The organism is Streptomyces sp. NPDC051172 (genome assembly GCF_040682555.1).
In the GTDB taxonomy this organism is placed as follows: Bacteria; Actinomycetota; Actinomycetes; order Streptomycetales; family Streptomycetaceae; genus Streptomyces.
Genome location: NZ_JBFBBE010000085.1, coordinates 1 through 40,524 on the forward strand (window position 1 = coordinate 1; position 40,524 = coordinate 40,524).

Annotated in this window: 41 protein-coding genes; 17 read left to right on the top strand and 24 right to left on the bottom strand. The window is 71.6% G+C overall.

Annotation, left to right across the window (positions count from 1 at the left end; genetic code table 11):
* Positions 1-25 precede the first annotated feature (25 nt).
* The 3 genes from AB0N07_RS36065 to AB0N07_RS36075 are packed head-to-tail and all read right to left on the bottom strand — an operon-like array spanning position 26 to position 2,246.
* Positions 26-1,126: a biosynthetic peptidoglycan transglycosylase gene (locus AB0N07_RS36065; RefSeq protein ID WP_365842521.1), complete on the bottom strand. Its 1,101-nt coding sequence runs from the start codon at positions 1,124-1,126 to the stop codon at positions 26-28.
* Positions 1,123-1,788: a hypothetical protein gene (locus AB0N07_RS36070; RefSeq protein ID WP_365842523.1), complete on the bottom strand. Its 666-nt coding sequence runs from the start codon at positions 1,786-1,788 to the stop codon at positions 1,123-1,125. The genes AB0N07_RS36065 and AB0N07_RS36070 overlap by 4 nt, the downstream gene beginning before the upstream one ends.
* The gene (locus AB0N07_RS36075; RefSeq protein WP_365842525.1) at positions 1,785-2,246 is read right to left on the bottom strand and encodes a sigma factor-like helix-turn-helix DNA-binding protein; all 462 of its coding nucleotides are present in this window, start codon (positions 2,244-2,246) and stop codon (positions 1,785-1,787) included. The genes AB0N07_RS36070 and AB0N07_RS36075 overlap by 4 nt, the downstream gene beginning before the upstream one ends.
* Positions 2,247-2,336: 90 nt before the next feature.
* On the opposite strand from AB0N07_RS36075, the gene AB0N07_RS36080 reads away from it, so the two are divergent.
* From AB0N07_RS36080 to AB0N07_RS36095, 4 genes are all read left to right on the top strand, one after another.
* Positions 2,337-2,858, top strand: coding sequence for a SigE family RNA polymerase sigma factor (locus tag AB0N07_RS36080; protein WP_365842527.1), 522 nt, complete (start codon positions 2,337-2,339; stop codon positions 2,856-2,858).
* Complete coding sequence (locus AB0N07_RS36085) at positions 2,848-3,504, top strand: L,D-transpeptidase (protein ID WP_365842529.1); 657 nt, start codon at positions 2,848-2,850, stop codon at positions 3,502-3,504. The genes AB0N07_RS36080 and AB0N07_RS36085 overlap by 11 nt, the downstream gene beginning before the upstream one ends.
* 248 nt (positions 3,505-3,752) lie before the next feature.
* A complete protein-coding gene (locus tag AB0N07_RS36090; protein ID WP_365842531.1) occupies positions 3,753-4,118 on the top strand; it encodes a beta/gamma crystallin domain-containing protein in 366 nt (121 codons plus the stop codon).
* A gap of 55 nt (positions 4,119-4,173) precedes the next feature.
* On the top strand, positions 4,174-4,545 hold the full coding sequence (locus AB0N07_RS36095) for a beta/gamma crystallin domain-containing protein (protein ID WP_365842533.1): 372 nt from the start codon (positions 4,174-4,176) through the stop codon (positions 4,543-4,545).
* Between the two features lie 657 nt (positions 4,546-5,202).
* Here AB0N07_RS36095 and AB0N07_RS36100 read toward each other — a convergent pair.
* From AB0N07_RS36100 to AB0N07_RS36120, 5 genes are all read right to left on the bottom strand, one after another.
* On the bottom strand, positions 5,203-6,063 hold the full coding sequence (locus AB0N07_RS36100) for a 3-hydroxybutyryl-CoA dehydrogenase (protein ID WP_365842535.1): 861 nt from the start codon (positions 6,061-6,063) through the stop codon (positions 5,203-5,205).
* 47 nt (positions 6,064-6,110) lie between these two features.
* A complete protein-coding gene (locus AB0N07_RS36105; protein WP_365842537.1) occupies positions 6,111-7,082 on the bottom strand; it encodes a PDR/VanB family oxidoreductase in 972 nt (323 codons plus the stop codon).
* Positions 7,083-7,099: 17 nt separating this feature from the next.
* A complete protein-coding gene (locus AB0N07_RS36110) occupies positions 7,100-8,290 on the bottom strand; it encodes an acetyl-CoA C-acyltransferase (protein ID WP_365842539.1) in 1,191 nt (396 codons plus the stop codon).
* A 30-nt stretch (positions 8,291-8,320) separates the two neighbouring features.
* Positions 8,321-8,932: a histidine phosphatase family protein gene (locus AB0N07_RS36115; RefSeq protein ID WP_365842541.1), complete on the bottom strand. Its 612-nt coding sequence runs from the start codon at positions 8,930-8,932 to the stop codon at positions 8,321-8,323.
* Positions 8,933-8,995: 63 nt separating this feature from the next.
* Positions 8,996-10,531, bottom strand: a complete 1,536-nt coding sequence (locus tag AB0N07_RS36120; RefSeq protein WP_365842543.1) for an AMP-binding protein — start codon at positions 10,529-10,531, stop codon at positions 8,996-8,998.
* Between the two features lie 194 nt (positions 10,532-10,725).
* On the opposite strand from AB0N07_RS36120, the gene AB0N07_RS36125 reads away from it, so the two are divergent.
* The 3 genes from AB0N07_RS36125 to AB0N07_RS36135 are packed head-to-tail and all read left to right on the top strand — an operon-like array spanning position 10,726 to position 13,572.
* Complete coding sequence (locus AB0N07_RS36125) at positions 10,726-11,964, top strand: acyl-CoA dehydrogenase family protein (RefSeq protein WP_365842545.1); 1,239 nt, start codon at positions 10,726-10,728, stop codon at positions 11,962-11,964.
* Between the two features lie 42 nt (positions 11,965-12,006).
* Positions 12,007-12,771: an SDR family oxidoreductase gene (locus AB0N07_RS36130; RefSeq protein ID WP_365842547.1), complete on the top strand. Its 765-nt coding sequence runs from the start codon at positions 12,007-12,009 to the stop codon at positions 12,769-12,771.
* A gap of 3 nt (positions 12,772-12,774) precedes the next feature.
* Positions 12,775-13,572, top strand: a complete 798-nt coding sequence (locus AB0N07_RS36135; protein WP_365842549.1) for a ThuA domain-containing protein — start codon at positions 12,775-12,777, stop codon at positions 13,570-13,572.
* Positions 13,573-13,607: 35 nt separating this feature from the next.
* Here AB0N07_RS36135 and AB0N07_RS36140 read toward each other — a convergent pair whose 3' ends face one another.
* The 4 genes from AB0N07_RS36140 to AB0N07_RS36155 all read right to left on the bottom strand — a co-directional run bounded on the left by AB0N07_RS36140 (position 13,608) and on the right by AB0N07_RS36155 (position 18,573).
* Positions 13,608-14,651, bottom strand: coding sequence for an NAD(P)-dependent alcohol dehydrogenase (locus AB0N07_RS36140; RefSeq protein WP_365842551.1), 1,044 nt, complete (start codon positions 14,649-14,651; stop codon positions 13,608-13,610).
* The gene (locus AB0N07_RS36145) at positions 14,648-15,784 is read right to left on the bottom strand and encodes an ABC transporter permease (RefSeq protein WP_365842553.1); all 1,137 of its coding nucleotides are present in this window, start codon (positions 15,782-15,784) and stop codon (positions 14,648-14,650) included. The genes AB0N07_RS36140 and AB0N07_RS36145 overlap by 4 nt, the downstream gene beginning before the upstream one ends.
* Position 15,785: 1 nt before the next feature.
* Positions 15,786-17,363, bottom strand: coding sequence for a sugar ABC transporter ATP-binding protein (locus tag AB0N07_RS36150; protein ID WP_365842555.1), 1,578 nt, complete (start codon positions 17,361-17,363; stop codon positions 15,786-15,788).
* Between the two features lie 67 nt (positions 17,364-17,430).
* On the bottom strand, positions 17,431-18,573 hold the full coding sequence (locus AB0N07_RS36155) for a substrate-binding domain-containing protein (protein ID WP_365842557.1): 1,143 nt from the start codon (positions 18,571-18,573) through the stop codon (positions 17,431-17,433).
* A 387-nt stretch (positions 18,574-18,960) separates the two neighbouring features.
* Here AB0N07_RS36155 and AB0N07_RS36160 point away from each other — a divergent pair, with 387 nt between their 5' ends.
* From AB0N07_RS36160 to AB0N07_RS36175, 4 genes are read left to right on the top strand one after another with little or no spacing between them, the layout of a single operon-like run.
* Complete coding sequence (locus tag AB0N07_RS36160) at positions 18,961-20,367, top strand: aromatic ring-hydroxylating dioxygenase subunit alpha (RefSeq protein WP_365842559.1); 1,407 nt, start codon at positions 18,961-18,963, stop codon at positions 20,365-20,367.
* 8 nt (positions 20,368-20,375) lie between these two features.
* Positions 20,376-20,678 (top strand): 2Fe-2S iron-sulfur cluster binding domain-containing protein, encoded by a 303-nt coding sequence (locus AB0N07_RS36165; protein ID WP_365842561.1) that lies wholly within the window; start codon positions 20,376-20,378, stop codon positions 20,676-20,678.
* Positions 20,679-20,685: 7 nt separating this feature from the next.
* Positions 20,686-20,901, top strand: coding sequence for a transposase (locus AB0N07_RS36170; RefSeq protein ID WP_365842563.1), 216 nt, complete (start codon positions 20,686-20,688; stop codon positions 20,899-20,901).
* 4 nt (positions 20,902-20,905) lie between these two features.
* Positions 20,906-21,931 carry an NADP-dependent oxidoreductase gene (locus tag AB0N07_RS36175; protein ID WP_365842565.1) on the top strand — a complete coding sequence of 342 codons (1,026 nt, stop codon included), beginning with the start codon at positions 20,906-20,908 and terminating at the stop codon, positions 21,929-21,931.
* A 52-nt stretch (positions 21,932-21,983) separates the two neighbouring features.
* Here AB0N07_RS36175 and AB0N07_RS36180 read toward each other — a convergent pair whose 3' ends face one another.
* The 4 genes from AB0N07_RS36180 to AB0N07_RS36195 all read right to left on the bottom strand — a co-directional run bounded on the left by AB0N07_RS36180 (position 21,984) and on the right by AB0N07_RS36195 (position 26,262).
* Complete coding sequence (locus AB0N07_RS36180) at positions 21,984-22,298, bottom strand: putative quinol monooxygenase (RefSeq protein ID WP_365842567.1); 315 nt, start codon at positions 22,296-22,298, stop codon at positions 21,984-21,986.
* 72 nt (positions 22,299-22,370) lie between these two features.
* Entirely contained in the window at positions 22,371-24,107 is a 1,737-nt protein-coding gene (locus AB0N07_RS36185) for a PEP-utilizing enzyme (RefSeq protein ID WP_365842569.1), read from the bottom strand.
* Positions 24,108-24,142: 35 nt separating this feature from the next.
* A complete protein-coding gene (locus tag AB0N07_RS36190) occupies positions 24,143-24,967 on the bottom strand; it encodes an SDR family oxidoreductase (RefSeq protein WP_365842571.1) in 825 nt (274 codons plus the stop codon).
* Positions 24,964-26,262: an aromatic ring-hydroxylating dioxygenase subunit alpha gene (locus AB0N07_RS36195; RefSeq protein WP_365842573.1), complete on the bottom strand. Its 1,299-nt coding sequence runs from the start codon at positions 26,260-26,262 to the stop codon at positions 24,964-24,966. The genes AB0N07_RS36190 and AB0N07_RS36195 overlap by 4 nt, the downstream gene beginning before the upstream one ends.
* A 149-nt stretch (positions 26,263-26,411) precedes the next feature.
* Here AB0N07_RS36195 and AB0N07_RS36200 point away from each other — a divergent pair, with 149 nt between their 5' ends.
* The 4 genes from AB0N07_RS36200 (at position 26,412) to AB0N07_RS36215 (ending at position 30,397) form a co-directional block, all read left to right on the top strand.
* Positions 26,412-26,873 (top strand): VOC family protein, encoded by a 462-nt coding sequence (locus tag AB0N07_RS36200; RefSeq protein ID WP_365842575.1) that lies wholly within the window; start codon positions 26,412-26,414, stop codon positions 26,871-26,873.
* 97 nt (positions 26,874-26,970) lie between these two features.
* Entirely contained in the window at positions 26,971-27,975 is a 1,005-nt protein-coding gene (locus AB0N07_RS36205; protein ID WP_365842577.1) for a thiamine pyrophosphate-dependent dehydrogenase E1 component subunit alpha, read from the top strand.
* 5 nt (positions 27,976-27,980) lie between these two features.
* Positions 27,981-28,994, top strand: coding sequence for an alpha-ketoacid dehydrogenase subunit beta (locus AB0N07_RS36210; protein ID WP_365842579.1), 1,014 nt, complete (start codon positions 27,981-27,983; stop codon positions 28,992-28,994).
* Between the two features lie 5 nt (positions 28,995-28,999).
* On the top strand, positions 29,000-30,397 hold the full coding sequence (locus AB0N07_RS36215; protein WP_365842581.1) for a dihydrolipoamide acetyltransferase family protein: 1,398 nt from the start codon (positions 29,000-29,002) through the stop codon (positions 30,395-30,397).
* Between the two features lie 48 nt (positions 30,398-30,445).
* On the opposite strand, the gene AB0N07_RS36220 is transcribed toward AB0N07_RS36215, so the two are convergent.
* A complete protein-coding gene (locus AB0N07_RS36220) occupies positions 30,446-31,051 on the bottom strand; it encodes a helix-turn-helix domain-containing protein (RefSeq protein WP_365842583.1) in 606 nt (201 codons plus the stop codon).
* A gap of 142 nt (positions 31,052-31,193) precedes the next feature.
* Here AB0N07_RS36220 and AB0N07_RS36225 point away from each other — a divergent pair, with 142 nt between their 5' ends.
* The gene (locus AB0N07_RS36225) at positions 31,194-31,892 is read left to right on the top strand and encodes a TetR/AcrR family transcriptional regulator (protein ID WP_365842585.1); all 699 of its coding nucleotides are present in this window, start codon (positions 31,194-31,196) and stop codon (positions 31,890-31,892) included.
* An 80-nt stretch (positions 31,893-31,972) separates the two neighbouring features.
* On the opposite strand, the gene AB0N07_RS36230 is transcribed toward AB0N07_RS36225, so the two are convergent.
* The 6 genes from AB0N07_RS36230 to AB0N07_RS36255 form a co-directional block, all read right to left on the bottom strand.
* The gene (locus AB0N07_RS36230; protein WP_365842587.1) at positions 31,973-33,127 is read right to left on the bottom strand and encodes a thiolase family protein; all 1,155 of its coding nucleotides are present in this window, start codon (positions 33,125-33,127) and stop codon (positions 31,973-31,975) included.
* The gene (locus AB0N07_RS36235) at positions 33,124-33,597 is read right to left on the bottom strand and encodes an OB-fold domain-containing protein (RefSeq protein ID WP_365842589.1); all 474 of its coding nucleotides are present in this window, start codon (positions 33,595-33,597) and stop codon (positions 33,124-33,126) included. The genes AB0N07_RS36230 and AB0N07_RS36235 overlap by 4 nt, the downstream gene beginning before the upstream one ends.
* Before the next feature lie 20 nt (positions 33,598-33,617).
* Entirely contained in the window at positions 33,618-34,742 is a 1,125-nt protein-coding gene (locus AB0N07_RS36240) for an acyl-CoA dehydrogenase (RefSeq protein ID WP_365842591.1), read from the bottom strand.
* Complete coding sequence (locus tag AB0N07_RS36245; protein ID WP_365842593.1) at positions 34,739-37,345, bottom strand: putative PEP-binding protein; 2,607 nt, start codon at positions 37,343-37,345, stop codon at positions 34,739-34,741. The genes AB0N07_RS36240 and AB0N07_RS36245 overlap by 4 nt, the downstream gene beginning before the upstream one ends.
* Positions 37,342-37,974 carry a hypothetical protein gene (locus tag AB0N07_RS36250; RefSeq protein ID WP_365842595.1) on the bottom strand — a complete coding sequence of 211 codons (633 nt, stop codon included), beginning with the start codon at positions 37,972-37,974 and terminating at the stop codon, positions 37,342-37,344. Before AB0N07_RS36250 ends, AB0N07_RS36245 begins: the two co-directional genes overlap by 4 nt.
* A gap of 71 nt (positions 37,975-38,045) precedes the next feature.
* The gene (locus AB0N07_RS36255; protein WP_365842597.1) at positions 38,046-38,834 is read right to left on the bottom strand and encodes an enoyl-CoA hydratase/isomerase family protein; all 789 of its coding nucleotides are present in this window, start codon (positions 38,832-38,834) and stop codon (positions 38,046-38,048) included.
* A 119-nt stretch (positions 38,835-38,953) separates the two neighbouring features.
* On the opposite strand from AB0N07_RS36255, the gene AB0N07_RS36260 reads away from it, so the two are divergent.
* A complete protein-coding gene (locus tag AB0N07_RS36260; protein ID WP_365842599.1) occupies positions 38,954-40,171 on the top strand; it encodes an acyl-CoA dehydrogenase family protein in 1,218 nt (405 codons plus the stop codon).
* Positions 40,172-40,331: 160 nt separating this feature from the next.
* On the opposite strand, the gene AB0N07_RS36265 is transcribed toward AB0N07_RS36260, so the two are convergent.
* A partial coding sequence (locus tag AB0N07_RS36265) for a hypothetical protein (protein WP_365842601.1) occupies positions 40,332-40,524 on the bottom strand: 193 nt, incomplete at its 5' end.

The window sequence follows — 40,524 nt, forward strand, 5'->3', positions numbered from 1 at the left end:
ATCTACCAGCGGTCCCGTTCGTCATTCACCGCAGGGCCAGCACGCCCACCCGCGCCTGGACAGCGCCCCAGCCAGCCTTAACTTCCCGGCCTTGCCTCTTGGCGGCCGGCGGAGCGTGGCCCACCTGCTCAGCGGTGTCGTCCTGAGCCTCGATGTCGAATGTCGTACGGACCGTGTAACCGCTCCGCGCCAACTGGTCCTGGGTGATGCCCAGCCGGTCGGCCGCCTCGGCCGCCGCCGCGTCGATCAGGTACTGGCGCTGCCCGTCCGTGTCGCCCGGCGGATAGAAACGGAAGGCCGGGAAGAGGGCCGACGTCCGCTCCCCGGCCGTGATCGTGCCCGCCGCGCGCATGCCGTCCAGGACCCACGCCCACCGCTCCTGCAGCTTCGCCGTCACCTTCGCGTCCGCACCGACTCGTTCGTAGTACGACGGCAGGTTGATGATCGCCGCCAGTGCCGCGCCCTGGGAGAGGTCCAGGTCCTTCGCGTCGACGCCGAAGTAGTTGCGGGCCGCCGACTCGATGCCGGCCGCCCCCCGGCCGAAGTACACGGTGTTCAGGTACCCCTTGAGGATCACGTCCTTGGAGCGGGTGCGGTCCAGCTTGAGGGCGATCAGCGCCTCGCGCGCCTTGCGGGACAGCGACTGCTCGGGGGTGAGCAGCGCGTTCTTCACGTACTGCTGCGTGATCGTCGAGCCGCCCTGCCGTTCCGCGCCGCTCAGCGTGGACCAGGCGGCCCGCGCGATAGCGGTCGGTGAGACGCCCGAGTCCGTGCGGAAGGAGCGGTTCTCCGCCGCGATCACCGCGTCCTGCACCTCGCGCGGCACCTGGGACAGGGGCACGTCCTGCCGGTCCACCGGGCCGCGCCGGCCCAGGTACTGCCCGCTCGCGTCCAGGAACACCGTGCTCTGGATGACCGTCTCCGGATGCGGGGCGGGGATGACCGTCAGCCGATAGGCGACGACGACCGCGGTGCACAGGGCCAGGAGGAGGACCAGTGCGGCGATGAGTGCGCGGCGGATCCGGCGGGCGCGGCGGCGCCGGGTGCGGACGCGGAAGGGGACCCGGCGACGATGGCGTACGGGCTTCTCGTGGATCTCATGGGGCACGTCCGTCGCGCTGCTCACCGGGCCACCCCGCCCTGTGCCAGGACCGCGCCCCGTGCGTCGTGGATCGTCACCCGCGCATCCAGCAACCGTTGTTCGTCCTTGGGGAGTTCGCCGATCGCGTAGTACGCGCTCCAGCCGGGGCCGCCCGCGAGTGTCAGCAGTGTGCCGGACGTCGTGCCGAACGGTGTGCGCAAGGTCACGCCGGCCGCGGGCGTCTGCCCCCGGTAGGTGCCGGTCATGAGATAGCGGTTGCCCGTACCCAGCACCGTCATGGTCACCGCGGCCTTGCCTCCGGCCCGTCCTGGGGGCGCCAGGACCAGCCCCGGCGCCGCCGACAAGTGCTCTCCCTCCTTCGTCAGCCACAACTCCTCGTCGTGCAGGGGGCGTACATGCTCGCCCGCCGCCACGACCCGTATCGTCGCCGCCCCGGTGGAGGGCGTCAGTGCTCCGGAGGCGGTCCTCGAGGTCACGCGCGGTACGACGACGTAGGCGATCCCCCCGAGCAGCAGAGCGACTGCCGCCAGCCACCGGACCCGCCGCCGCCTCCTCCACGCACGCCCCTCGCGCTCGATCCGCGCCAGCGGGAGCGGCGACGGCACCAGATCACGCACCTCGGCCGCGAACGCCTCACTCAATTCGACGCGTCGCAGATCGACTTGGCGTGCCTCGGTGCGGTTCATCGGCGAACCTCCGGGAGAGAGCGGGTACTCAGGGCAACCAGTCCCCGCCGCGCGTACGACGTCACCGCGCCCTGCGAGCAGCCCAGAACCTCGGCGATCTCCGACTCGGCGAGTCCGTCGCCGTGGCGCAGCACGAGCACGACCCGCTGCCGGACGGGCAGGTCCGCCAACGCACGCCCGAGCGCCGTGAGTCGGCGTCGGCCTCGGGGCGAACGGCGGCGGCCGTGCAGCCGTACCAATGTCCGCCGCACATAGAAGTCGGCGTCGTCCCTCGGCACCCTCCGTCTGCGCGCGTACGTCTGAGCCAGCGCCGCCCGTGCCAGGTCGGCCGCCTCGTCCGCGTCGCCGGTGAGGAGGCGGGCGGTGCGCAGGAGGCGGGGCCAGGCTTCGTTGGCGTAGGCCGTGAAGTCGCCACGGGGAGAGGGAGAATGGGAGGTCTTGGCTCTGGTGCTGGTCATCATGATCCCCCTGCGGTGTGTTTCGATGTGCGACGTACGGGACCTGTACGCACGGCAGGGACCACCGGGTTGCAAGGGACGCCAGGGAAAATGACGGAGGATGAGTTCGATGCGTTCTACGCCGCCGCGTTCCCCCGGCTGACCGGCCAGCTCTACGCCTTCACCGGGGACCGCGGGGAGGCGCAGGACGTCGTCCAGGAGGCGTTCGTACGGGCCTGGGACCGGCGGCGGGACTTCCTTGCCGACGGAGCGCCCGAGGCGTGGGTCAGGACGGTGGCGATGCGGCTCGCGGTGAGCCGGTGGCGGCGGGCGCGACGGTGGCTGGAACTGGTGCGCCGGACGCCGCCACCCGAGAGCACTCCCGGCCCGGAGTCGCAGCACACCCATCTCGCCGATCTCGTCGCCGCGCTGCGGCGGCTGCCCGAGGCGCAGCGCATGGCGGTCGTACTGCACCATCTGTGCGACCTGAGCGTCGAGCAGGTAGCCTCCGAGACCGGCGCGCCCGTGGGGACGGTAAAGGCCCGGCTGTCCCGTGGCCGGGTCGCGCTACAGCAGGAACTGGGCACCGAATACGCGGAGTTCGGGGAGAGGGAGGACGGCCGTGTCCGATGACCTCACCGACGACCTGCGTGTACTCGCCGAGTCCGCCGAGCAGTTGCCGCCGTCCTCCGGCGCCGACGTCCGCCGCCTCGCCCAGCGGCGCAGGCGTCGGCGTCATACGATCGCGGCCCTCGGCGGGACGGCCGCCGTGGCGGCCGTGGCCCTGGCACTGGTGCTGAGCCTCGGCGGATCGGGCACCGGACGACGGGACATGCCGGCCACACGCCCGACGAGCACGCTCATGCAGCAGCCGCCGCCCGACGCCGAGGTGGATCTCTCGTCGCGGCTTCTCAAGGCCGGCGGCCGGAGCATGCCCGTCTCGTCCGGCTTCGTACGCACCCCGACCCCGACCGGGCGGATGACCGTCGTCTCCAGGGTCGACGTCGCCATGGTGTCGGGAGCGGTGGTCGGCCGACCACGCGACCTCCGGTACAACGTCCCCTGGGTGATCCGGCTCCGCGCGGACGACGGGAAGACGACGGCCCTCTTCGGCTTTGCCACCGACGAGACGGTGCCGGGTGTCTACGACATGACGTCCGGCTGGATCGGCCTGCGGACGGCCGACGCAAAGTGGCTCTACGACCGGTTGCGGACCGGGTCGGTGGTCGACATCGAGGGCCATGCACCGGCGGACCCCTGGGCCACACCCTCCGCATGACAGAGGCCGGAGCCACTCCAAGTGACTCCGGCCTCGGGGTCGTTGGGATCCCGCCTGTCACACGACTCCGGTTCGCGAAGTACTGGCCCCGGGCCCCATTGGCCACGACGCCCGTTCCGCCGTCGAAGTCGCCCTGAGGGGCAGGCTCGAAAAACTCTGCCGAGGCGATGCAACCTGGTCCACCGCCGGTTCGTATGGACAGTCGACCGACTCGTTCTTTGTCGACTTCCGAAAGGTAGAGAATCTCCATGAAACAACTCGCCGAGCGGGCGGCTCTGGCCGCGACGACGACCCTGGCGCTGACGGTGTCACTGACTGCCCTCACCGCGACGGACGCGTCCGCGATCAATCAGGTCGACTGCGGCCGGAGTGACTTCGTACAGGTCACGTACCACCAGGCCGGCCACTCCGACTCCGACCTGTGCTTCGCAAACGCCGGAACCATCGCCCTGCCCGGCAACTCGTGGATCACCCGGATCTCGACCGGCAACAACCGCGTCCAGTGGTTCGGGGACGCGGCCTGGCAGCCCGCCGATGGGATCAACCAGTGGACCGTCATGACCTGGCCGAACCACCCCGGTGGTGTGAGCGCATCCTGGATCAGGATTCTCTGAACCACCGGCAGTTGCCCCAAAGAGCAGGACAACTTCCAGGAGGCGGAGAATTTCCATGAAGCAGATCGCCAAGCGGGTGGCTCTGGCCGCGACGACGACCCTGGCACTGACGGCCTCGCTGACCGCCGTCACAACGACGGACGCGTTCGCGATCAATACGGTGTCGTGTGGCCGTAGCGACTTCCTGCAGATCACGGTCCACACAACCGACTCCGGTGGATCCTACGACTGGTGTCTCGCCAACGCCGGAACGTGGGACATGACGGGTGCCAATATGTGGCTGCACCGGATCTCGACCGGCAACAACCGCGTCCAGTGGTACGGGGACGGAAGGTGGCAGCCGGCCACGCCGATCGACAGGAACACCGTCTACACCTTCCCGAACAACCCGGGCGGGGTCCGCATGGACCAGATCAGGATCCTCTGAACCACCGGGGACAGGGACGGCGATCCTGTCCGATTGCCGTCCCTGCCACCCCAGAGAGGTGGTGGGCGCCATGAGGAGTTCGGTACATGAGGTGCGGGGCGTCCCTGGGAGGCGGCGTCTCGGAAGGACGGTGACGGTGGGGCCACCGGGGCATGCCGTCGCGGGAGCGGGACGAGAATGGACGTCCGGGCCTGGCCCGTTCCTCCACTGTCACGTACGAAGGTGCCCCTACCCGAGGCGGCGTGGCCATACTCCATGGCAGGAGTTCAAGGTGAGGCAGGATTAGTTTGCCTTCACCCCCAGAGCCGATGCGTTCGGTGCCTCGGGTGGGGGACCAATTGGGGACCATGCGGTGCTCGCGACCCTGCACAGCATGCGCAGGATGTACGTTCTGTACCCTAGTTTTATCTGATATGCGCAGGTAGTTCCCGTGGTTCTCACTCCGTGGGGGCAAGGGGTCGCAGGTTCAAATCCTGTCGTCCCGACAGTTCGATGGGCTGTGGGTCCGGCCGCCGGCTTCCACGGGCTCGGCGGGCCGGCCTGGGCCGCGGCTGTGAGTAGATCGGCGTCCCGCTCGCGGCGGGGCGCGACTGCAGGCGGGGGATGACTGAATGCCTTCGAGAGGGGAGGCAGGATCTTACGGCGGTCGACCATTGTTCAGGTGTCGTAGGTGTGGAAGCCGCGGCCGCTCTTGCGGCCGAGGTGGCCTGCGGCGACCATGCGGCGCAGCAGGGCGGGTGGCGCGTACAACGGCTCCTTGAACTCCTCGTACATCGACTCGGCCACGGCCTGGGCGGTGTCGAGGCCGATGAGGTCCAGCAGGCGCAACGGCCCCATGGGATGGGCGCAGCCGAGTTCCATGCCCCGGTCGATGTCCTCCGGCCGTGCCGAGCCGGATTCCACCATCCGCACCGCGCCGAGCAGATAGGGCACGAGGAGGGCGTTGACGACGAAGCCGGAACGGTCGGGCGCCTGGATGGCCTGCTTGCCCAACTGCTGCGCGAGGCCGCGGGTGCGGAGCACGGTGTCGGCGTCGGTGGTGAGGGCGGGAATGAGCTCGACCAGCTGCTGCACGGGCACGGGGTTGAAGAAGTGCATGCCGATGACCCGCGTCGGCCGTTCGGTGACGACGGCGAGATCGACGACGGGGATCGAGGAGGTGTTGGTGGCCAGGACCGCCGCCGGGTCCTCGACCGCCTTGTCCAGGGCGCGCAGGACGTCGGTCTTGATGTCGCGGTTCTCGGCGACCGCCTCGATGACGAACTGACGGTCGGCCAAGTCGGCGAGGCCATGGGTGAAGGACACCTTGGCGAGGGCTCGGTCCCGCTGTTCCTCGCTGAGTTTGTGACTCCTCAGGGCTCGGTCGAGGGACGCGGTGAGTCGGCGGCGGCCTGCCTCGACCGCGTCGGGCGTGGCCTCGGCGACACGGACGTCGATGCCGCTGCGGGCGGCGACTTCGGCGATGCCGGAGCCCATGAGGCCGCAGCCGACGACGCCGAGGCGGGTAACGGGGTCCATCCGGGGTCCTCTCTGATGAGTCGTTGTCCGATCGGAGCCGATCGCCGTCACAGGTCGAGGACGAGGCGGGGTCCGCACGAGCGGGAGACGCAGATGAGCATGGTGTCGCCGGCGGCTCGCTCGTCCTCGGACAGCAGCGAGTCGCGGTGGTCGGGGGTGCCGTCGAGCACGTCGGTCTCGCAGGTGCCGCAGGTGCCCTCCCGGCAGGAGAAGTCGACCGCTACGCCGGCCTCCTCGACGGTTTCGAGCACCGAACGGTCCGGCGCCACCGTGAGGACGAGCCCGGAACGGGCGAGCTCCACCTCGAAGGCATCGGCCGGGCCGGTCCCGGCCGTCCGCACCGGGGCGAAGCGTTCGACGCCCAGGGTGCCGGGCGGCCAGGTCGCGCACTGCTCCTGCACCGCGCGCAGCAGGGGTTCGGGACCGCAGGCGTGGACCAGGGTGCCTTCCTCGGGCACGCCGAGGAACGCGGCGAGGTCCAGCAGGCCGTACTCGTCCTGCGGACGGACGAGTACCCGGTCCCCGTACGGGGTGAGACGGTCCAGGAGGGCCATGGAGGTCCGGGTGCGGCCGCCGTACAGGAGACGCCAGTCGGCTCCCGCGGCCTCGGCCGCCTCGACCATGGGCAGGATGGGCGTGATACCGACACCGCCGGCGATGAAGAGATGGCGTGCGGCCGGCCGCAGCGGGAAGTTGTTCCGGGGTCCGCGGACCCGTACCTTGGCGCCTTCGTGCAGGTGGTCGTGGACGTATGCGGAGCCACCTCGGCCTTCGGGCTCGCGCAGTACGGCGATCTGCCAGGCCTCGCGTTCGGCGGGGTGCCCGCACAGGGAGTACTGACGGATCAGGTCGCTGCCGTCGTCGCCGTCGAGGAGTACGTCGATGTGGGCGCCCGGCGTCCAGGCGGGCAGTGAACCGCCGTCCGGGCGGCGCAGGGTGAGGGAGAGGACGCCGTCCGCGGCCCGGGTGCGGGTCTCGACGGTGAGAGTGGCGTCGACCGTGGGCTGTTGGTCGTTCATGGTGTTCAGCTCCGGGTTCAGGCCGGTGTCGGCACGTGCAACAGGAGTGCGTCGCCCTGGCCGCCGCCCCCGCACAGAGCGGCCGCTCCGCTGCCGCCTCCGCGCCGGCGCAGTTCGGTCGCGAGGGTCAGGACCAGCCGGGCTCCGGTCATGCCGACCGGGTGTCCGAGCGCGATCGCTCCGCCGTTGACGTTCACCTTGTCCAGGGGGATGTCCAGCTCCCGTACGGAGGCCAGGGCCACCGAGGCGAACGCCTCGTTGATCTCGAACAGGTCCAGGTCGGCGGTCTTGAGCCGGCCGTCCCGGGACAGCGCGTCGCGGATCGCGCCGGCCGGCTGGACGAGCAGCGAGGGGTCGGGGCCCGCGACCGTGCCGTAGGCACCGATCTCGGCGAGCGGCGTCAGCCCTTCCCGCCGGGCGCGCTCGGCGCTCATCATGACGACGGCCGCGGCGCCGTCGGAGAGCTGTGAGGCGTTGCCGGGGGTGATGGTGCCCGCGTCGGCGAAGGCCGGCTTCAGGCGTCCCAGGCTGTCGCCGGTGGTCCCGGGGCGTACGCCCTCGTCGGTGGCGACCACCGTCTCGCCCCGGCGCCCGGCCACGGTGACGGGAGTGATCTCCTCGGACAGCGCACCCGACTCCTGGGCCTGGGCGGTCCGTTGATGGGAGAGCGCGCTGTACTCGTCCTGTTCCCCGCGGGTCAGGTCGAACGGCCGTTGGTAGCGTTCGGTCGCCGCGCCCATGGAGACGCCGTCGAAGGCGCAGACGAGGGCATCGCGGTCGAGGGCGTCCGCCGTCGTCGCCGAGCCGTACTTCCAGCCGGTGCGGGCTCCGCGCAGCAGGTGCGGGGCGTTCGACATGGACTCCATGCCGCCGGCCACGACCACGTCGTGACGGCCGGAGGCGATCATGAGGTCGGCCAGGGCGATGGCGTGCAGTCCGGACGGGCAGAGCTTGTTGACGGTGCTCGCGGGCACGGAGAAGGGGATGCCGGCCCGGACCGCGGCCTGCCGTGCCGGGTTGGGGCCGGCGCCGGCCTGGACGACATGGCCCATGACGACGGCTTCCACGGCCGCCGGCTCCAGGTCCACGGCGGCGAGGGCCGCGCGGATGGCGTGGGCGCCGAGGTCGACGGCGGGCAGGGAGCCGAGGGCGCCCAGCAGTTTGCCGATGGGCGTCCTGGTACCGGCGACGATGACGGATCCGGGCATGGCCGGGACCTCCTGGGGTGGGGGACGGGATCAGGCGGCCGTGCCGGCGTCCACGGCACGGTCGGCGATCAGATGGGCCGTCTCGTTGACCGAGTGCAGGACGGTGCGTCCGCCGGGCATGCGTCGCACCCGGCTGACGGACGTGTAGTCGGGGTGGAACCAGAACATGGTGGGCAGGCCCAGCACCGTCGCCAGGTAGGTGTTGGTGATGCCGCCGTGGCAGACGGCCGCGACCCGTCCGCCGGGATGGGCGTCGAGGATGGTGTTCATGGCGCGGACGGCGCGGGCCCGAAAGGCGTCCCGGTCCAGGTCGGGCACGAAGTCCTCGAAGCGTCCCTCGGCGAGTGCCGCCGCCCGGGGATCGTCGGCGCCGATCTGCTCGGGCGGTGTGTAGGGCTGGGACACGTCCGTGTCCCACTCGCGCAGGTCGTCGAGGACGGTGGCGGTCATGCCGGTGAGCCGTTCCAGGGGCGCGGCGGTCTCGCGGGCCCGCCGGTAGGGGCTGACGTACAGGGCGTCGAGGTCCTCGTGTCCGAGCCAGGCGGCGAGATGTTCGGCCTGGGTGGTGCCCTGCGGGGCCAGCCCCGGGTCGAACACGCCGGCCAGCGGGAGGCCGTGCCGGATGAGGAGGAGTTCGGTCATGGTGAACCTTCGCGGGGGTGAGGGGCACAAGGGCGGGTGGCAGCGGGAACAGGGGTGAGCGGCTCAGCCGGCGATGGTCCGTTCGGAGGCCCAGTAGGGGCGGCGCATCGCGCGTTTGTCGAGTTTGCCCATCGCGTTGCGCAGGAGTTCGGGCACGAACTCGTACGACTTGGGGCACTTGTAGGCGGCGAGGCGCTCGCGGCAGAAGCGGTCCAGTTCGTCGGCGGGCGGGTCGTCCGGGGCCACGACCAGTGCCCGCAGGGACTCGCCGAAGTCGGGGTCGGGCACGCCGATGACGGCGACCTCGGCGACCGCCGGATGCTGTCGCAGTACGGCCTCGCTCTCGGCCGGGTAGAGGTTGACCCCGCCGGAGACCACCGTGTCCGCGGCCCGGTCGGTGATGAAGATGTAGCCGTCCGCGTCGACATGGCCGATGTCGCCGAGGGTGAACACACCGGGGGCGATGTGGGCGGCCTTGGTCTTGTCCGGGTCCGCGTGGTAGCGGACGCCCTGGTCCTCCGGGGCCCGGAAGGCCAGCAGTCCTGGTTCGCCGGGCGGCAGTTGCCGGCCGTCGTCATCGGTGACCAGGACCTCGAAGGGGGGACGCACCCGCCCGACCGAGCCCGGGTGGGCCAGCCACTCCTCGCTGCTGATACGTGCCACGGTGCCCGCTTCGCTGGCGCCGTAGGACTCGGTCAGCACGGGACCGAACCAGTCGATCATGGCTCGCTTGACGTCCGGCGGACACGCGGAGCCGGTGTGGGAGACCTGCCGCAGGCTGGAGACGTCGTACCGGGCGCGGGCCTCGTCCGGGAGGGCGAGCAGGCGTTGGAAGTGGGTGGGCACCATGACCGTCGAGGAGATGCGCCACTTGTCCACGCGGCTCAGGAACGTCTCCGCGTCGTATCTGCCGAGGACGACCACCGGCTGACCGGCCGCGAGGTGCCGTAGCGAGGTCAGCGGGGCGTTGTGCTGCAGGGGACCGCACACCAGGTGTGGTCCCGGCGGGAATCCGGGCCGGGCGGACATCGCGGCGAGGTAGGCGGAGCTGTCGGTGACCGGGGCGCTGACCCAGCGCACCTCGGTGCCGCGTGCCCGTCCGGTGGTTCCGGAGGTGTAGACGAGCGGAGGCCGGGCGGGTCGGCCCTCGGGGAGGGTGTGCCCGGTGGGTGCGGCGGCCAGCCACCGGTCCCAGTCGAAGGCGTGGCCGAGCGCCGGGGTTCCGTGGAGCACCACCGGCAGGCCGAGTTCCCGGGCCGCGTCGAGTGCGGCACCCGCGCCGACGGGTCCGGCGACGATCCCGGTCACGCCCGCGTCGATGATCTGCTCGACGAGCTCGCCCGAGGTGAGGTTGCGGGACGTGGCCACGGTTCCCACTCCGGCGCGCAGGCCGGCCAGGTGGGCCACCAGCGTCGGGATCGCGTTGTCACCGAGGACGGCGATCCGGTCGTCGGGGCCGGGCGCGAGCTCGAGGAGCCGGGCCGCCGCCCGCGCCACCCGGTCGGCGAGGCGGGACCAGGACAGCACGTCCAGGTCGTCCGCCAGGGCGGGCTCGTCGGGTGACTCCTGGGCGCGACGGTCGAGTGGCAGCAGCGACATGGCTCCTCCGGCGGCTCCTCGGGCCTCTCCCGATTTCAGGGGAGAGGAGATGCTGAGACTGTAGCGTTTATCAAGAAAGTGCGGAACACTCTGATCCGGGGCGGAGTCATTACCGCCTGATTCAGGGGGTGAAGGCGCACTGTCCCACACCCGGATACTCAATCCACCGTCTGGTAAGTGCCCGAGGAGGAGCCATGTCCGAGCTGGATCCGGACGCATGGCGCAGGCAGGTCCGGCAGTGGCTGGCCACCGTGCTGGAACCGGCGCGGACGCCGGACTTCGGCACCCGGGCCGCCGATCTCGCCGTGTTCCACAACCTTCCGGAGAGCGAGGAACGCCTGCTGCTTGAGCGCTGCCGCGCCTACCAGCGAGCCCGGTTCGACGCCGGCTACCAGGCCCTCACCCTCCCCGCGGACAAGGGCGGCGCGGGCCTGACCGCCGCCCATGTGGCCGCCTTCGCCGAGGAGGAGTCCGCCTTCGAGGTACCGCCGTCGACCGAGCTGATCAGCGTCACCGTGCGCCTGGTCGCGATGGCCGTCTCCCTGTTCGGGACCGCCGAGCAGCGCCGCGACCACGCCCGCGCCTTCCTGCGCACCGACCTGCTGGCCTGCCAGCTCTTCAGTGAGCCCGGCGCCGGATCGGACCTCGCGGCCCTGCGCACCCGCGCCCGGCGGGAGGGCGACGAGTGGGTGATCGACGGTCAGAAGGTGTGGACCTCGGGCGCCCAGTTCGCCGACTACGGCCTGCTGCTCGCCCGCACCGACCCGGACGTCGTCAAACAGGCCGGCATCACCGCCTTCCTGGTCCCGATGGACGCCGACGGAGTTGAGGTGCGCCCCATCCGTCAGATGAGCGGCGGCGCCTCCTTCAATGAGGTCTTCCTCAGCGGCGTACGCGTCCCGGACCGGCTCCGGATCGGGCGTCCCGGCCAGGGCTGGGAGGTCGCCACCACCACCCTCGCCTTCGAACGCACCGCCTCCGGCAGTGGCAACCGCCGCAAGGGCGGCACCTTCACCGATGTCCTCGTCCTCGCCCGCTCCCTCGGCCGCACCGACGACCCGCTGGTCCGCCAGCGTCTCGCCGACCTGTACGTCCGCGCCGCCCTGCGCGCGGCGACCGTCGAACGCGTCGCCAGGACCAGCGCGGCCGGCGGCCGGCCGGGCCCGGAGGCGTCGTTGACCAAACTCATGGCCTCCGAACTGCTCACCCGCACAGGGCAGGTCGCCGCCGAGCTGATGGGGGCGCGCATCAGCGCCGACACCGGGGAGCCGGGCACCTTCGCCTGGACCGAGCATCTCCTCGGAGCCCCCGGCTACCGGCTGGCCGGAGGCACCGATCAGATCCAGCGCAACCTGATCGGCGAACGGGTGCTCAAGCTGCCGCCCGAGCCGCGGGTGGACCGGGTGCCGTTCTCGCAACTCCCCGGCAACTGAGGCACCAGGCTTCATTTCGGCAATCACGAAGGAGTGACATCGATGGATCTGGGACTTACGGGCGCCAAGGCGCTGGTGACCGGTGCGAGCCGGGGCATAGGCCGGGCGATCGCCGCGACACTGGCGGCGGAGGGCTGCGCACTGGCACTGTGCGCCCGAGGTGCGGAAGGGCTGGCGAAGACCGCCGCCGAACTGCGCGCCGAGGGCGCCACGGTGTTCGAGGAAGCGGTCGACGTCACCGACCCGCAGGCCCTCGCCGGCTTCGTGGAGCGGGCAGCCGGCGCACTCGGCGGCCTGGACCTGCTGGTGTCCAACGTGTCGGCGGGCAACGTGAAAGGCCCCCAGTCCTGGGAGGACAGCCTGCGCGGCGACCTGATCCCCTTCGCGGGACTCGTCGAAGCCGCCATGCCCCATCTGGAGGCCTCCGACCGGGCCGCTGTCGTGGCCATCGGCACCACCAACGCCTCCGACACCGCACGCCCGGCCGGGGCGAACTCCTACTCCGCGCTCAAGGCGGCCGTCGTCCAGCACGCCTCCGCCCTCGCGCACGCCCTCGCACCCAAGGGCATCCGCGTCAACACCGTCTCACCCGGCCCCATCGACTTCCCCGGCGGCGCCTGGGAGACCATCCGCACCAGCCGCCCGGAGGTCTACGAGGAAGTACTCGCCAAACTTCCGATCGGCCGCTACGGCACCGCCGAGGACGTGGCCGCGGCGGTGGCGTTCCTGCTCGGACGGACCGGCTCCTTCTGCGTGGGAGTCAACCTCGTGGTGGACGGCGGGCTGCTCACCCGCGTCCAGTACTGAGCCGTGGCGGGCCCGGCAGGCCGCCTGGACGCCGTACTCGTCTGCGGCGGCCGCTGGCACGACTTCGACCACGCGCGGCTGCGGCTGCTGGAACTGCTCGGCGAGCACCCGAGGGTGCGCACGACCGTCCACCAGGACTACGACTGCCTCGACGCCCTCGACCGGGCCGACCTGCTGGTCACCTACACGTGCGACGTCCGGCCCCGCCCAGCTCAGCGGGCAGCGCTCGCCCGGCTGGTCGAGCGGGGCGGTCGCTGGCTCGCCCTGCACGGCACCAACGCGGTGATCGAGCCAGCTACCCACGACGGGACACGGGAGTTCACCACCCCACGCCTCCTCGGCGAACTCGCCCAGTTGCTCGGCAGCCAGTTCCTGGCCCACCCGCCGATCGCGCCGTACGAGGTGCGTGTGACCGATCCCGGCCATCCGCTGGTCGCCGGGATCGGCCCGTTCACGGTCACCGACGAACTGTACGTGTGTGAGCTGCACGGGGAGCTGGAGGTGCTGCTGCACGCCGAGTACACAGGGCCCTGCCGTGGCTTCGCCGAGGGCGGCACGGCGGCCCTCGACAGCGCGCCCCGACCGGTGTTGTACCTCAAGCGGCACGGTCCCGGCGAGGTCTGCTACTTCACCCTCGGCCACTGCAGGGGCCGCTACGACATGCAGGACCTGGGTGTTGACGACACCGGGCGCGTGGACCGCGGCCCCTGGCAGACACCGGAGTTCCTGACCGTGCTCCGGCGTTGCGTGGAGCGCACGGTGACCGGCCGCAGCCCCGCACAGCAGCGGGCCGGCGCCTGAGTCGGACTCGGACGCCGGCCCTGCGCGGGGGCGGCTCACGCGTGCGGCAGCACCACCGCACGGCCCTTGATCTCACCGGCGTGCAGACGCTCGTAGGCCGCAGGCGCCTCGTCGAGGGTGAAGGTCTCGACGTGCGAGGAGACCAGCCCCAGCCGGGCCAGCTCGACCACCTCGATGAGCTCCCGGCGGCTGCCCCAGTAGGGGAACGACGCGGAGACCTCGAACGGGAGCCCGCCGCCGAAGCCGACTGCCAGAGTCCCTCCGCCGAGGCCGACGATCGTCACATCGCCCTCCACGGCCACCGAGGCCGCGGCCACGGCGAGCGTCGCCTCGGCCCCCACGAAGTCCAGGACCACTTCCGCTCCCATCCCGGCGGTGAGCTCCCGCACCCGTGCGGCGGCCGCGCCGTCGGACAGCAGCGTCTCGTGCGCGCCCACGGCGTGGGCCAGCTCCAGCTTCTCCTTGCTCACGTCGAGGGCGACCACCGTGGCCGGCGTCAGAGCGCGGAGCAACTGCACGGCCAGATGCCCCAGGCCCCCGACTCCGATGACCACCGCCGTGCTGCCCGGAACCAGCTTGGGCAGTGACCTGCCGATGGCGTGATAGGGCGTCAGCCCCGCGTCGGTGAGCGGGGCGGCCTGCACCGGGTCCAGTCCGTTCAAGGGCGCCAGATGGCGGGGCGAGTCCACGAGCATGTACTCGGCGAGCGCACCGGGGGAGCCGAGCCCCGGCGGCAGGATGCCGAGCCCGGCGGCGTGCGGGCAGCAGTTCTCCTTGCCCACCGCGCACTTGGGACACTGACCGCAGCCCCAGGGACCGTACACCGCCACCTCGTCGCCCTCTGTCACCGCCGTGACTGCGCTGCCCACCTCCGCGACGGTGCCGACACCCTCATGGCCGAGCGTCATCGGCAGCGGGTAGGGGAACTGCTCCTCGGGCCACCCCATGACGGCGAGGTCGGAGTGGCACAGCCCCGCCGCGGTCACCTTCAACAGCACCTGCCCCGGCCCCGGCCGGGGCGCGGGAACCTCTACCACCTCGGGAGCCTGGCCGACCTTCCGGTACTGCACAGCCTTCACTTGGCGCTCTCCTTGTCGATGGTGGGCAGGGCGTCGCCCTCCGAGGCCGCCTCGGAGCCGACACGCGAGTGGCTCCCCCTCCGGCGGCGCAGAACGGCGGGCAGGGTGAGCCGCCCACCCGTCAGGACCAGTGCCACGATGAGGACGGACCCGGTGAACAGACTCGCGGCCCACTGCGCGCTGGTGGCGAGCCCCAGCCCCGTGATTCCGGTTCCGAGCAGGAGCACCGCCAGCACGGTGCCCCAGGCGTTGAAGCGGCCCGCACGCAACTGGGTCGCCCCGACGAAGGCGGCGGCGTAGGCCGACAGCAGATACGGGGTGCCCGCGGTCGGCGATCCGGAACCGACCGAGGACGCGAAGACGACACCGGCGAAACCGGAGAGCAGCGCAGAGGCCACCAGCGTCAGAAATCGCAGCCGGTCGGTGCGCACGCCCTGCAGCCGGGCCGCGTCGGCGTTGAAGCCGGTCGCGTACAACCGGCGTCCCGTGGCGGTGTGTTCCAGCAGGAACCAGATGGTCAGCGCGGCGAGCAGCAGATACAGCACCGGCAGGGTGATGCCGCCCGCATCCAGCTGGGCGATGCTCGCGAACGGCTTGGCGAGCAACTGCACACCTGTGATGGAGCTGTCGTCGGTGACCATGGTGATCAGTGACTGGATCAGCGCGCCGGTGGCCAGGGTGGCGATGAACGAGTCGACGCGCAGCACCACGACCACGATGCCGTTGACGACTCCCACCAGCAGCGCGGCGGTCATCGCCAGGGCGACCGCCACGCCGGGACCGAGTCCGGCGGAGACCAGGAAGCGGGCGGTCAGCACGCTGGTGAGCGACATGGTGTAGGCGACCGAGAGGTCGAAGACGCGTGCGGCCAGGGGCGGTACGACGCTCAGTGCCACCAGGCCGGCCACGGCGTTGCCGTTGAGTACCTGCTTGACCGTGACGGCGGTCGGGAACGTGTCCGGCGCCCAGATCGAGAAGATCACGACGATGACCAGCCATACGTACACCGCGCCGATGTTCCGGAACGACAGGGCCGCCACCACCCGTCGGACCGGCGCCCCCCGCAGGAGTGGCGCGGGCCGCTGCGCTGCGGACGGCGGTTGTTGCACCGCCCGGGTCGGGGTCGATGTCATGTCACTCGGTTCCTTCCATGGCGTGCACGAGCGCGCGTTCGGTGATGTCCCGGCCGCGGATCTCCCGTGCGATCCGGCCGTCCCGTACCACCAGGACGCGGGTGCACAGCGCGAGCAGGTCCTGGGTGTCGGAGGAGCAGACGATGACGCCCATGCCCTCCGCGGCCTGTCGCTCTATCAGGTCGTACAGCTGCAGGCGGGTGGCGATGTCCACGCCGGCCGTCGGTTCGCACAGCGCCAGGACGGGCGGGTGCTGGGCCAGACAGCGGGCCATGACGACCTTCTGCTGGTTGCCGCCGCTCAGGGTGGTGATCCGGGCGCCGGGGCCGGCCGTGTGCACCCCGACCCGTCGGATCCAGTCGTCGACCAGGGCGGACTCGCGGCGCCTGTGCAGCCGCCCGACCTTGGCGCGCAGTCGCCGCAGGAGTGGGAGGGTGAGGTTCTCGCCGACCGAGAAGTCGCCGATGACTCCCTCGGCCGCCCGGTCCGCCGGGACCATGGGAAGGCCCAGGGTGTCGGCGTCGCGCGCCTCGGTCCACTGCTCGGAGCGTTCCGGCAGCCGCAGCCGGCCGCTCACCGGTCCGGTGTGGGCCCCGCACACCACGTACGGCACGATCTCGTGCCCGGAGCCGACCAGACCGGTGATGCCCAGGCGCTCGCCGCGTGCCAGTTCGAGGTCGACTCCTCGCAGTGGCCCGGCGCGTAGGCCGCGTACCTGCAGTACGGAAGGGGCGGAATCGGTGGAGGGCGCCGGACGGTGGTGCGTGTCGGTCGCGGTGTGCGTCTCCTCTCCCGCCATCAGTTCCGCCAGCGAGCGTGGGGTGAGTTCGGCGACCGGGCGGGTGGTGATGCGGCGTCCGCCGCGGATGACGGTGACGCGGTCGGCGAGCGCGAAGATCTCGTCCATGCGGTGAGAGACGTACAGGACGCCGGCGCCGCCGTCGCGGATCTCCCGCACGATGTCGAAGAGACGGGCCACCTCGCCGGGCGGAAGCACGGCGGTGGGCTCGTCGAGCACCAGGACACCGCGGCCGCCCTCCCAGCCCTGGAGCGCGGCGGCGATGGTCACCACCGTGCGCTGGACGGGGGTCGCCTTCGCCAGGGGACGGTGTACGTCGATGCCGACACCGAACCGTTCGACGAGGGCGGTCGTCCGCCTCGACATCTGTGGCCAGTCGATGTTGCCCAGGGCGGTGCGGGCGAAGCCGTGACTGAGGGCGAGGTTGTCGATGGCGCTCAACTCGCCCACCAGGCCCAGTTCCTGGTGGACGAAGCGGAGCCGGTCGTGGCGGGAGGTGGTGGCGTGGCCGAGGCCGAAGGGTTCGCCGTCGAGTTCGGCCACCGCTCCCGGATCCGCGTGGTGGTAGCCGGCGAGGATCTTGATGAGGGTGGACTTGCCGGAGCCGTTGGGTCCGATGAGGGCGTGGATCTCGCCGGGTGCGACCTGGAGGTCCACGTCGCTCAGTGCCTGGGTGCCGCCGAACCGCTTCGACAGAGCGGCCACGCGCAGTATCGGCCGGTCGGTGCGCCGGGCTCGATCGTCCGTGTCCTGTCGGGTTCTTGACGAGGTGTCAGTCACGGCTGGTTCTCCGTCTGCGGGCGGGAAGGATGCCGCCGCCGACTGGGGCCGGCGGCGGTCGGCCAGGTCAACTCAGGCCCCACAGGGCCTTGAACTGCTGCTGGTAGCCGTCGACGATCGGGAAGTCGCCGTCGGCGGAGGGCAGGTTGGCCTTGGTGACGAGCATGTTGGGCAGCGCCGCCTTCTGGTCCACGGCCATGGACTGGCCGGTGAAGTTCCGGGCCAGCGCGTCGACCTGGAGCCAGGCGGTCTCGTGGGAGTTGAGGGCCATGGCGCCGTCGGTGAGATCGCTCTGGATGTACTGGTAGTTCTGCGCGTCACCGACGTTGACGACGATGTGCTTGCCGGTGATGCCGGCGGTCTTCAGGGCGGCGGGCACGCCCACGTTGAGCAGCCCCAGGGAGAAAACGACGTGGGTCACCTTCGGGTGGCTGCGCAGGTACGACACCACGCGGTCCGGCATGTCCTTGCCCACGGCGGTGATCGGTACGTCTACGTTGTCCAGTGCGCAACCGGCGCACCACTGCTTGTAGTTGGCGGCGAAGGAGTCCTTGACGGGCTTGAGGATCGTGTAGGCCGGCAGGTCGAAGTAGACGGTGTCAGCCTTGGCGCCGCTGTTGGACACCACCCACGCGGCGAGCATCCGGCCCTGGACGCCGACGTCCTTGGGTCCGTTCTTGAGCAGGGAGATGCCGTCTCCCACCACGTCGTCGGCATTGGACTGGATGACGGGGATGCCGGCCGCCTTCAGCTGTGCCAGCTGCTTGCTGTAGACCGCGCGCGGGAAGCCGGAGGCGACCACGGCGTCGGGCCTGTCGCGGACGGCCTGCTCGTAGGCCGCCTGTACGGACTCCGGCGTGCCCTGGGTGGCGACCTGCTTGACCTTCCAGCCGAGTTGCCCGGCGGCTTCGGTGAAGAAGTCGGCGAGGTCCTTGCAGGACTGGACGCCGCAGAGGATGAAATCGATCTTCTTGCCCTTGGGGACGGGCTTGCCGACGGGCCGGGTGACGGAGATCGCGGTCGGGCGCTGCGCGTATGTCTTCAGAGCCGTGCGGGCCGCCGTCAGTCCGGGGGAGCCGGGTGCCGCCGCCTGCGAGGAGCCGACGGCCGGGGCGGTGCCGCTCCCGCACGCCGTCAGGGTGAGCAGGGCGGTGGCGGGGGCGATCGTGGTGAGGGCGCGGCGGACCGCGCGACCGGGTCTGGGACTCATCGTTGAGAACTCCCGTGGTGTGGCGCCTGGGCTGCCGTGACCCGCGGTGCGGGGCGGAACGGCCTGCGACAGGTATGAGGGGTGCGTCGATCGCCGGCGTGGGGTACGGCGCGGGCCGCCTGGGTGAGACCCCCGCGGCGCTGGCACCGGGATGGCCCAAGCCCGTCCCGGATCATAGAAACTTATGAGGAACTACAGTCTCAAGTGGGTCGGAGTGTGACACGCGGGAGCGGCCTTGGGGAGGGGAGGCGTCGAGAAATTTCTGCGCTCCCTGGCGCATTCGGTGCTGACCTCGTGGGATGCGGTCGTTATTCGCGGTCGAGAGTGTTGCTCCGCACTGGAACCCGTAACTACACTCGTTCTAAAGTTTCTGCCGGAGGAGAGATGATGGACGAAACGTCGGAGCTGGGTACCGCGCGGTGCCCCGGGCCCAGCGTCCAGGACTACCTCGACCAGGACAGCCGCCCGGTCCCGCCCGCCCTGAGGCTCGAGCGGAACGACCCCCTCGGCAGCGAGGACATCGACACCGCCCGCTTCACCTCCCGTGAGTGGGCCGAACGCGAGATGCGCCAGGTCTGGCGGCGCGTGTGGCAGTTCGCCTGTCTGGAGGGCGAGATTCCCGAGGTCGGCGACCACGAGATCTACGAGATCGGCGACGACTCCCTCATCGTCGTGCGTACGGCCCCCGACGAGATCCGCGCCTTCGTCAACGTGTGCCTGCACCGCGGACGCAAACTGCGCACCGGCGGCGGCAACGTGAGCGAGTTCCGCTGCTCGTTCCACGGCTTCGCCTGGAACCTCGACGGCACGATGCAGACCCCGCCCTGCGCCTGGGACTTCCCGCACGTCACCCCGGAGAAGTTCGCCCTCCCCGAGGCCCAGGTGGCCACCTGGCGCGGCTTCGTCTTCATCAACATGGACCCTTACGCGGAGTCCTTCGACAGCTACCGCGGCACCTTCGACGACTACTACATCTGGCCGCTGGAGAACCGCTACAAGTCGCTGCACATCGCCAAGGTGCTGCCCTGCAACTGGAAGGTCGCCCAGGACGCGTTCATCGAGTCCTTCCACGTGATCGCGACCCACCCGCAGATGCTGCCGTGGCTCGCCGACGCCAACTCGCAGTACGACGTGATGGCGGACCAGCCGAACTGGAACCGGATGATCAACATCCAGGGCGCGCCCAGCCCGCACGTCGCGGACTCCGTCACGGAGGAGGACGTCCTGGAGACGTTCTACGACTCGCGCGCCTTCTACGCCGCCGCCCAGGGACGTGACCTGGTCAGACAGGAGGGCGACGAACTGCCGGCGATCCCGCCCGGCGGCACCGCCCGCCAGGTCCTCGCGGAGCGGATGCGCGCGCAACTGGCGGAGACCTCGGCGCAGGACTTCTCGCAGACCCCGGACACCGAACTGCTGGACGCCATCAACTACTTGCTGTTCCCCAACTTCAACCCCTGGGGCGGCGCCAAGTCCAACATCATCTACCGGTTCCGGCCCAACGGCCTCGACCCCGACTCCTGCACCGCCGAGATCATCTTCATGTCCTCCCCGAAGCGGCCCGGCGAGATGCCGCCCCCGGCGAAGATCCGCTGGGTGCCCGAGGACATGCTCTTCGCCGACATCCCCGAACTCGGCGTGCTGGGGCCCGTCTTCGACCAGGACTGCGAGAACCTGCCCTACGTCCAGCAGGGCCTGAAGGCGATGCGAAAGCCCGGCATCACGCTCGCCAACTACCAGGAGAGCCGCATCCGCCACTTCAACCGGACGCTCGACCGGTGGATGGACAGGTGACCCACCGGGTGACCGTCAGACCCCTGGGCGCCGAACTCGACGTACGCGACGGCGAGGACCTGTTCACCGCCGCCCGGCGCCTCGGCTACCGCTGGCCCACCGTCTGCGGCGGCAAGGGCACCTGCCGCACCTGCTTCGTCCAGGTGGAGGAGGGCGCCGAGAACTGTTCCCCCGTGGGCCCGCTGGAGCGCGAGGGCATCGAGGCCCTGCGCAGACCGGTGGACGGCCTGACCCGGCTCGCCTGCCGGCTCCGGGTCGAGGGCCCGGTGACCGTGACCAAGCGCGGCGTGCGCCGCCGAGTGCAGGAGTGATGCCCCCATGTCCAAGCAAGTGATCCACCCGCTGACCGGTCACGTGTACCGGCTCACCGAGGACGGACTGGTCGAGGTGACCGACCCGAAGACCGGGGCGCGGGGTGTCTTCGACTTCCAGGCCCGGTGGCAGTCGGGCGAACTGCGCCACGCCGACCTGCAGATGGCCGGGTGGGTCGGCCGGCTCGCCCAGCGGCGCACGGCGCCCCCGCAGGAGGGATGACGCCGTGTCCCCGCGCACCACCCGGGTGGTCTGCCTCAGACGCCGGCCCGCGAAGGAGCCCGTCCCCGGTGACTTCGCCGTCGAGGAACGCCCGCTGCCGTCCCTCGGCGAAGGACAGGTCCTCGTCCGCAATCTCTACATGAGCGTCGACCCGTCCATGCGCGGACGCCTGGAGACCACCGAGAAGCACTACACGCACAACTTCGCCCCCGGCGCACCGCTGGACGGGAGAGCCCTCGGCGTCGTGGAGGAGAGCCGCTGTCCGAGCGTTCCGCCGGGTGCCTTCGTACGCCACCAGCTGGGCTGGCGGGAGCGGGTCGTGGTGAACGGGGCGGACACCGACGGGGCGGCGCGTATCGACCCGCGGCTCGCCCCGCTGCCCACCTGGCTGGGGCTGCTCGGCCAGACCGGTTTCACCGCGTACGTGGGCCTGACCCGGATCGCGGAGCTGCGCCCCGGCGACACCGTCTTCGTCTCGGCGGCCGCCGGCGCCGTCGGCACCGCCGCCGGCCAGTTCGCCCGGCTGCTGGGCGCGGACCGCGTCATCGGGACCGCCGGCGGACCCGGCAAGTGCGCGCTGCTGGTCGAGGAGTTCGGCTACGACGACGCCGCGGACTACCGTGCCGAGCCGGTGCGCGACGCGCTGGCCCGGATGGCGCCCGACGGCATCGACGTGTACTTCGACAACGTCGGCGGCGAGCAGCTCGGCGCGGCCCTGCACGCGCTGCGGACCGGTGGCCGGGTCGCCCTGTGCGGCATGATGTCGCAGTTCGGCGGCGAGCGGCGGACCGTGGACATCAACCAGTTGATCCAGGCGGTCCTCAAGCGGCTGACGCTGATCGGGTTCATCGTCCGGGACCACGACGACCTGCGGCCGGAGTTCGAGCACCGGGTCGCGGGCTGGCTCGCCGAAGGCCGCCTCACCGCGCGCGAGACCGTCGTGGACGGCCTGGAGAACGCACCGGGGGCGCTGCTGTCCCTGCTGGGCGGCGGCAATGTCGGCAAGATGCTGGTGCGGCTGGCCGACTGACGCATGGAACACCTGAGACGGCGCCCCCTGGCGAGGGAGGCGCCGTTTCGTTTCAGCGCATGGGGTGTGACGCGGCGACCGTGTGGGCCGTCAGGGAGACCCCGACCCGGGTCAGCCCCGCCACGGCGGCGCGGAAGTCCTTGATGTGCGGGGTCGAGAAATGCTCGTCGAGGGCCTGCCGGGAGGTCCAGTGCTCGAACACCCGGATGCGCCGCTCGTCACCGGGATCGGCGGTCATGGCGTAGTCCAGGCAGCCGGGTTCCGCCTCCCGGGTCCGCCGGCCCAGCTCGACGAGGGCCTTCAGCACGGCGGTGCGTTCGCCGGGTTCGTAGTCCATCCAGCCGGCGACGATGACTTCCTCTGCCATGGCGTGTTCCCTTCGTGGTCATGGGCGCGGGCCCGCCGTCCCGTCAGGGGGAGCGGCGGGCCCACGCGTTCCTCAGAGGCCGAGTGCGGCCGGCACGTTGTCCACGGTGACTGTGCCCTTGTCGCCGTCCACCGTGATCACCATGCCGTCCCGCAGCCGCCGCGTCCCGTTCTCGACGGAGATCACGGCCGGGATGCCCAGCTCACGGCAGACCACGACGGCGTGGCTGTTGAGGGCGCCCACGTCCACCACGGCCGCTCCGGCGACCAGGAACAGCGGCGTCCAGGCCGCGTCCGTGATCGGCGCGACCAGCACCTCACCGGGCTCCAGCGCCTCGCACGAGGCCGGGTCGGTGACCACCTGCACCCTGCCGGTGTACGTGCCGTGGCTGCCACCCACGCCACCGAGGACATCGCCCTCGACGGCCGCCGGGGTCCGTTCCGCGGCGCGCCGCGGCCAGGTGCCGACCTCGGTCTGCGCCTCGTCGGCGACGAAGAAGGGCGGCTCCAGCTCGTACAGACCCGCGTACTCCTCCAGCCGCTGGGCGATCACCGGGCCGAAGGACTCCGGGGCGGCGACATAGTCGTCGAGTTCGGTGTCCAGCAGCATCATCACGTCCTCGGGCCGGGCGAACAGCCCCGCCTCGACGCCGCGGCGACCCAGTTCCCGTACGGCCATGCGGATCTCGTTGACGACGGTGACGCAGTTGGCCTTGGTGCGTTCGCGGGCCGGGATCCACACCTGGGAGGCGTGCATGCCGGCGTCGAACAGGGGCTGCGTCTCCTCCGGCAGCGCCGCCCGGATCTCCCGCGCCGTCCGCTCGCGCCCCTCCGTCAGCCGCTTGCGGCGGGCGGCGGGGGAGGCGTCGTCGGGACTGTGCCGGATCCGGTCGACCAGGGCCAGCGCCTGCACGGGCGCCGCCTCCCAGGACAGCGCGTGGATGTCCCACTCGTTGGGGCCGCGGTCGCCGGACTCCGCCAGGAACTCCTCGAAGGAGTCACGGAACGCCTTCACATCCCCGGTCGCGGTCTCGAGCGCCTGCTCCACCGCGGCCGGACCCCGGTCGAAAAGCGCGCTCAGTTCGGCCGAGGCCGCCACCTGGCGGGACAGCGTCCACAGTCCGGTCGAGGGGGAGGCGGAGTCGATGTCGCCGAGACCGCCGATCAGGTCCAGCAGGGCGCCGGGGCGGTCCACGCCCGCGCACAGCGGGCCGAGGATCGCCGGTCCGACCGAGGCGGGCAGCGACGACTCGACGTGGCGCTGGAAGGTCGTCTCCACCTCGTCCAGCAACGACCGTGCGTGCGCGACCAGTTCGGTTTCGGACAGCAGCGTCAGGTCGGGGCGGGCGCGGCGCAGGGCGCGCAGCCGCTCCCGGTCGGCGTCGGCCTCGGGGAAGCCGGCCTGGCCGAGCATCCGCTGAAGGGTCGCGCCCGCCTTGGCGGTCAGCTCCTCGTCCTGGTCGTCCGGGTGCGCCACGTACGCCGGAGTGTCGGAGCGCTGACCGACGAAGGCGGCGTCGATCTGGTCGGCCGTCTGGCCCATCCGGATGCCGAACAGCCGCATGTGGGACAGGTTGAGATAGAAGTGGCCGCCGAACATGCCGACGAACGGCGGCCGGGGACCGGCCACCTCCTCGTCGCGGTAGATGCCGAACCCGACGAAGCCGCGCCGCCAGCCCTGCAGACCGCGTCCCCAGACCAGGGTCCAGCCCAGCGGGCTGGCGGGATCAGGCAGGGTCTCGCCCGCGTTGGCCCGGGTGTAGTGCGGCAGCCGCTCACTGCGCTGCCAGTCCGTGATCCAGCTCTTCATGACCGAGGTCTCCCGCTCGCTGTCCGTGCCCGCGCCTACCACTGCGCCGTTCCGCCGTCGACGCTGATCAGCGCGCCGGTGATGCCCGCCCCGGCCTCGCTCGCGAGCAGCGAGGCGACGGCCGCGATCTGTTCCACGGTGGTGATCTTCTTCGTCGCGGCGTGCTCGGCGAAGCGGCTGAGCCATTCCTCGTAGCTGATGCCCTCGGCCTCGGCGGCGGCCGGCCCGGCAGCACGCATGAGGTCGGTGTCGACGGCGCCGGGACAGATGGCGTTGCAGGTGACGCCCTGGGTGCCGTACTCGAAGGCGGTCGCCTTCGTCAGTCCGTGGATGGCGTGCTTGTTGGTGATGTAGTGGCTGATCGCCGGCTTGTTGGCCTGCTTGCCCTCCACCGAGGAGATGTTGATGATCCGGCCCCAGCCGCCCGCGAGCATCTTCGGCAGGGCCCGGCGGGTGCCGTAGAAGTAGGCGTTGAGGTTGAAGGCCAGGGCGTGGTTCCAGGCCTCGTCGCTGAGCTGGTGCACGGGGGCGAAGCCCTGGGTGCCGCCCGCGTTGTTGACCCAGATGTCGAGCCGCCCGAACCGCTCGGCGGCGAAGTCGGCGAGGGACTCGATGTCCTCCTGGCTGCTTGCGTCACAGGGGTGGAAGACGGCTCGCTCCCCGGCGTCCAGCTCCTCCAGGGCCTGCTTGCCCTTGAGCTCGCTGCGGCCGCTGATGACGACCGTGGCGCCGTCGGCCAGGAAGGCCTCGGCGATGGCGCGGCCGATGCTGCGCGTGCTGCCCGTGATCACCGCGACACGTCCGTCGAGGCTGCCCGTAGCCACCATGGTGTTCTCCCGCGAGTGTTGTTGGTTGCTCACCTGGCGGCTCTGGGGGCGCCTGTGGCGTCTTCGTCCAGGTGCTGGTGAATCGTGCGGTGGAAGTGCTGGAGTCCGGGCTCGTTGCGTCCGAAGACGAAGTCGGTCCCGTCGAGGGCCTTGAGGCCCTGCTGGACTCCGTAGGTGGTCGCGTAGTCCTCGTCGCGGACCACCTCGTGGAACCAGGCGCCGAACCGGTCGGCGGCCTGGCGTTCCTCCTCGGTGACCGCCGGCTCCCGCAGCAGGATGATCTGCTGGGTCACCGACTCGGTCGCCGTCCGGGGGAGCACCAGGGAGACGGCGATCTTCTGGCGCCAGCCGCCGGCGATCGCGAGTCCCGGGAAGAGCCAGTAGATGGGCCCGACGCAGTCCCCGGGGTCACGCCTGTCCGGCGGCAGTTCGCTCGCCTGTGCGATGGGCCGCAGGGCGGGTGCGATGCGCTGGTGAGGGCCCCAGGTGTCGTGCGCCATCATGTTCGACAGGTTCGTCTCGAACACCGTCTTCGGGTGCAGCGAGGCGAAGTGGTAGGTCTCCAGATACCCGTCGAGGGTGACCTTCCAGTTGGGGCTGGTCAGCTCGCTGGTGGCGTAGTGGTGGCACTCCGCGAGGCGAAGGCCCTCCAGCAGCGGCTGCAGATCGCCCAGCCACTCGTCCAGGTCGGGCTCGGCCGCCGGGTCCAGTGACACGAAGACGATCCCCGCGCGCTCCCCGGCCGGGAGCCGCACCAGGCCGCGTCCCTCACGCGGAACCTCGCCGAAGGTCTTCTCCGCGTACACGCCCCGCAGCTCCCCGGCCAGGTCGTACGACCATGAGTGGTACGGGCAGGTGAGCCGCTTGGACACCCCGCACCCCGCCTCCAGGAGCCGGGCGCCCCGGTGCCGGCAGGCGTTGATCATCGCGTGCACGGCACCCTGCCGGTCGCGTGTGATCAGCACCGGAACGCCGAGCACGTCGATCGCCTTGTAGGTGTTCGGCCCGGGCAGCTCGCACGACATCGCGAGCGGCAGCGGGACACTCCGGTGGACGGCGTCCGTCTCGCGCTGCCAGCGGTCGGCGTCGAGGTAGTTGGCGACGGGTTCCGTCCACTGACCGTCCGCCTCGTGCGTCGTGTTGGCGCGATAGTGCGCCATCACCCGCTCGACGAGTTCGGCCGCCTCCCGCCGCATCGCCACGGACGCGGCGTCGGTTGACCGGTCCTGGCTGATCCACGACGAGTACTCGGGAGTGGAGGGGGCGGAGGCCGGTGACCTGCGCTCGGTCGCTGTTTCCCGAATCTCCGGTGAACTGGTCTGGACCACGTTGTCCTCACAATCCTCCCAGCCGCGAGCCGGTGACCGGCTTCGGAACGCGACAGCTGGGCTGTGTCCGAAACTGCAACAGGACTTAGTGTGGTCTGTCAATAGAAAGTGTCGAAGTTGCCGCTCGGTGTCCTGTGGGGGTGGGTGCGATGGTCGTGACGCGACCTTTCGAGGTGGGTGTGGTGGTGCGCGACCTCGGGCTGATGGAGCGCTTCTGCCGCGAGGCGGTCGGCTGCCGCGCCGAGCGCCGCTCGCGCGTGCCGGAGTCCGTCGGGGATCCGGCGGGGCTGGGCGGCGAGCTGACGGTCGCCTGGCTCCGGGTGCCCTCCGGAGGGTGTGTCAAGTTGATCCTGCCCCGGTCGGGGCCGGTGTCGGCGGGCGCGGCGTCCTGGCCTGCCGGGCGGCCGGGACTGTCGTATCCCACCTTCCACGTCGACGGCATGGACCCGGTCGTGACGGCTCTGCCGGGTGCGGGTGCCCGGCCCCTGTCGGATCCGGTCGTCGTCCGCGTCGGTGGCCGACGGATCAGCTTCTGGGCGGATCCGGAGGGCAACGTCGTGGAGCTGGTGGACGAGCGGGGCGACGAGCCGGGTCCGAGGCGTAGTAATTAGAGATGCTGTTCAGTAAGGTGCCTTCATGCCGGTTACTGTAGACCGACACAAGTAACTCCGATTGCTTGGCAACCTCCCTCGGGCGAAGGGGCGGACGATGGCTCAACGAGCGTCAACGGCGTCGAAGAAATCCCCGCAGGTCAGTACCGCGGTCATCCGGGATCTGCACGAACGCATGGTGCGCATCCGGCTGTTCGAGACCGAGGCGGGAAAACTCATGGAGGCCGGCAAGCTGCCCGGCTTCCTGCACCTCTATGTCGGCCAGGAAGCCGTTGCCGCCGGCGTGATGACGGCCCTGCGCGACGACGACCAGATCACCTCCACCCACCGCGGCCACGGACACGCCGTGGCGAAGGGCGTCGGCTTCCGCGCGATGTACGCCGAACTCTACGGCCGCGTCACCGGCGCCTGCCTCGGCCGCGGCGGCAGCATGCACATCAACGACCTCACCCGCGGCATGCTCGGCGCCAACGGCATCGTCGGCGCCGGCGTCCCGATCGCCGTGGGCGCCGCCTTCGCCGCCCGCTACAAGGGCGAGGACAGCGTCGCCGTGACCTTCTTCGGCGACGGCTCCACCAACATCGGCGCCTTCCACGAGGGCGCCAACATGGCCGCCATCCTCGGCCTGCCCGTGGTCTTCGTCTGCGAGAACAACGGCTACGCCGAGTTCACCCCGCAGTCCGCCCACATGCTGCTCACCGACGTCGCCGACCGGGCCGCCGCCTACGGCATGCCCGGCGTGATCGTCGACGGCATGGACGCGGTCGCCGTCCACCGCGCCGCGACCGAAGCCGTCGCACGCGCGCGGTCCGGAGCGGGCCCCATGATGATCGAGGCCAAGACCTACCGCTACTTCGACCACCAGGGCGTCAAGGGCCTGCGCCACCCCTACCGCTCGGACGAGGAGGTCGCCGACTGGAAGGCCCGCGACCCCATCGACCTGATCGAGACCCGGGCCCTGGCCGACGGCACCGCCACCCGCGCGGAACTCGACGACGTATGGCAGCGCACGCGGGAAGAGATCGCCGAAGCCGTCGCGTACGCCGAGGCGAGCCCGCTGCCCGACCCCGCCGACCTGCTGCTCAACGTGTACTCGGGATGACCGCCATGACCACCACCACCGAGGCGGCGGCCGTCGCCACACGCAAGCTCACCTACGTCAAGGCCTTCAACGAGGGACTCGCCCAGGCCATGCGCGAGGACGAGAACGTCTTCGTCGCGGGGGAGGACGTGGCCGGATACGGCGGCGTGTTCCGTATGTTCGACAACCTGCTCGACGAGTTCGGGCCCCGCCGCATGATCGACACCCCCATATCCGAAGCCGCCCTGGTCGGCCTCGGCGTGGGCGCCGCCGCCCGGGGCCTGCGCCCCGTCGTCGACCTGATGTTCATGGACTTCATCGGCGTCTGCCTCGACCAGATCGTCAACCAGGCGGCGAAGATGAAGTACATGTTCGGCGGCGCGCTGTCCGTGCCGCTGACCATCACGACCGCCTCCGGAGCGGGCCTCGGCGCGGCGGCTCAGCACAGCCAGAGCCTGGAGGCGTGGCTGGCCCATGTGCCCGGCCTCAAGGTGGTGATGCCGTGCGACGCGTACACCGCCAAGGGCCTGACGGTCTCGGCCATCCGGGACGACAACCCCACCGTCGTCATGCTCAACAAGGTGCTGCTCGGCAGCACCGGTGAGGTGCCCGAGGAGATCTACGGCCTCCCCCTGGGGCAGGCGCACACCGCGCGGCAGGGCTCCGACGTCACCGTGATCGCGCTGGGCCGCATGGTGGGCGAGGCCCTCGCGGCGGCCGACGAACTCGCCGCCGAGGGCGTCGAGATCGAGGTGATCGACCCGCGTACCGTGCAGCCGCTGGACACCGAGACGATGTTCGCCTCCGTCCGCCGCACCAACCGGGTGCTCGTGGTGCACGAGGCCGTCACCTTCGGCGGGCTCGGCGCGGAGATCGCCGCCCAGATCCAGGACGTGGTCTTCGACTACCTCGACGCGCCGGTCCTGCGCATCGGCGCCCCCTTCTCACCCGTGCCCTTCTCGCCGGTCCTGGAGAAGGCGTACGTGCCCGATCGCGCCCGCATCGCCCAGGGGTGCCGGCGCCTGCTCGAAAGGTCGTGACCGACGTGGCGGTCGAGGTTCTGCTGCCGAAGATCGGCCTGACCATGCAGGAGGGCACGATCGACGAATGGCTGGTGCCCGTCGGCGCGGCCGTCGCCGAGGGCGACTCACTGTTGCGGCTGGCCACCGACAAGGTCGACGTGGATGTCGAGGCGGAGGCCGGAGGCCTCTTCCACCCGGTGGTCCCGGCCGGGGCCACCGTCCCTGCCGGCACCCTCATCGGCTGGCTGCTGGCCGAGGGCGAACAACCACCGAAGGCGCCGGGCGGACCGGCGACCTCCGGGCCCGGGACCGACCGGGACACGGACACGGTGACTGCGGCTGTGGCGGGTGGTACCGGTGCGGCACCCGCCCCCGTCGGCATCAATGCCCGGCTCCTGTCCTCGCCGTACGCCCGGCAGGTCGCCGCGGCCGTCGGCGTCGACCTCAGCGCCGTGCGCGGCACGGGCCCCGGCGGTCGGATCGTCTCCGAGGACGTGGAGGAGTTCTTCGCGGCGCTCCCCGATGCCCCTGGCATCCCGGCGGAGCCGGCCCTGCGGGACGGCACTCCCTCCTCGCCTCTGGTCCGCAAACTGGCGAAGGAACGCGGCATCGACTTGTCGGAGGTGAACGGCACGGGTCCGGGCGGCCGTATCCGCCGCTCCGACCTCGACGCAGCCCCTGCCGCCGTCACCGCCCCTGCTGCTCCCGTTCGCCGCAAGGCGGCTCCGCAGCCCGGCGACGTCCTCCCCCTCACGGGGATGCGCGGCACCATCGCCCGCAGGATGCACGCCAGTCTCCAGGAGATGGCACAGCTGACGCACGGCTACGAGGTGCGGATGGACGCCGTGGTCTCCCTGCGGGAGCGGCTCAGGCAGGAGTGGGCGGACGGCGAACTGCCGGTGCCCGGCCTGGGAGACTTCGTGCTGAAGGCCGCGGCCCTGGCCCTGCGCGAGCACCCGCTGCTCAACGCGACAGTCCGGGACGACGGCATCCATCTGCTCGACGGTATCCACGTGGGCTTCGCAGTGGCCGTACCGGGCGGCCTCATGGTTCCCGTCATCGAGGACGCGGTGGCGCTGCCGTTGCACGAGATCGCCCGCCGGTCGAAGGAACTGGCGCAGGCCGCGCGCGAGGGGCGGATCTCCCTCACGCAGCTGGAGGGGGCGACCTTCACGGTCACCTCGCTCGGCGGTTACGGCGTGGACTTCTTCACCCCGGTGATCAATCCCGGCAATGTCGGGATCCTCGGCGTGGGCAGGCTCAGGGACGGCGTCGAGTGGGTGGAGGACCGGCCGTTGCGGACCCGGGTGCTCACCCTGAGCCTCACCTTCGACCACCGTGCCGTCGACGGCGCACCCGCCGCCGAATATCTGCGCACGGTCGGCGAGCTGCTGAGCAAGCCGCTGCGTCTGCTGGTGTGAAACTGCTGGTGTGTACCTGCTGATGTGAACCCGCTGGTGAACCGAGGCCTACCGGGCGGGGTCGGCGATCCGCTCCGCGAGATCGCCGACCTCACGGACGAAGGAGCGGTGGCCCAGCGACCGGTACACGTCGTCGCCCCGGACCTGTGAGGTGGCCGCGGTCTCCAGCAGCGCCAGCAGGCCCAGGCCGTTCACCGCCGCCTCGGCGTCGGAGACGGACGCACGGGCCTTGCGGACCAGCCGGACCAGCTCCTCCAGCAACTGCGTACGGCTCTCCTGGCGCAGCGCCTCCGCCTCCTGGCTCATACCGGCCGACGACACGAAGAACACGGTGGCGGCGGACCGGTTCTCGGCCATCCATGCCAGCAGGGCGGTGATCGCCGCTCCGGTGTGCGAGCCGGGTTCATGGGCCTCCGTGATCGCCTGCAGCTGCTCGCGCAGCGCCGCGGCGAACGCCCGCATGGCCTCGGCGAGGACCTGGTCCTTGGAGGAGAAGTGGTAGTACACCGCGGCCGAGGTCATCTCGGCGCGGGAGGCGATGTCGGCCACCGTCACCTCGTCCGGCGGCTGGGTGGCGAACAACTCGGTGGCCGCCTCGATCACCCGCTGCTTGCGCGAGGGGCGGTGGGCGGCGCGGGTTCCGGATGTCGTCATGGTGTCAAGTATGCCGGGACCTGAGTGCGTCGGATGCCTGCGTGCAGTGGGAATTGTGCGGTCGGCGGGCTGCAGTTACTGGATACTATGGTCAGTACCAGGGATCGCGGGTGCGGACCGACGGCAGCGGGCAGGGAGCAGGATGGCCACCACCAAGAACGGCAAGCAGCCCGCCCACCGGCCCTCGCGGCGGCAGCACATCATCACCGCCGCCGTACGGGTCTTCGGACGCAACGGATTCGCGGAGACGAGCATCCAGGACATCGCGGACGAGGCCGAGGTGGTGCCCACAGCCGTCTACTACCACTTCGACGGCAAGGAGGAACTGCTCGAACTCGCCATGCGCCGGGTCTTCGACCAGCTGAACGCGGTCGTGGAGGCGGCCCGGCCGGAGTCCGAGCCGGGTGACGCGGAGGGTCTGGTCCGCGTCATCGACGCCGTGTGGGAGTGGGTGGAGCGCAACCCCGACGAGGCCCGGCTGTACCAGGTCCAGGTCGCCTCGGCCAACGGCAGCGTGAAGGTGCTGCGGGACGAGTTCGAGCAGCGTCACATCCAGCGTGGCTACGACTACCTGCCCGAGGGCAGCACCCGCAGCCCCCGCGCGGCGAAGGCCCGGCACGCGGGCCAGGCGCTCGCGGTCCGCACGCTGATCAGTACGACGATGCTGGTCACCGCGTTGCGGGCGGAGGGAGGACCGCTGTCCCAGCTGCCCTCCCGGGCGGTGCTCCAGGCGGTCAGGGAGCTGGCGCTGCGCATCGTCGCCGCCGAGGAGACGCCGGCGGGGCAGCGGGGGCCCGCAGAGCAGCAGGGGCCGGAGAAGAAGGCCACGTCACGGACCTGAGAGGGCTCACCAGGTTCACCAGGGCAGCGGCCTGCGGCCCGCGCGGGGCGGACCGTGCCGCACGGCTTGTGCGCCGCCTTTCACACCGTCAGGACCGAGCAGGCGCTGATCCCGGGCGCCCCGTACACATGCGTGAAGCCCACCCGGGGAGCGCCCGGTACCTGCGCACCGGGTGCCCGGCCCTGCAACTGCCGTACGACCTCGTGGAACTGACGCAGTCCGGAGGCGCCGACGGGCTCCCCGCCTGCCAGACAGCCGCCGTCGGTGTTGACCGGTATCCGGCCGGTGGGATCGGTGTCCCCGGCGGCCAGCAGCTCCTCCTGCTCGCCGTGGCCGCACAGACCGGTCTCCGCCAGATGGACCAGTTCCGAGCCGCTGTCCGTGTCCTGCAGCTGGGCGACCCGCACGTCCGCGGGCCGTACGCCCGCCGTGCGGAAGGCCGCCTCGGCGGCGTCGACGCTGGGGCTGCGGTGGGGTCCCGGCGGCAGCCAGGGGGAGAACACCTCGAACGAACCGAACCGTCGGGTCCGGAAGGCCAACGACGCCAGCTTGACCGGCCGTTCGCACAGGTCGAAGGCGCGGTCGCCGAGGGCGAGGACCAGGGCCGCCGCGCCCTGTCCGGGCGAGCAGAACATGTACTGGGTGAGCGGAGGGCTGACCTCGGCGGCCTCCAGGATCTCCCGCTCCGTCAGCGGCTTGCGCCGCCATGCCAGGGGGTGCCGGGCGCCGTTGCGGAAGGCCCGCTCGGCCACCATCGCCAGCGCCCGCTCGGATATTCCGTGCTCGTACAGGTACCGCTGGGTCTTGAGTGCGAAGAACTGGGTGGTCAGCATCATGCCGGTCTCGGCGTACCAGTCGCCCAGGCCGTAGCGGGCCGCGGAGACGTGGAAGGCGCCCCGCTCATGCTTGTCGAAGCCCACCGCAAGTCCCAGGGAGGCCTCGCCCGCGCGCAGCGCGTTGGCCACGGCGAGCACCGTGGAGGCACCGGTCGCACAGCCGTTCTGCACGTTGACGAAGGGCACTCCGGTCAGCCCCAGACGGCCCACCAGGGTGTCGGGCTTGCCGGACACGTCGGAGCCGCCGGCCGCGTAGCCGATGTCCTCCCAGGCGACACCCGCGTCGGCCAGCGCCGCGCGCACCGCCCGCTCGGCCATGTCCATGCCGGTGACGCTCTCGTCGCGGCCGAAGGGATGCATCCCGCATCCGACCACGTACACGTCGTCGGGCCGGTTCACAGCTCCCCGTCCCGCTCCGGGCGGAACGCGAAGGTGACGACCTCGGTCCCGTCCTCGTGCCGGTACGCGGACACCGTGGTGAGCCGGACCGGCAGACCGATCCGGATGTCCTCGCGGGGCACCGCCAGGCGCGCTTCGACCAGCACTTCGCCGAGGTCCACGTAGCCCACGTGGTACGGCCGGTAGCCGTCGGCCGGCGGCCGGTACGGCGGTTTCGGCGGGAACGCCTGGAGCGTCCACGACCACACCACCCCCCTGACCGGCAGCACCTGCTCGGACATCACCCCGTCCGCGCACCTGGGGCAGGAGTCCTGCCGGGGGAAGACGACGGTGTGGCACGCGGAGCAGCGGGCGCCCACGAGCCGCGGCGCGTCCCCGCCGTGGAGCCCACGGTCGTCGAGCCGACGGTCGCCGTGCTCACTGTCGTCCGGGTTCTCGAACAGGGACTCGTCGATGAGCCTGGTGGTCATGTTCCCGCCCTCCTTCCACGTCACCAGCCCAGCAGGGCGGCCAGTCGTTCCCGGTGGTGTGCGGCGCCGCCCAGCAGCACCGCGTCGGACTGCGCGCGCCGGAAGTACAGGTGCGCGTCGTGCTCCCAGGTGAAGCCCATGCCGCCGTGGAGCTGTACGCATTCGGCGGCGACGGAGACGAACGCCTCGCCGCACCACGCCTGTGCCACGGCCGCCGCCTCGGCCAGCGCCGGAGGTGAGCCGTCCGCCCGGACCGCGCGCACCACGGCCGACCGTGCGGCCTCGACCTGGAGCAGCATGTCGGCGCAGGCGTGCTTGACCGCCTGGAAGCCGCCGATGGCCCTGCCGAACTGGGTGCGGTCGCGCACATGGGCCACGGTCATGTCCAACGCGGCCTGGGCTCCGCCCAGTTGCTCGGCGGCCAGGGCCACCAGGGCCACGTCCAGTGCGCGGGAGACGACGTCCGCGCCCTCGCCGCCCGCGGTCAGGGCCCGGGCCCGGGCGCCGTCGAAGGCGACGATCGCCTGCCCGCGGCTGAGGTCCAGGGTGGGCACCCGGCGCACCGTGACGCCCGGCTCTCGCGGATCGGCCAGGAAGAGGTCCACGCCGTCGGCTCCGGTCGCGGCGACCACGAGTGTCTCGGCGTCGGCGCCGTCGAGGACGAACGGCGCGGTGCCGTCCAGGAGCGGGACGCTGCCCTGCCAGGACACGGCCACGGGCACGGCGTCGGCCCGCCACGTCCCGTCGGGTGCGACCACGGCGAGGGCGTGTACGACGCCCTCCGCCAGCTTGCCCAGCGCCTTGTCGGCGGTGCCGCAGCCTGCCAGCACCTGTCCGGCCAGCACGGTGGAGGACAGCAGTGGCACCGGTGCCAGGGACCGGCCCAACTCCTCGCAGACGGCGGCGATCCCGGCGAGGCCGCCGATGCCTCCCGCCGGCCCGGGCAGCCCGAGCGCCGCGAGGCCGACCTGCCGGCCGAGGGTGTCCCACAACCCGGCGTCGATGCCGGGGGCCTCCTCGGACAGCCGGCGTACCGCGGCGGTGCCGCCGGCGTCCGCGCACACCGCGCGGACGGTCTCGCGGAGGTCTTCCAGCTCGGTGTCCGACAGGGCTGTGCCGTCGGTCTCGGTCACGGTGCTCGTCATCGTGTGCTCCCGCTGGTGTCGTCCCGTGCGCGCAGCGCGCTGTGCGCGGCCGCCATCCGGGCCACCGGCACGCGGTGCGCGGAACACGAGACGTAGTCGAGGCCGAGGCCGTCGCAGAACGCGATCGACTCGGGGTCGCCGCCGTGCTCACCGCACACGCCCAGCTTGATACCGGGCCGTACGCGCCGGGCCCGCTCAGCCGCCAGGCCGACCAGGGCACCCACCCCGTGCGGGTCGAGCCGGGCGAAGGGGCTGGCGGTCAGGAACCCGCGTTCCTGGTACGAGGCGAGCACCTGGCGTTCGACGTCGTCCCGGGAGAACCCGTAGGTGAGCTGGGTGAGGTCGTTGGTGCCGAAGGAGAAGAACTCGGCGTGCTCGGCGAGTTCCGCGGCCAGCAGCGCGGCGCGCGGCGTCTCGATCATGGTGCCGAGCCGGTAGGGCACCTCCACCCCGGTGCGGGCGGCGACCGCGTCGGCGGCGTCGCGTACGTACGCGGCCACGGCGGCCAGTTCCTGCGGCAGGCTGACGAGCGGGATCATCACCTCCAGCTCGGGCCGGATCCCAGTGGCGACCACATCGGCCCAGGCGGTGAAGAGCGCCTCGGCCTGCGCCGGATAGAGCCGTTCGTGCAGCAGGGCCAGCCGCACTCCGCGCAGGCCGAGCATCGGGTTCGCCTCGCGCAGTGCGGCGGCCCGCTGTTCCTCGGCCGCGTCCAGGGCCTCGCCGGGGGCGGGCAGGAACTCGTGCAGCGGGGCGTCCAGCAGGCGCACGGTCACCGGGCGGTCGCCCACGGCGGCCAGCAGCGCGGTGAAGTCCTCGTGCTGGGCGCGCTCCAGCGCCACCAGGGCCTCGTCACGGGCGGTGGGGTCGACGGCCAGCAGCACCCGGCGGATCAACGGCAGCCGCTCACCGAGGAACTGGTGTTCCGTACGGCACAGCCCGACGCCCTCCGCGCCCAGCGCGAGGGCCGTCTCCACTTCGGCCGCCGTGTCCGCGTTGACCCGTACGCCCAGTCGGCGTATGTCGTCCGCCCACGTCAGCAGGGTGGACAGTTCGGGCGGCGGTCCTGCGACGCTGACGCTCAGCGTGCCCGCGTAGACGGCGCCGGTACGGCCGTCCAGCGAGATCGGGTCGCCCTCGCGCACCACGCGTTCCCCGAAGCGGACCGTCCCGGTCGCCCGGTCCGGGCGCAGCCCCTCGGCGCCGCACACGGCGGGCTTGCCGGCGCCCCGCGCGACCACGGCGGCGTGCGAGGCGATTCCGCCGCTGCCGGTCAGCACGGCGACGGAGGCCAGCATGCCGGGCACGTCCGCCGGGGTCGTCTCGGCGGCCACCAGCACGACCCGGGTGCCGTCCGCGGCCAGTTCGAGGGCCTTCTCGCTGGAGAGCACCACCGTCCCGGTCGCCGCTCCCGGTGCCGCGGGCAGGCCTCTCACGAGGAGTTCCTCCCCACCGGCCAGCCGCAGTTGGGGGTGGAGCAGTTCCTGCACCTGCGCCGGGGCGATCCGGCGGACGGCTTCCTCCTGGCCGAGCGCCCCGTCCCGGGCGAGGTCCGCGGCCAGACACACCGACGCCCTCAGCGGCGGGCGGAGTTGGGCGGAGGCGGCTAGCAGTGAGATCTCGTCGTCGCGTACCTCGAAGTCGACCGACACCGGCGCGCGCAGGTGCCGCTCCAGGGTGAGCAGGGAGTGTTCGAGCAGCGCGGTGCCGCCCGCGAGCCGGTCCAGCGGCTCACCGGAGTGCGGCGGCGGGGCGCTGCGGCGCACCCCGCGGAAGAAGGACCCCTGCGGACAGAGGCGCCCGGTCTCGGGATCGCGGCTGACGGCCGTGCCGTAGCCCGAGTGGTCCGCCGGGCCGATGCGCAGGGCCTGCACATGCAGGGCGAGGGCCAGGTCGGCGGGGAGCCGCTGCGCCCTGCGGGACCGTCGCGCACGCGGCGAGTCCCACCGGGCGAGCAGGGCACGGGCGGCAAGCGCCAGCTGCTGCGCCGGGTCGTCGGGGAAGGGCCGGGAGCCGTGCTCCGCCACCAGGGAGAGCAGCAACTTGACTCGTTCTGCCGGCTGGGGCGTGTCCAGGAGGGCGTCGTCGAGCAGCGCACCGGGAACGTCCAGGGCGTGTTCGGCGATCACACGTACGCCGGCGGCCCACACCTCGTACAACGCGTCCGCCTGCCCGATCACGGCGCACAGGTCGTCGGCCGTGCCGGGTGCCACACCGAGACAGGCCAGGTCCGGCGGCAGCCCGGCGATCTCGGTCGGCGCGCTCGCCGACAGACGCAGCAGCAGCGGTCGGGCCATGTCCCCGATCCGCCGTCCCGAGAGCTGTTCGACGAGCTCTACGGCGGCTTCGGCGGTGGCGGCTTCGCACAGCGACGCCGCGGCTGCGGCGGGCACGGTGAGGCCCGGCACGACCGGCAGACCGAGGGCCACCAGCCCGTCCATCGCCGCGCCGTGCGCGCCCAGCTCGTCGGCGTCCAGGCCCCGGATGCGGCCCTGCCCGTACGGCACCAGGGTCCGTCCGGGAGGAGCGGGGCTACCAGAGGCCGGAGTGAGGGGCGCCCCGGACGGTGCGGGCAGGCCCGCCTCTCGGTCGGTGACGCTCACCGCCGCCCCCTGGTGACGAGCTCCTCTTCACGGGCCTCGTCCTCGGCCCGGCTGATGCCCAGCACGAGGAGCAGCTCCTGGTGCAGTCGCATCCACACGGTGTGGTACGAGTCGCACAGCGGCGAGGCCAGCCACTGCGGCGCGCCGTCGTCGAAGCGGTCGAGGGCGTCCTCCAGGTCCGTCAGGTACTGCCCACTGCCCGCGAGCACCCGGTCCAGCCGGCGCAGCACGGGCTGGATGGCCTCGTGCACATCCTCCAGCGACTCGCGCACCCCGGCGTCGTAGACGTCGTCCAAATGGTCGTTGGCGGTGCCGTCCGGGCGGCACTGCCATGCCGTGCACACGTCCCGGATCTTCCGGTTGACCGGGAGGAACGCCTCGTACGCCGCGGTGATCAGCTCCTCCTGCTCGGAGCCGGTGGGAACCCGCAGCAACCGCGCGACGGCGGACTTGGCCCGCTCGGTCGGCAGCACCACCGGCCCCTTCACCGTCGCGAGCCCGGCGTCGACCAGCGGCCGGTGCTCGGAGGCCGGACGGCCGCGCCACATGCCACGCAGAACGAGGTCGACGACGGCTTCGGTGAGGGGCTCGTCGGACGCGTCCGGAAGGTCCACGGCAGCAGATTGCATCGCCACACCTTTTGCTCGGTTCTGTGTTGCCCGGAGGTTACGCCCCGGCGGCCTTGTTAGTGAAGAGGGACTCAAGAAACACTTTTCGCCGCGAGGAACGACGTCATGCGGTCCTGCGCGTCCCGGCCGTCCGCGAGGGCGGCGATGGAGCGCGCTTCCTCGGCGAGGTGGCGGCGCAGATCGTCCCCGGTGCCGCGACGCAGCAGCCCCTTCGCGGCGCGCAGCGCGCCGCCCGCGCCGGCGGCCAGCTCCGCCGCGGTCCGGCGAGCCGTGTCGTCCAGTTCGGCATCGGCCACGGACCGGGAGACCAGTCCCCACTGTTCGGCGTCGTCGCCGGTCAGGACCCGGTTGGTGAGGATCAGGTCCGCCGCCCTGCGAGGGCCCACCAGGCGCGGCAGGAACCATGACGCCCCGCAGTCCGGTGTGAGCCCGATCGCCGTGTACGCCAGCCGGAACCGCGCGGACCAGGCCGCCAGGACGACGTCGCCCACGAGAGCGAGGCCGATCCCGCCGCCCGCGGCCGCTCCGCGCACGGCGGTCACCAACGGCACCGGCAGCTCGTACAGGACCTGTATCGCGATGTGCGCGGCGCTCGCCACGGCGTGGACGTAGGCGCCGGTCTCCGCGCCTCGGCCGGCGAAGGCGCGCAGGTCACCGCCCAGGCAGAAGCTGCCACCCGTCGTCCGCAGCAGCACCGCGCCACCCGGGTCCGCGGCCACCTCCGAGGCCGTGTCCCGAAGGGCCTCGGCCGTGGTGAGATCCAGGGCGTTGCCGCGGCCGGGATCGTCCAGCCTCAGCTCGACGACGCCGTCGGGATGGCGGACGGTTCGGACCGGGCCGGTGCTCGCGGTCGGGCTCATGGGTGTCTCTCCCGTCGTCTTCCCGTCGCCGGGGCTTCCGGGCAAGATACTAAAGACGCTATACAGTTTCTAGGAGGCGACGGCTGCCGACGTCCGTGCGCCCGTCGGCAGGAGGTCCCGTGCCCGTCCAGTTCGATGTCGATCCGACTGTCGCTCAACTCGCCGAAGCCACCGCCCAGTTCGTGCGCGAGGTGGCCGTCCCGGCCGAACGCGAATGCGGTGGGTCCGTGCACGACGCCCCCGAGGCGGTGCGGGAGAGCCTGCAGAAAGCCGCCCGTGACGCGGGCGTGTTCGCCCCGCACGTACCGACGCGCTGGGGCGGCCACGGGCTCGACCTGCGCGGCCAGGCGGTGGTGTTCGAAGCGGCGGGTTACTCGCTGCTCGGACCGCTCGCGCTGAACTGCGCGGCCCCGGACGAAGGCAACATGCACCTGCTGGAGAAGCTCGCCACCGAAGAACAGAAGCAGACCTATCTGCGCCCGCTCGCCGCGGGCGAGATCCGGTCCTGCTTCGCCATGACCGAACCGGCTCCGGGAGCCGGCGCCGATCCCCGCCTGCTGCGGACCACCGCGACCCGGGTGCCGGGCGGCTGGCGTATCGACGGGCGCAAGTGGTTCATCACCGGTGCCCGGGGATCCGGGTTCACCATCGTCATGGCCCGCACCTCCGGCGGCCCCGGCGACTCGGGCGGCGCCACCATGTTCCTGGTTGACGCCGACACCCCCGGCATGCGCCTCGTACGGACGATCGAGACCCTCGACGAGGCGCTCTTCGCCGGGCACAGCGAGATCGTCTTCGACGGGTGCGTGGTGGGGGAGGAGCAGGTCCTGGGAGCGGTGGACCGCGGCTTCGAGGGCGCCCAGATACGGCTCGGCCCCGCCCGGCTGACCCACTGCATGCGCTGGCTCGGAGCGGCTCGCCGCGCCCAGGACATCGCGCTGGAGCGGGCCGGGAGCCGGATGGCCTTCGGCTCGGCCCTCGGAGACCTCGGCATGGTCCAGCAGATGCTGGCCGACTCCGAGATCGACATCGAGGCGAGCCGCGCCCTGATCCTGCGTACCGCCTGGGAGCTGGACACCGGTTCCGCCGCCGCCTCACAACTCACCTCGGTGTCCAAGACCTTCGTGGCGGAGGCGGTGAACCGGGTGGTCGACCGGGCGGTGCAGATCTGCGGAGCCCTCGGCGTCTCGGCCGCCGACGCCCCCCTCGCCCGTCTGTTCCGGGAGGTACGCCCCTTCCGGATCTACGACGGCCCGTCGGAGACGCACCGTTTCGCCATAGCGCGCCGCGCGGTACGGCCCTACCGACAGCAGCGCACGGGCGCCGCCGACGGCTGATGCCGCCTGATGACCGAGTCGACGTGCCGGCAGGCTTCGCCGGAAGGATGTCCTCTTGGATCCTCAAGCGGATGCCTTAGGGGCCCAATGGCCCTGTACCGCTTCCGGCCTGCCGGCTCTCGGCCGAAGCGCGACGGTGGCAGCACCAGGGTTCGCAGGTTCACATCCTGTCGTCCCGCTGGTTGCGTTTCTGCGACCCGTGACGGCGGGGCGGGGCGGCCGCCCGGGAGTCGGCCCGGCGCAGCGTCTCCGCCTCGACGGTCGCGCGGATCACGGACCGCTGATGGCGGTCTTGTACAGGTCGGCCGCCTGGCTGCCCAGTGTCACGCTGTAGGACACGTCGTCGGTGTCGC

What these genes read in the sequence shown, in the direction of transcription:
- AB0N07_RS36070 (WP_365842523.1), bottom strand. Translation starts at nt 1,788, where the DNA reads ATGAACCGCACCGAGGCACGCCAAGTCGATCTGCGACGCGTCGAATTG.
- AB0N07_RS36075 (WP_365842525.1), bottom strand. Translation starts at nt 2,246, where the DNA reads ATGACCAGCACCAGAGCCAAGACCTCCCATTCTCCCTCTCCCCGTGGC.
- AB0N07_RS36080 (WP_365842527.1), top strand. Translation starts at nt 2,337, where the DNA reads ATGACGGAGGATGAGTTCGATGCGTTCTACGCCGCCGCGTTCCCCCGG.
- AB0N07_RS36090 (WP_365842531.1), top strand. Translation starts at nt 3,753, where the DNA reads ATGAAACAACTCGCCGAGCGGGCGGCTCTGGCCGCGACGACGACCCTG.
- AB0N07_RS36095 (WP_365842533.1), top strand. Translation starts at nt 4,174, where the DNA reads ATGAAGCAGATCGCCAAGCGGGTGGCTCTGGCCGCGACGACGACCCTG.
- AB0N07_RS36100 (WP_365842535.1), bottom strand. Translation starts at nt 6,063, where the DNA reads ATGGACCCCGTTACCCGCCTCGGCGTCGTCGGCTGCGGCCTCATGGGC.
- AB0N07_RS36105 (WP_365842537.1), bottom strand. Translation starts at nt 7,082, where the DNA reads ATGAACGACCAACAGCCCACGGTCGACGCCACTCTCACCGTCGAGACC.
- AB0N07_RS36110 (WP_365842539.1), bottom strand. Translation starts at nt 8,290, where the DNA reads ATGCCCGGATCCGTCATCGTCGCCGGTACCAGGACGCCCATCGGCAAA.
- AB0N07_RS36115 (WP_365842541.1), bottom strand. Translation starts at nt 8,932, where the DNA reads ATGACCGAACTCCTCCTCATCCGGCACGGCCTCCCGCTGGCCGGCGTG.
- AB0N07_RS36120 (WP_365842543.1), bottom strand. Translation starts at nt 10,531, where the DNA reads ATGTCGCTGCTGCCACTCGACCGTCGCGCCCAGGAGTCACCCGACGAG.
- AB0N07_RS36125 (WP_365842545.1), top strand. Translation starts at nt 10,726, where the DNA reads ATGTCCGAGCTGGATCCGGACGCATGGCGCAGGCAGGTCCGGCAGTGG.
- AB0N07_RS36130 (WP_365842547.1), top strand. Translation starts at nt 12,007, where the DNA reads ATGGATCTGGGACTTACGGGCGCCAAGGCGCTGGTGACCGGTGCGAGC.
- AB0N07_RS36145 (WP_365842553.1), bottom strand. Translation starts at nt 15,784, where the DNA reads ATGACATCGACCCCGACCCGGGCGGTGCAACAACCGCCGTCCGCAGCG.
- AB0N07_RS36155 (WP_365842557.1), bottom strand. Translation starts at nt 18,573, where the DNA reads ATGAGTCCCAGACCCGGTCGCGCGGTCCGCCGCGCCCTCACCACGATC.
- AB0N07_RS36160 (WP_365842559.1), top strand. Translation starts at nt 18,961, where the DNA reads ATGGACGAAACGTCGGAGCTGGGTACCGCGCGGTGCCCCGGGCCCAGC.
- AB0N07_RS36170 (WP_365842563.1), top strand. Translation starts at nt 20,686, where the DNA reads ATGTCCAAGCAAGTGATCCACCCGCTGACCGGTCACGTGTACCGGCTC.
- AB0N07_RS36180 (WP_365842567.1), bottom strand. Translation starts at nt 22,298, where the DNA reads ATGGCAGAGGAAGTCATCGTCGCCGGCTGGATGGACTACGAACCCGGC.
- AB0N07_RS36185 (WP_365842569.1), bottom strand. Translation starts at nt 24,107, where the DNA reads ATGAAGAGCTGGATCACGGACTGGCAGCGCAGTGAGCGGCTGCCGCAC.
- AB0N07_RS36200 (WP_365842575.1), top strand. Translation starts at nt 26,412, where the DNA reads ATGGTCGTGACGCGACCTTTCGAGGTGGGTGTGGTGGTGCGCGACCTC.
- AB0N07_RS36205 (WP_365842577.1), top strand. Translation starts at nt 26,971, where the DNA reads ATGGCTCAACGAGCGTCAACGGCGTCGAAGAAATCCCCGCAGGTCAGT.
- AB0N07_RS36210 (WP_365842579.1), top strand. Translation starts at nt 27,981, where the DNA reads ATGACCACCACCACCGAGGCGGCGGCCGTCGCCACACGCAAGCTCACC.
- AB0N07_RS36220 (WP_365842583.1), bottom strand. Translation starts at nt 31,051, where the DNA reads ATGACGACATCCGGAACCCGCGCCGCCCACCGCCCCTCGCGCAAGCAG.
- AB0N07_RS36225 (WP_365842585.1), top strand. Translation starts at nt 31,194, where the DNA reads ATGGCCACCACCAAGAACGGCAAGCAGCCCGCCCACCGGCCCTCGCGG.
- AB0N07_RS36235 (WP_365842589.1), bottom strand. Translation starts at nt 33,597, where the DNA reads ATGACCACCAGGCTCATCGACGAGTCCCTGTTCGAGAACCCGGACGAC.
- AB0N07_RS36240 (WP_365842591.1), bottom strand. Translation starts at nt 34,742, where the DNA reads ATGACGAGCACCGTGACCGAGACCGACGGCACAGCCCTGTCGGACACC.
- AB0N07_RS36250 (WP_365842595.1), bottom strand. Translation starts at nt 37,974, where the DNA reads ATGCAATCTGCTGCCGTGGACCTTCCGGACGCGTCCGACGAGCCCCTC.
- AB0N07_RS36255 (WP_365842597.1), bottom strand. Translation starts at nt 38,834, where the DNA reads ATGAGCCCGACCGCGAGCACCGGCCCGGTCCGAACCGTCCGCCATCCC.